Below are 57,671 nucleotides of genomic sequence, written 5' to 3' on the forward strand. Positions count from 1 at the left end.
TATGGGCACCGCGCGCAATGCTCAAACAGCCACGCTGCTGCCCGGAGGCACTGTGCTGGTGGCTGGCGGGTATGGCGGGTATGGCGTCGGTGTGTTGACCAGCGCGGAAATCTTCACTAATGATTCAGACACGCCCAGCAGCAGGAAGCCGGTTCTTAGCCTCGTCAACCCTGGAGTGCTGCTGCCAGGCTCTTCCGTGATCCTCACTGGTGCGCTGCTGCACGGCGATAGCGAAGCCAGCGGGGGCTCGACCAACAGCTCTGCAACAAACCTGCCGATAGTCCGGCTGCAGCGACTGGACAACGGAGCCAGCGCATGGCTTGAACCCGCTACGTCCAGCGGCACCAGCTACACCGCGCAGCGTTTGCCGTCTTCGTTAGCCAGCGGGTGGTACGCCTTGCAGGCGGTGGTCAACGGCATTTCCTCAGACGCTTTTCTGATACGCGCTGCAACCGTGCCGAACGCGCCCACGGCGCTGGCTGCTACTGCAGGCAATGGCGCAGTCACCCTTGCCTGGACGGTCCCTGCCGATGACGGTGGGAGCACAGTCACAGGCTATACCGTGACGGGCGTGCCCGGTAATGGTGGCACCAGCGTTGGCTGCACCACCGCCAGCGCACGGACCTGCACGGCTTCGAACCTCGTCAACGGCACGGCATACACCTTCATCGTCACCGCGACAAACGGTGCTGGCGTCTCTGCGGCGTCGCTTCCCGCTTACGCTACACCCAAGGGCACACAGACCATCACGTTCAACCCGCCGGGCAACCAGACTTTCGGGACATCGCCGATCCTATCGGCTACATCGACCTCCAATCTAACCCCGACCTTCTCCTCCGGCTCGCCTAGTGTCTGCATGATCACATCCGCTGGTTCCCTGTCGTTCGTTTCGACCGGCACCTGCACCATCCACGCCGATCAGGCAGGCAACGCTGCTTTCGACCCCGCCTCGCGGGTGAGCTACCAGTTTGAAGTCCTTGCGCAGCGGTCGGTATCAGGCATCGTGCCAGGAATGACGGGTAATGCCACGGCGACGCTGTCGGGCGGCGGCAGTGGCTGCACTTTCGCCAGCGGCACCCGCTTTAGCTCGCCGGTTAGTGCTCCAGACGGTTACACCCTTCCCCATGGCGGCTTCGCCTTCGTGGCCACCGGCTGCGCGGTCAGCGTCACCGTCACGCTCAACTATCCGCAGGCTCTTCCCGCAGGCGTGAAGTTCTGGAAGTTCGGGCCTGCCGCGGCCGGTGGTAGCACTTCCACTTGGTTTCAGTGGTCGGGAGCCACGCTGAGTACAGACCACCGCATGGTGACCTATACCGTGGCTGACAACGGCATTGGGGATGCCGATGCAGCGACTGGCACGATCCGTGACCCGTTCGCGCCGGTATTGGCTGAGGTGCCGGCGGACGGCATTTCTGCAATCCCTACGCTGAGTGAGTGGGGACTGATTCTTAGCTCGCTCCTGGCCGCGGGGCTGGGCATGCTGGCACTAAGACACAGGTCGGTGAACTGAATGAATAGCCTTGCGGGGCGCGCGATCTGCTACCCGCTGTCCACGGTTACGCCGATGATGCAGCTTATGCCGGCGTCCGACGCCCATCACCACGCGTATGTGGGCGGGCTGTTGGGGCCAGACCCTGGAAATGCTTTTAGCGACCATCACTTGGCGAAACGGCCAATTCCTGCCAGAGGGCTCGCCCATCGAACAGATCGACTCAAAGCGGGAAGAGTAGACCTCCGTGGGGTTCTTCGCCGCAGTTCTGCATGACATTGCCAAGCACATGATGGATCTGCGCGCCACATGGCGCACGCCTGGAGCGATGGAGCGCACCCGGTGGAATCCGATCGGGGGGCTGATGACTCGGATCGAGCGGGGCAGGGCGGCGGAGTACCTGGTGAAGTTCGTCCCCCAATCCGCAAGGGACTATGGCGCGCGCGCACGCTTGGCGGTCGCGCTGCTGGGACAGATCGCGCCCACCACGGCAGTGACGTTTCTAGCGCGTCGGCCGCACATCCTGTGGAGGGGCTCACCCGCTTCCGCTCCGGCCCCAAGGATGGCTTGGTGGCGAGTATCGTCGGTCGCGCCAACCACCATCGATATTGCAAGCCCTGCTGCACGGCAGCGGGGCGCGGTTTGCCACCAGCAATACGATCCCGCTCATCAACATGCTGATGGATCCGGTGAAGACCATACTGCGCGCAGGTACCGCGCTGCTCCTTAACCGATCAGGCGTGGCGGGCTGGGTGCATGACGGCTCGATGTGGTTTGTGGCCAAAAGTTTGGCTGATGGCGTGCGTGTATGGATCAAGGCCTGACCGTCGAGGAACGAGAAGTAGGAATCACCAAAGCCATGTTTTCGAAACGCTGGCGAGCCTAACAATATTTCAAGTCAACGCCTTTGCGCTTGGCCAGCGCTTGCAATCACCACGTAAACCGTTGAGCAAGGTCAGCGAGGTTGTCAGGGTCATAGCGACGATGCCTATCCCGGCGTTTAATTAGATACGATGTATACGTCATTATCTTTTGTGCCCGAGATAATAATCTTCATTGGCTTCCGAGGATAGCCAATTATCGACTTGTCCACATAATATTTTGAAGAAATCACTGTTTATCAGGCGCGAGTGAGCGCAGCGCTTGCTTGAGCGCATTGCATCGCGGAGAACGGGGAGGGCGAACGAGCGCAGCAAGGTCGCGCTTCGCTCACATGGGGGCCATGGCCCCCATACCCCCCTACAGGTCGGTAGAGCCTTCTATGTCACGCACGTAACGGTCACTGCGCGACGGGATGTTGGTATCCAAGATGAACCAACAACCGGCCTCATCCGGAAGCACACCTCGTTTCGTCAGCTTCCAAGTGAGCTGAGTGCAGGCGTAGTCGCCGAGCTCATCGAAGACCAAGCCGACCACATCCGCAAAGGAGTAGCCAACGAAGCGAAGCCGCACGGGCTTTGGCACCGTAATGTTCTTGCTGGACGAGAACCGGTTGCTCCAGGCGTCGCCCTCAGCGAAGGCCTTCACCATGTACTTTGAGAGGTAGCTGGCAATGCGAGAGGGCGCGCGCATGCGAATGCCCGCCTGAAGGTCAACGTTGCCGCCTAGGTCACCCACCACGGAGTGCCACACAGCCCGGATGACGCTGTAGCTTTTGACCTTCACTCCGCAGGCATGGTCGATGGTCCGCGGAATGCGATGCACAGCCATGTGAACATGCCACGCGCCACGTTTCTGACGCTCAAACGCAGCCACGTAGAACCAGCCAGGAATCACCCTGGCCATGCGCCTGTTGAACTCCTTCACATGCCGCTTGAGCGTTGCCCAGTCGGTCATGTTTTCACGGTAGGTGAGGGTGAGGAGGGTATCGACACCAGCGGCCTTGCACAGGTGCCGAACACGTTGTTTTGCACGCAGAGCGGCCCGTTCAAGATTGGCTTCACGCCGCTCCTCAGCCGTAGCTTCACGCTCAGCAAGGTAGTCGGCATAGGCCTGATCTGAGAGCTCACCCTCGACATGCCAAGTCACCAGCGGCCGAATGACGTACTCAGAATGGCCATTGCCAAGAGGGCGACACACAAGGTCGAATCCACCACCGGTGGTACTAACAAGGCGGTCACGCCCTACAATCCGTTCCATCGTTCTTGTCCTTTCCAAGAATGGTCATGGCCCCGGGAGTGTTGGTAGCACTCGCCGGGGTTCTCTTTTTCCGGCAGGACACCTGCCCAGGAATGTTCACCAGGTCAACGTAACAGGTCACAGGCCTCCCAGAGAACCAGTAGGCAGGGTCACTGGCCTGCCAGCCTTAACTGCCGCCTTCAGGGCCTTTCGCTGGGCCGCAGGCAGAGCTCGAATTTGAGCATCTGTGATCGTAGTGACAGCGCCGCCAAGCGAGGAGTAGACAGGTGCAGAGAAACCCTCCCGGGCAAACAAAGGAGACCCAAGACAAGACGCCACATCGCATTGCGTCAGATCAACACCCTTGCTCCTAGCCAGGGCCTCAACACGCCAGACGATTCCAGCGAGCATGTACTCCAAAAAACTCCAGCGATCAGCCCATGGCTCCCCGTCGGCGGAGATAACCGTACCCGGCAAGAGCGGCAAAGAAGAATCAGCCTCAACCGCTTCGGAGTCGAAGTCCCAAGTTCGAAAGTGGCGCTTTGCCCCCACAAAGGCGGCAAAGACTTCCTCTTGGACTTCCTCGAGCTTCAGCCACTCGAAGCAATCTTCACGGGTACGAACGGGTTTCAAAGCGGTGTTCATGGCAGTTCCTTTCTTGCGTTGAACGAGGGGTGGTAGGAGAACGAGAAACGCACTGGGAACCCGCAGCCGGCCGTGGTTTGCCGGTCTGATGTTCCAAAGTGTCTATGAGATAAATCTAGGGCCGGCGCTTCGCGCCGCCCCCCGGCCACGGCCGGGAGGCTTCGCGCTTCGCCCCCGGCCGCAGGGTCGCGCTTCGCTTGCACCCCCGCGGCCGTGCGCGCAGCGCTGTCCCCCTGTGCCGACCGAAATTGCTTTCCGAATGCTTCAGATCGTCGAACAAGGAGTGACCACCATGAGCCGTCAGTTCCGACAAACGAATGACCCTCAGGCGTCCACAGCTTGCCGCCATGAAAACACCAGCCTGCCCAGGACTCGCCGGGCAGCTCCATGCGGTTGAGCAGGCGCAGCAGCTTGTAGGCGGCGAAAGGGATGTCGTGCTTGCCGGACTGCCAGTTATGCAAAGTCCGTTCGGTGACGTGAAGAAGCTTCGCGCAGCCGGGCAGATCTAGGCCCAGGTTGCGGTACATGGCCCGGAACCGTTGAGCAAGCTCAGCGCGGGTGTCAGGGTCATGGCGACGATGCCTGCCCCGGTACTTAACTAGATACGATGTATATTATGTAAAATCACTAAAACACGATGATTGCGTGATCTGCTTTGAGTCTCACCATGCCACGCCCACCTTGCATTAAGCTGAGCAAGCCCCTGCATCTGCACCATCCGCAGTTTGCTTGACCACAACGATATGGAGACAAGCCATGCGCATTTCACATCCGGCGGTACTCAGCCGCCGTCGCCTCGTCCTCTCGAGCTCTGCCGCCGCCGCCGTTTCGCTTCTGCCATGGCGCATCGGGAGTGCCCAATCCACCTGGCCCACGAAACCACTGCGACTGGTGGTCCCATTTGCGCCCGGCGGCAGCTCCGAAATCGTAGCCCGCGCGGTCGCTGCAGAAATATCCAAGACCATCGGTCAGAACGTGTTCGTGGACAACAAGCCGGGCGCTGCAGGAAACATCGCCATGCAGGAAGTCGCCAACAGTACCGATGAGCACACTTTGATCCTGGGCCACATCGGCACGTTGGCGGTGAACCCCTACATCTTTCCGAAACTGGCATACGACGCCAACCGCGACTTTGCTCCCATCACGCTGGTATCCAAAGTGCCGAGCTTGTACGTGGTGCATCCGGACCTGCCGATCAAAAGTCTGTCGGAATTCATTGCCTATGCAAAAGCCCGCCCTGGCCAGCTCAATTACGGTTCGGCGGGAAATGGCAGCGCTGGCCATCTGGCATTCGAATATTTGAAGATGGTGACCGACACGTTCATGCTGCACGTGCCTTATCGGGGAACGGGTCCCATGCTCACCGACCTGATGGCCGGACGTCTGCAGGCCGCAGCCGTGGGCGCACCGGCCCTGCTGCCTTTCATCAAGGCCGGGAAATTGCGCTGCATTGCCACGGGGACTGCACAACGGCTTCCCCAATTGCCGGATGTGCCCACGGTGGCTGAACAGGGGTTCAAAGGCTTCGAAATGACTCAGTGGTACGGGCTGATGGCTCCCAGCAAATGGCCCAAGGCCAATCTGGCCAAACTGGAAACCGAGGCCGTCAAGGCAGCGCGAAGCTCTCTGGTCAAGGAAAAGCTGTCTCAGGAAACGGCTTTGGCGGTTGGAAACACCAGTGCGGAGTTCGACGCTTTCATCAAATCAGAACAGGCGCGCTGGAAACCCGTCATTGCGCGCGCCCAGATCAAACCCGAAGGAATGGGCTGAAGATCAGCTAAGCGCGGCGAAAAAAAGGCCACTGACTCGTGTCGATCGAGAAATCACTGGACTCTTCATCGCCACGAAACTCAAGGCGATTGAGGAAGGGGTCCAAAACGACTGCGGTGAAGCCTCCAGGATCGAGTTGCAGCAATTCGATGGACACGCCTTGGTGCACCCAGCGCTCGCACAGCGAGAGAAAGTCGCCCTTCAGGAAGACGCTGCAAAGCGATGACGGCTGGAGCGCGTTGATTTTTTCAACGTGCTCCACGAACTTGAGTTGCAAACGCACCAAGCCGTCTTCCGCCACCCAAAACTCGCTGTAGCTTCTTTTGAACCCGAGGTCTTTCTCGTAGAAATTTCGCGCTCGTTCTTCGCCATGCCGCGGTATGGGCACATGGATCCACGTGGCGATGTACTCGTTGGAAAAGGAAGAATCCATTCAGCATCCCAATTTGGATTTCGGCCGGCCGCTCACAGGCGCCGCGGCTCGCGCGGCAGCAATGGCCGCTGCGTTTCCTCGCGCCGGTTTGACGCCAAGGTCCGTCAAAGCCTGTTTCTCCGCGAGATAAAAAGAGCTTCGATTTTCTGCGCCATCGGCCCCGATATCGATGAATTTATAACCTTCTGCATGGCGATCATTGATCCAGTCAATATTGCCTTGCACGGCCTTGCGCTCCCATTCGTAGGAACTCATGGCTTCCGTGGAGGCGCCACTGGAACGGATGACTCCAGGCCAGTCCTTCTTGATCGTTCTGAACTCGTGTCCCGACAGCCGCGGGTTGTCTCTCATCGCCTTGGCATAGGCCTCCACCGCGCTCTGACCCTCGCCGATGATGACGTACTTTTCCAGGCCCCAAGGGTCGATCCACCGCAATGGATTGTCCGCATAGAGATGCAGATGGCTGCCGCCCGCCAGTCCGATGGGGTCGGCGCTGATGAAGCGCCCGATGTCCGGGTCGTAGAAGCGGAACGTGTTGTAGTGCAGCCCCGTGTCCCGGTCCAAATACTGGCCCTGCAGCCGCAGGTTCTGCTCGATCGCCTCGCCCCGGCCGTGCGCCTGCGCCTCGGGGATGGCGCTGCCGTCGATGCGCACCGCCTCCCACTGCTCCTTGAGCGCCCCGCCCCAGGTACGGTAGCTGGCGCGCCAGCGCACCTGGCCCTCGGGGTCGGTCAGTTCCTCCGGCAGGCCCGAGGGGTCGGCATGGAAGTAGTAGATCTGCGCGCTGTCCGGCGCCTCTTCGCGTGGCGCGGCCTGTTCCCAGGCCCGCCCCGTGGCTGGCACAGCCGTCTGCACAGCTTCGGCCACCCTGCCCCCTTGCGCATCGATGCGCGCCAGCGGCACATAGCCGCCCGGCTCGTACACATAGCTGGTCACCCGCGTCCCGCGGCGCTCCTCGATCAGCCGCATCCCCTCCCACACGAACTCCGTCACCCCGAATGCGTCATCGCTCGCCACTCGCCGCCCCAGCGCGTCGTAACGGTAGCGCGTGACCTGCCGCGTGGCCTCGGCCGTGCCCGGGCGGCGCACCGTGGTCACGGCCACCAGTTGGTCCTCCGCATCCCATTCGAAGTGCTGCAGCGTGTGCCGTCCACTCTTTTTCTGGACCAGGCGGCCCAGGCCGTCGTAGGCGTAGCGCTTGTCCTCGTACACGCGCACAAGGTTGTCGCGCAGGTAGCCGCGCGAACCGGCGCCCGCATGCCCTGCCCCTACTCCATGACTTGCTTGCGAGTCCATCAGGTTGCCGGCGGGGTCGTAGTCGAAACGCTCCTGCGTGCGCTCGGGGCCCGAGGCGCCCGATGCATTCGGCGCGCCCTGCCCGGCCCCCGGCCCCAGGCGCAAGGCCTGCAGCACCCGCCCGGTGCCGTCGTACTGGAAGCTGCTGCGCCCCTTTTGGCTGTGCACGCTGTCGCGCAGCTCGCCCGCCGCGTCGTAGCGGTATTGCTTGAGCAGGCCGGTGGCATGGCTGGGGCCGTGCTCGGCCAGCTCCACCTGCTGCTGATGCCACTCGCGCTCCCAGCCCGCCGCCTGCAGGCCCGCATCCGAGCGTGTCCAACTGCCCACGCGCCGCCCCAGCGCATCGAGCAGATAGCGCGTTCCCAGGCTGCCCTGGCTGCGGTGCACTTCGCGGTGCAGCGCATCGCGCTCGAAGTCGGCGATCAGCCGGTGCGCCTCACTCGCCGGCAAGGCAGTCAGGTCATCGCCTTCTTCTCTTGCAGCTTCGGCGGCCTCTTCAACTTCTTCTGCCGCCAGCGATTCCCGCAGACCGAGGCCGATACGGTGCAGGTGCCCCGAGCCGTAGCGCAGGTAGTTCAGGCTGCGCTGCAACACCCGGCCGCCGGGCTGCGCGACGGCAGGCAGTTCGGTGCGCGTGCGGTGCCCGAGCGCGTCGTGCGCGTGGCGCAGGTGGTGGGTGTGCCCGGTGACCGCATCCGTGGCGTGCTCGGCCACCAGATGGCCCACGGCGTCGTATTCGAAGCGCACGGTGTGCAGCAGTTCTTCCCGAGCGGGCTCTTGATGGCCAGGTTCGCCCTCTCCTTCTCCCACCACACGCAGGCGCGCGGCCTTCACCACACGTCCCGCGGCATCGTGCCGGTAGCGCAGGATGTGGCCCTGGCAGCGCTTTTCGATGAGGCGCCCGAGCGCGTCGCGCACGAGCTCGGTGCGCCGCACAGGCATGGCGCTCTGCGCTTTGGCGCCTTGTGCCAAGGTGCCTTCGGCGGCCTGGGCTTCGATGTCCCCGAACACGTCATCGCCCCCGCCCGCGTGGTGGGTTATGGCGCTGACTTGGCCATCGGGGTCGTATTCAAGCGCGATGCGCGTGCCGTCCAGGCGCACTTCTTCGATGAGCCGGTCGCCCACGTCGTAGCCGAACCGGTAGCTGGCGCCGTTTTCTGTCGTGAACTCGGCCATGCGGTGCGCCACGTCGTAGCGCACGCCGCTTTGCCGCCCCTCGGCGTCCACGCGCCAAAGGCGCTGGCCCCGCGTGTTGTAGCCGTAGCGTGTGGCGCGCGAGAGTGCATCGGTGTGCTGCACGAGGCGCCCGGCGCTGTCGTGCGCGAAGGTCTGGCTGCTGCCGTCGGGCAGGGCCACGGACACGAGGCGCCCGCGCGCATCGAAGGTGCTGCGGGTGACCTGCCCGAGCGCGTCGGTGACGCTTTGCAGTCGTCCCTGGCCGTCATAGGCGTAGTGGGTGCTTTGCCCGGAGCAGTCGGTGTGGCGCGTGAGCAGCGCGCGCTCGTTCCACACGAGGGTTTTGCGCCCGCCTCGCGCGTCGGTGATCTGCACGGGCAGGCCGCTGGCGTCCCAGGCGGTCTCGGTGGTGCGGCCGTCCGGCGTGGTCTCGGTGGTGGGCAGGCCACGGTCGTCGTATTCCCAGCGCCAGGTGGCGCCGTCGGGCCCGGTCACGCGCAGGGGCACGAACCAGCGGCTGTCCCACAGCGTGCGCGTGAGGTGGCCCAGCGGGTCGATGACACCGATCTGCAGGGCGTTCTCGTCGTACTGGAAGGTGGTGGTGGCGCCACTGGGCCGGGTGCAAGCGAGCAGTTCGCGCCGCTCGCTCCAGCGCAGCTGCCAGATATGGCCCAGGGGATTCTGGTATCGGGTGAGGTTGTGGTGGCGGTCCCAGCGCCAATGCTGGCAGCGGCCCAGTTGGTCGGTGGCGGTCGTTTCGCCGCCGCCGGCTTCCGCACCTCCGTTCGCAATGCTGTCCTCGCCGGCTAGGGTGTAGGCGATGTCGTAGGTTTCGCCGTCATCGGTCCAGTGGCGCACGACGCGTCGGTCGCGCAGGCGCTTACCCTGGGGGCCGCGCGCGCCGTCCTGGCGCTCGGGGCCGCTGGCCTGCGCGGCGCGCTCCCAGGCGTAGTGGCCTTCAAAACCGCCCGCATCGGCCTGCAGGACCATGAGTCGTTCGGCATAGGCAAAGCGCCGGGTGAGACTGCGCGTGCGGTCGAGCACTTCGGTGAGCTGGCCGGGCACGGGGTCTTCGGGCGAATGACCGGGGCCCTGGCGATCCTGATGCGAACTCTCGGCCGCATAGCGGTAGCTGGCGAGCAGGCCCAGCTGCTCGCCGGGGGCGGCCTGTACCAGGTGGATGGAATGCACCTGGCGGGCCTGCCCCGCATAGTCCAGCCGCAGTACCCGCCCCAGGTGGTCGGTCAGGCCCACCAGGCGCCGCGCGCTGTCGTAGCGCAGCGCGATCCAGTGCCCGAAACGGTCGCGCAGGCGCAGGAGCTTGAGGACATGGGTGCCGGGCTCTTCGGGCGCCGGGCCGAATTGCTCGTGGATGTGGTCGAGGCCGCTGACTTCGAAGTGCCCTCCGGCAGTGCACCCGACGATGAAGCCCTCGCCGGTATTGAAGAGGGCGTTGCCTGGCTCGACCCAGGGCAGCTCGATGTGCCGCCCCTGCGGATTGACGTAAACGAGGCGTCCGGCCTGGCCGCTGCCGGGCGCTGGGCGCACGACATGCAGTTCGATGTCGTAGGGCACGCTCCAGCCCTCGCCGTGCACGGTGTTCTGACGGTGATCGTGGTTGCTGTAAAAGCGCCGCCATTCGATGGGCAACGGCCCGGGGAGCACGAAGTCGGTATCACGGCTGCCGTCCAGGACCTTACCGCCCGTCGCGGGGTGCACGGGGTAGCCAATCAGGGACCGGAACCCGCGCCCGAGCCACTCGCCGGCCATGCCGACGACGGCGCCCATGGCCAGGCACCCCACTCGCCCCAGGAAGTTGCCGCGCCCCATGGCCAGGCCGACACCGATCTCCAGCGCGGTCTCCCACCACAGCTTGTCGTCGGCGACGTTGAGGTAGGCGGTCTTGTTGCCGCCGAAGAAGACGGTGTCCGCGCCGGTGGCGATCTGCGCGGCGCACATGAGCTTGTCGCCCTTGCGCGCAGCGGGAAAAGTCTCGATGAAGACGCTGTCGGTGCCCTCGGCGATGAAATTGGGGTTGGGTGAGGAGTGCTTGGTGCAGGCGGTGAAATCGGCGACGGCCCGCATGGCCAGGCGTTTTTCGATGAGAACGGTGCCCGCCCCCTGCGCGCCCAGCTTGCCCGTGATCTCCAGTTCACCGATGTCCTCGGTCATCTCCTGGATCTTCTTTTCCTTGTAGCTGCTCCAGCCAGTCGCCCCTCCGATGAAGCCGGCCAGCAGGCCGCACGCCAGGATCGCCCCGCAGCCCATGGTGGCCACCGATACCCCGGCCAACAGCGCAACCGCCCCTGCCACCAACAAGGTCTCCACCATCCCCGACGCCAGCCGCAATCCCACCCGCGCCAGCCTCGACCACACCGACACGTGCCCGATGTCGTCGCCCAGCCTCGCCGCCGCCAGTCCGCCCATGTTTTGTCTCCATCTTTTTTCAAGCCGTGCCTTCAGGCACGTGCGTTTGGGTCGTCGCCCCGTCGTCACTCACGCAAGACGAAACTCCCCAAGACATCGCCCACCATCTTGTGGTGCTCATCGGTGAAAGGGACCGGCAGCGAGAACGTCAGGCTCAGCACCTGGCGCGTGTCCGGCAGCAGGAACAGCGACTGCACGTGGTAAACCGTTTTGCCCTGCTGCTTGTAGCTCACCGAAAACTTCGAGCCGCCGATTTTTTGGCCGGCCCCCAAAAATGCGGGCTCGATCTCGCTGCGGGTGAATTTGCTCACTTGCCGGGAAAGATCGTTCAACTGGCGCTTCAAGAACTCCGGAGGCGTTTCGTCCGCCTCCAGCGGGTCCTTCGAGATCGCGATGGTCATGCCGCCGGAGCCGGGCTCGGGCGCCAACAGGTGCATGGTGCGGTCCGTCACATGGGGCGGTGCCGTGATGTGGCCTTCTTGGAAGTGATAAAGCATGTTTTTTCTTATGGAATGAGGCCGCAGGCGGAGGGCCTCAGCAATTGAGGTTGATCTTTTTCCCGAACTGGTCGAGGTCGTCCTGGAAGTTGAAGACGCCTTTCACGCCATTGAGCACGATCGTGCCATCGGCCTTCAAGGTGATGGAGGCCGCGCCGCAAACCAGGGTCACGCTCTCTCCCGCCACCTGCGTGATGTTTTTGCCCGCGTTCACGAACACCGTGTCGCTCTGCGCGTTCACCACCACGTTTTCCTTGGCCAGCACATTGGCGTTCAGGCTGGTGGAGGACAGCGATATGTTCTGCTCCGCCACCAGGTTCATGTTGCCGGTTTGGGCCACGGAGGCCACGTCACCGCCCGAGACCATGTTGCTTTGCCCGCCCGAAGTCACGTGCGTGAGCATGCCGGCCTTGGCCAACTGCGTGAGTTGCGCGCCACTGGAGATGGTCACGTGCTGCTGCGCATGCACCGACGTGCTCTGGCCCGAACTGACGACGATGGGCTTGGGACTGATCATGCTTTGCCCTTCCGGGCTCACGATGGACACGATCGGCTTGGTGATGTCCTTGGACAAATCCATCAGGCCACGCGCATCCGGCATGGCCGGGTCGGTGTTGGTGGGCATGGCCGTTTCCGCGCCCCCTCCTCCATCGCCACCCGAGCGGGAACTTGCCATCTTGGCCAGCGAGGCCAAGCCGCCCGCCGCGCCCCCGGTCATGGCCGCAATGCCTGCCCCCATGCTGGCGATCTGCGAGGCCTTGGCATCGGCCAATGCGCCGATGGTGGCGTTCACCGACGACACGGCCTGCCCGGCCTCCTGCATGAGTGAAGAGGTGTTGGCCAGCGTCGCACCCAACTGATCGAACCCATCCGGGTTGTTGCTCGCCACCTTGGAGGTGAAGTCCTGCGGGTACGTGGTGATCAGCAGCCCCTTGTCCGCCCGGATCGACCCCCACAGGTCCGTGCGCAGCTCGAACCCGTACCCGCGCTGCGAGCCGCTGCCCTGGTGCATCAGGTACCCCATGTTCAGGTACGTGTTGCCGTAGGTGTTGGACAGCTCCAGGTGCTCGATGCCCTTCTTGTCCTCAAAGCGCAGCATGCTCGCCCCGCCCCCGCCCTTGCTCCAGTTGGTGAGCGTGCCCGACTGCGTCTTGTTGTCCGGCAGCTTCCACGGCGGCATCTGGATGCCGTTGTAGACCCGCCCGGTGATGATGGGGTAGTCCGGATCGCCATTGAGGAAGTCCACGATGACTTCCTGTCCGATGCGCGGGATGTGGATGCTGCCGTAGTTCAGCCCCGCCCAGGGGTGCGATACCCGCACCCAGCAGCTGGAGTTCTCGTCCATGGCCCCGATGCGGTCCCAGTGGAACTGCACCTTCACCCGGCCGTACTGGTCAGTCCAGATCTCCTCGCCCGGCGGGCCCACCACCACCGCGGTCTGCGGGCCGGTGGTCTTGGGCTTCGGGGTGGTGCGCGCGGGCGTGTAGGGCAGGCTGGTGGGCTGGGCCTGCAGGGTGAACTTCTGGAACGAGCCCTCCTCCTGCGGCGTGCCCTTGGTGCCCGGCGCCACGGCGCTGACCTGGGGGTTTTCCTTGAAGTGGTATTCCAGCCCGGTGAGCAGGTATTGCTGATTCTGGTCCTCGCGCGGGTGGTTCTCCAGGGTGAAGGTGTAGCCGGGCGCCAGCGCCCGATGGCGCGACTCGCCCCGCACGGTGCTGTGCCCGGTCAGGCTCGATTGCAGCCGCGAGCGGGCGTAGTTCTCGCCATCACCGAACTCGGTGTACCCGCCCGGCCACTCGTAGATCTCGTGGCTGTCGTGCGCATGCCCCGGCGGGGTCTGGCGCATGTTGGACAGGTCGGCCTTGGGTTTCTTGAAGTCGTAGTCGTCGTTGTAGTGCCGCCCGGGCTTGATCTCCTGCGCCAATTGCCAGGCGTGGATGTTCTCCTTGTCGGCGACGGCGGCCTTCTCGGGCGGGTAGAACGGGATGACGGCCGCGCCCGCGAGCGGGCTGTGCGAGGCGACGATGTCGTCGGCCAGGGTGAGCACGTGCTGGCCGGCGCTGTGCTCGTGGAAGTAGTAGATGCCCTCGTGCTCCATCAGGCGCGAGACGAAGGCGCAGTCGGTCTCGTTGTACTGCACGCAGTAGTCCCAGGTGCGGTAGCTCTGGGTGAGCTTGCGCTGCAGCGGGTAGCCGTATTTGCCGAGCACCTCTTCGATGATGTCGGGCACGGTCTTGTTCTGGAAGATCTTGAAGTCGCTTTGCCGCGTGGCCAGCCACAGCCAGGGGCTCAGGCGGGCCTTGTAGGTGTAGAAGCGGTGGTCCTGGCCCTGCAGCCCAAAGCGGGTGACGATGCCGTCCAGGTAGCGCGTGCCGCCCCCTTCGGTCTCCACCACGATGGTGGCGCTCTTGCCCAGCAGGGCCTTGGGGTCGATGGATTTGCTCTCGCTCAGCAGGTTCACGTCCAAGGAGAACAGCTCGCTCAGCGCTTCTTTGCCCTGCAGCTGGCGAAACTGCAACTGCTCGCCCAGGGGCGTCTGGATGGTGACTCGGCGTGTCATGAGGAATGCCGGCCATGCCGGATTTGTAACGGGAATGGGGTCCGCAAATGATATTCCCTTGTTTCCAATACCTTATTGGATATTTGACTCAAAATGTAATCTGCAAAATTACTTGCATTATCCATCTGCTCAATTTCAATCAATAGGTATAAATACTTAATATTCATTGAATTCAAATAGTTTTTGATTTAATTTCGCAGAATTTAATAAAAATATCATTTTTCTTGGGCTGGCGTTGGCTTCCTACATTCTTTATCGGCACGCCGCTGCTACGTTACTGAACATGGCCCGTTCCCCCGCCACCCCCGACGCCCTCGCTCTGTATGAACAAAAGCGCGACTTCTCGCTCACCCCCGAGCCGCGCGGAGGGTCCGAGGCGCCCGCCGATGCGCTGCGCTACGTGATCCACAAGCACTGGGCCACCCGGCTGCACTACGACCTGCGCCTGGAGCTGGAGGGCACCATGAAAAGCTGGGCCGTGCCCAAGGGGCCCAGCTTCGATCCGGCCGACAAGCGCATGGCGGTGCAGGTGGAGGACCACCCGATCGCCTACAACCAGTTCGAAGGGCAGATCCCGGCGCGGCAGTACGGGGCGGGCAAGGTCATCATCTGGGACAAGGGCTACTGGTTGCCGCTGGAAGATCCGGTGAAGGGCTACAGGGCCGGCAAGCTCAAGTTCGAGATCCACGGCCACAAGCTGCAGGGGCGGTGGACGCTGGTGCGAATGCGCTCTCGGGGAACAAAGCAGGAGCGGCAGCCCGCATGGCTGCTGATCAAGGAGCACGACGGCCTGGAGCGCCCGGCGGCCGAGTTCGACGTGGTGCAAGACATGCCCGACAGCGTGAGCGCCCTGCCCGATCTCCCGGGCGTGCCAGGCCAGGCGCCTCGGCCCGGCAAGGCGCGGGCAACGAAGGCCGCCCGAGGCGCCAAAGCCGCCCAAGCGGTCAAGGCCCCGTTGCCGGCCGAGCTCAAACCCCAGCTCGCCACGCTGGTCCAGGGCCCGCCGCCCGATCTGGCCGACTGGCTGTTCGAACTCAAGTTCGACGGCTACCGGCTGCTCGCGCGCATCGACCGTGGCAAGGTGCGGCTGTTCACCCGCAATGGCAACGACTGGGCCCACAAGATGCCCGACCTCGTGACGGCCCTGAAGGCGCTTCCCATCGACAGCGGCTGGATCGATGGCGAGATCGTGGTGATGGACCGCCAGGGCATGCCGGACTTCCAGGCGCTGCAGAACGCGTTCGAGAACGGCACGGCGGCAGGGCTGGTGTTCTACGCGTTCGACCTGCCTTTCGTGAACGGGGCGGACCTGCGCGCACTGCCCGTCACGGACCGCCGCGAGGCCCTGCGCGCCATCCTTCCCGGGGGCGAGGGCCAGACCGTGCGCTTCAGCGAGGCCTTCGATGCGGCCCCGGGCCAGCTCATCGCCTCGGCCTGCCGGCTCGGCTTCGAAGGGGTGATCGGCAAGCGCAGGAGCGCGCCCTATGTCTCGCAACGCTCGGCGGACTGGATCAAGCTCAAATGCGGCCAGCGCCAGGAGTTCGTGATCGGCGGCTACACCGAGCCCAGGGGCACGCGCAACGGCATCGGCGCGCTGCTGCTGGGCGTGCAGGACGAAGACGGGAGCCTGCGCTACGTGGGCAATGTCGGCACAGGGTTCAACGAGCGCAGCCTGGCGCAGTTGCGCGAGCGCCTGGGGGCGCTGACGACTTCCAAGAGCCCGTTCGCCAACGCGGCCCGGGGCGCGGCCAAGGTGCATTGGGTGCGGCCGCTGTTGCTGGCGGAGGTGGCCTTCGCCAGCTGGACGCACAGCGAACGCATCCGCCACGCCGTGTTCCGCGGCCTGCGGGACGACAAGCCCGCCAAGGACATCGTGCACGAGCGCCCTCTTCCCGCCAAGGCGCTGGCCAAGGCCTCCACCAGCGCCAAGCCCTCGCCCGCGCGAGCGGACACCCTGCGCGTGACCCACGCCGACCGCGTCATCGACCCGGAATCGGGCACCACCAAGATCGACCTCGTGCGCTACTACGCGCTGGTGGCGCCGCTGATGATGGAGCACCTGCACCAGCGACCGGTCTCGCTGGTGCGGGCGCCGGCCGGTGTCGGTGGCGAGCTGTTCTTTCAGCGCCACCAGGAGCAAGGCAGCCTGCAGGGCGTGCAGCCGCTCAAGGCCTCGCTCTATCCCGGCCATCCGCCGCTGCTGGAGGTGGTGGACCCGGAGGGCCTATTGGCCGCTGCGCAGATGAACACGGTGGAGTTCCACACCTGGAATGCCCGCAAGGACCGCATCGACCGGCCCGACCGCATGACGTTCGACCTCGATCCCGGCGAGGGCCTGGCCTGGGACCGCATGCAGGAAGCGGCCACCCTGATGCGCGTGATGCTCACCGAACTCGGCCTGCCGTCGTTCCTCAAGACCAGCGGTGGCAAGGGCCTGCACGTGGTGGTGCCCATCCAGCGGCGGCACGACTGGGATACGGTCAAGGCGTTTTCGCAGGCCATCGTGCAGCACATGGCCCGCACCATTCCGGCCCTGTTCGTGGCTAAGAGCGGGCCCCGCAACCGCGTGGGCAAGGTGTTCGTGGACTACCTGCGCAACGGATTGAGCGCCACCACGGTCTGCGCCTGGTCGGCGCGCTCGCGGCCGGGCCTGGGCATCTCGGTGCCGCTGGCCTGGAAGGAGCTGGAAACCCTGACGGGCAGCGCAGAGTGGACCGTGCGCAATGTGGACGAGCGGCTGCGCACCGGCAACACCCCCTGGGAGGGCTATGCCGGCGCGGCGGTGTCGATCGCGGGCGCCATGCGCCTGCTGCAGTTCACGCCGAAGGCATGAGCGGCGGCCGCGCGGCGGCGGCAGGGCCGGTCAGGCCTGCAGTGGCAGTTCGTCCGTTTCGGTGCGGGTGGTGCGGTGGCCCTTCAGTCCAAGCTTTGCCAGCAGCTTCACATCGGCCTCGCCCTCCGGGTTGCCGGTGACCAGCAGCTTGTCGCCATAGAAGATCGAATTGGCGCCCGCCATGAAGCACAGCGCCTGCACGGCATCGCCCATCTGCTGGCGGCCGGCCGACAGGCGCACGCGGGCCTTGGGCATGGTGATGCGCGCCACGGCGATCACCCGCACGAAGTCCAGCGGGTCCACCGGTTCGCTATCGGCCAGCGGGGTGCCAGGCACGCGCACCAGGCTGTTGATCGGCACCGATTCGGGATAAGGGTTCAGATTGGCGAGTTGGGCGAGCAGGCCGGCGCGGTGCACCGGCGCCTCGCCCATGCCCACGATGCCGCCGCAGCACACGCTGATGCCGGCGCCGCGCACGTGCTGCAGGGTGTCGAGCCGGTCCTGGTAGGCGCGGGTGCTGACCACGTCGGTGTAGTACTCGGGCGCGGTGTCCAGGTTGTGGTTGTAGTAGTCGAGCCCGGCGTCTTTCAGCGCCTGCGCCTGGTGCGATTCGAGCATGCCCAGCGTGGCGCAGGTCTGCATGCCCAGCCCTTTGACGGCGCCGATCAGCTCGCTCACTTTTTCGATGTCGCGGTCCTTGGGTGCGCGCCAGGCGGCGCCCATGCAAAAGCGGGTGGCGCCGGCATCCTTGGCGGCCTGGGCCGCAGCCGTGACTTCCTGCACGCTCATCAGCTTCTCGGCTTTCACGCCGGTGTCGAACTCGGCCGACTGCGGGCAATAGCCGCAGTTCTCGGGGCAGCCACCGGTCTTGACCGACAGCAGTGTGGCCAGTTCGATGTCGCCGGCAGGCCAGTGCTCGCGGTGCACGCTCTGGGCCTGGAACAACAGGTCCATGAACGGCTTGTCCAGCAGCGCCTGGATGGCCTCGACGGACCAGGGCCCGGCGGGCATCTGCGCGACTGGCGGGCGGCGGTGCAGTTGCACGGCTTGCGCCGCGGCGGGGGGGGTGGGTTGGACAGCGGTGGTTGGCATGGTGGGCGGGCCCTTTCTCGTCTGGTTTTTCGGCAGTCCGGCATCTGGCCGGTCGTGGCAGGCGCAGATTCTGGCGGAGCCGGCGGTGCAAATCCAGATCCAGGCCTCACAAACCCGAGCGGGATGGAGTGCCGTTATCTGCAGTCAACGGCCGGCGAGCGATCGGGCTTTTTAACCGAGGTTGCGCGACATTGGCCGCACGATCGCACAGGCGCAAAACCTGTGTCGCCTTCTGTCGCGAAACCATGGCCATCTTTCCGAAAACACCTCGCCTGACTGTGCAGCCATGCTCGAAGTTGCGTGCAGTTGGCACACGTGCGACTGCGGTGCGGCGGAATGCGCCTGTCGATTCTTCAGCCCAGCGCCGCGATCACGTCTTTGGGGGCCTGCACCAGCTCGATGAGCACCCCCTCGCCCGCGATCGGAAACTCCGCGCTGGATTTGGGGTGCAGAAAGGTGATGTCGTGCCCCGCCGCACCCTTTCGGATACCACCGGGCGCGAAGCGCACGCCCTGGGCCGTGAGCCATTCCACCGCGCGCGGCAGGTCGTCGATCCACAGGCCGATGTGGTTGAGCGGCGTGGTGTGCACGGCAGGCTTCTTGTCCACGTCCAGCGGCTGCATCAGGTCCACCTCCACCGCATGCGCGCCCCGGCCCATGGCCAGGATGTCTTCGTCCACGTTCTCACGCTCGCTGCGGAAGGTGCCGGTCTGTTCGAGGCCCAGCATGTCCACCCACAGCGCCTTCATGCGCTCCTTGTCGGTGCCGCCGATGGCGACTTGCTGGATGCCGAGGACCTTGAACGGACGTGCGGTGATGGGATTTGCCATGCGGGCTCCAAAAACGGTTTACTATGATTTTTATAGCGATACGCCCTAGTGGAATATGCGCCGCAGGCCAAAATGGGCCTGATCCACAGCGTGCCACCCACAGGCATGCGCCACGCGGTGCCGGCCGGTTCGGGCCTTGCCCGCCCCGCCCGCGACACCGAGCACGGGGATCACTGGAATTCCAGGATCACCTGGTCCACCGCCAGCGACTCGCCCTTGCCGGCGACCACCTTGCCCACGACGCCGTCCTGGGTGGCGAACAGGATGTTCTCCATCTTCATGGCCTCAATCACCGCGAGCTTTTCGCCGGCCTGCACCGCCTGGCCGGGCTGCACCGCCACGTCGACCAGCAGCCCGGGCATGGGCGACAGCAGGAACTTGCTCAGGTCCGGGGGCGCCTTGTAGGGCATCAGGGTGTGCAGGCGCGCGCCCAGGGGGGACAGCACCATCGCATCGATCTGCGTGCCGTTGTGCGAGATGCGCAGCGCCAGCGGACTGCGCGGCGTGCCGCGCTCGACCTGCGCGGTGAAGCCCGCGCCGTTGCACTGGCCCTGTACGCGGATCTGGCCCAGCGTGGCCGCGCTGCCGATCTGGTAGCTCTTGCCGCCCACCGACACGGCGCTGGAGCCCGAGCTGCCCTGGAAGTCGGTCACCGACACCGCGTGGTGCTCGTTGCGGCCTTCGTGCCCCATCACCACCACCACGAACTGCTCGCCCACCTTCACGTTGTGGCCGGCCAGTTGCCCGCTGATGCCGGAGGCGCGCGCGCGGTAGCGGCGGTTCATGTAGGCCGCCAGTGCCACCAGGAACAGCGGATCGTCGTGCGGCACGTCCTGCGAGGCAAAGCCCTGGCTGTAGTTCTCGGCGATGAAGCCGGTGTTGAAGTCGCCCGCCACGAAACGAGGATGGGCCAGCAGCGCGGCCTGGAACGGGATGTTGCTGCCCACGCCGCGGATCACGAACCCGTTGAGCGCGGCGCGCATCTTGTGGATGGCGTCCTCCCGGTCCTGGCCGTGCACGATGAGCTTGGCGATCATCGAGTCGTAGTACATGGGAATCTCGCCGCCCTCGTACACGCCCGTGTCCACCCGCACGCCCAGCTTTCTGGTGGTGTCGGCCTGGAACATCGACTCCTCCGGCGGCTGAAAGCGCACCAAGCGGCCAGTGGAGGGCAGAAAGTTGCGGAACGGGTCTTCGGCGTTGATGCGGCACTCGATGGCCCAGCCATCGCGCCGGACGTCGGCCTGGGTGAGCGGCAGCGGTTCGCCGGCGGCCACGCGGATCATCAGCTCGACCAGGTCCAGGCCGGTGATGCATTCCGTCACCGGGTGCTCCACCTGCAGGCGCGTGTTCATCTCCAGGAAGTAGAAGTCCTGGTCCTTGCCGACCACGAACTCCACCGTGCCAGCGCTCTGGTAGTTCACCGCCTTGGCCAGGGCCACCGCCTGCTCGCCCATGGCCTTGCGCGTCGCGTCGGAGATGAAGGGGGACGGCGCCTCCTCGATCACCTTCTGGTGGCGGCGCTGGATGGAGCATTCGCGCTCGTTCAGGTAGATCACGTTGCCCTGGCTGTCGCCCAGCACCTGGATCTCGATGTGGCGCGGCTCCTGCACGAACTTCTCGATGAAGATTCGGTCGTCGCCGAAGCTGTTGCGCGCCTCGTTTCGGCACGAGGTGAAGCCCTCCAGCGCCTCCTTGTCGTTGTAGGCCACGCGCAGGCCCTTGCCGCCGCCGCCGGCGGATGCCTTGATCATCACGGGGTAGCCGATGTCGCGGGCGATCTCCACCGCGCGCTCGGCCGATTCGATGGCGTCGTTCCAGCCCGGAATGGTGCTGACCTGCGCCTCGTTCGCCAGTTTCTTGGAGGCGATCTTGTCGCCCATGGCGGCGATGGAATGGTGCTTGGGGCCGATGAAGACGATGCCCTCCTCCTCCACGCGCTTGGCGAAGGCTTCGTTTTCCGACAGGAAGCCGTAGCCCGGGTGCACGGCCTGCGCCCCGGTCTGCTTGCAGGCGGCGATGATTCGGTCGGCCTGCAGGTAGCTCTCGCGGCTGGGCGCCGCCCCGATGTGCACGGCCTCGTCGGCCAGCTTGACGTGGCGCGCCTCCTTGTCCGCATCGGAATACACCGCTACGGTGGCGATGCCCATCTTCTTGGCGGTGGCGATGACCCGGCACGCGATTTCGCCCCGGTTGGCGATCAGGATTTTGGTGAACATGGTGTTGGGGAGTGGAGGTGTTCTAACGGGCGGTGTCTTGCGTCTTTTTTGTCTGTCTGTCTCGCGGGCACGGGGCTCATGCGTGCCGGTCGATGGCCGGGCTCATGTCTTCCATCCAGAGCACGTTGTCCGAGTACGACTGCAGGTCGGGCGAGAGGTTGGAGGTGGAGCCCGAAACCCACACCTCCTTGTGCAGCTCGGACTTCACGTAGGAGATGGCGTCTTCGAAGTCCCCGTCGCCGGCGGAGAGGATCAGCCGGTCGTACACGTTCTGGGCCGCCAGCTTGATGATCAGCGTGGCGATGCCCACGTCCACGCCCTTTTGCACCGACCGGTCGAACTGGTGGCTGCAGTTGGGGCAGTTGGCGTGCATGCGCTTGAGCTTGTAGAGCTGCACCCGGAACTTCGGCCCGATGGGCGGCGCGGTCTTGATCCAGGAGTGGAACGCGTTCTGGGCATCGGTGGATGGATCGCTCGCCGAGTTCAGGTAGTAGCTCTCGTGGATCGGCCCGCCGTTCAGGCGCGTGATCTCGTTCTTGAGCTTCAGGTAGTCGAAGGGCCGGCCCTTGCCGTAGTTGAAGAGGTAGGCGCCGTCGACGATCCAGACGGTTTTCATGGGGCGGGCATCGCTCACAGCGGAATGTTCCCGTGCTTGCGCCAGGGGTTCTCCAGCTTCTTGCCCTGCAGCATGACCAGGCTGCGGCAGATGCGCTTTCGCGTCTCGTGCGGCAGGATCACGTCGTCGATGAAGCCGCGGGCGCTGGCCACGAAGGGGTTGGCAAAGCGCTGCTTGTACTCGGCCTCCCGGGCGGCGAGCTTGGCGGGGTCGTTCTTGTCCTCGCGGAAGATGATCTCCACCGCGCCCTTGGCGCCCATCACCGCGATCTCGGCGTTGGGCCACGCCAGGTTGACGTCGCCGCGCAGGTGCTTGGAACTCATCACGTCGTAGGCGCCGCCGTAGGCCTTGCGGGTGATGACGGTGATCTTGGGCACGGTGCATTCGGCATACGCGTACAGCAGCTTGGCGCCGTGCTTGATGATGCCGCCGTACTCCTGCGACGTGCCGGGCATGAAGCCGGGCACGTCCACGAAGGTGACCACGGGGATGTTGAACGCGTCGCAGAACCGCACGAAGCGCGCGGCCTTGATGCTGCTCTTGATGTCCAGGCAGCCGGCCAGCACCAGCGGCTGGTTGGCGACGATGCCCACGGTCTGCCCCTCCATGCGCGCCAGGCCGATGACGATGTTCCTGGCGTAGTCGGGCTGCAGCTCGAAGAAGTCGCCGTCGTCCACCACCTTGGCGATCAGCTCCTTCATGTCGTAGGGCTTGTTGGGGTTCTCGGGCACCAGGGTGTCCAGGCTGCGGTCCATGCGGTCGGCCGGGTCGTTGCTCGGGCGCACGGGCGGCTTTTCGCGGTTGTTGAGCGGCAGGTAGTTGTACAGGCGGCGCAGCATCATGAGCGCCTCGACGTCGTTCTCGAACGCCATGTCGGCCACGCCGCTGCGGGTGGTGTGGGTGCCGGCGCCGCCCAGCTCCTCGGCGGTGACCTCCTCGTGCGTGACCGTCTTGACCACCTCGGGGCCGGTCACGAACATGTAGCTGCTGTCCTTGACCATGAAGATGAAGTCGGTCATGGCGGGCGAGTACACGGCGCCGCCGGCGCACGGGCCCATGATCATGCTGATCTGCGGGATGACGCCGCTGGCCAGCACGTTCTTCTGGAACACGTCGGCATAGCCGCCGAGCGAGGCCACGCCTTCCTGGATGCGCGCGCCGCCCGAATCGTTGAGCCCGATCACCGGCGCGCCCACCTTCATGGCCTGGTCCATGACCTTGCAGATCTTCTCGGCATGCGTTTCCGACAGCGCGCCGCCGAACACGGTGAAGTCCTGGCTGAAGACGAAGACGAGGCGGCCGTTGATCATGCCGTAGCCGGTCACCACGCCGTCGCCGGGAATCTTCTGGCCTTCCATGCCGAAGTCGGTGCAGCGGTGCTCCACGAACATGTCCCATTCCTCGAACGTGCCGTCGTCCAGCAGCAGCTCGATGCGCTCGCGCGCGGTGAGCTTGCCCTTCTTGTGCTGCGCGTCGATGCGCTTTTGACCGCCGCCCTGGCGGGCGAGTTGGCGCTTTTGCTCCAGTTGTTCGAGGATGTCTTGCATGGGTCGCTCTTTCGGTGGTGATTCTTTTGCTATTTATTTAATAGCGGTATGCCGGGAGTTTTCTTGTGCTGCGAGCAGATTCCGTGCGGCAGTGGACGCGGCGATGCGCCCGGCCGCCACGTCCGCCTGCAGCGTGGGCAGCAGCGCCCGCACCTCGGGGTGCTGGCGGAACGCGTGCCGCAGGCCCGCCTCGATGCGCTCCCACATCCAGGCCAGGGCCTGCCTTTCACGGCGGCGGGCGAGCCGGCCGCTGGCGGTCTGCAGTTGGCGGAACTGGCTGACGGCGGCCCAGAAGGCCTGCAGGCCCTGGCCCTGCAGCGCGCTGATCTGCAACACCTTGGGTTGCCAGGGGGCGGCATCGGCCTGGGCGGGGGCCGGTTCGCTTTCGGCCGGCACCGCGCCGTGGCCCGCTGCCGCCGCGTGTCGGGGGTGGCCCAGCGAGCGCTCGGGGTTGCCGTGCTGGCTCAGCAGCCGCAGGCTGGAGGTGATCTGCGCCTCGGCGCGGGTGGCGGCGTGCGGGTCGATGTCGGCCTTGTTGATGACGACCAGGTCGGCGATCTCCATCACGCCCTTCTTGATGGCCTGCAGGTCGTCGCCCGCGTTGGGCAGTTGCAGCAGCACGAACATGTCGGTCATGCCGGCCACGGCGATCTCGCTCTGGCCCACGCCGACGGTTTCCACCATGACGATGTCGTAGCCGGCGGCCTCGCACACCAGCATGGCCTCGCGCGTCTTCTCGGCCACGCCGCCCAGGGTGCCGCTGGACGGGCTGGGGCGGATGTAGGCCTTCTCGTGCATGGACAGGTGTTCCATGCGGGTCTTGTCGCCCAGGATGGAGCCGCCCGACACGGTGGACGACGGGTCGATGGTGAGCACCGCCACGCGGTGGCCCAGGCCGATCAGGTGCAGGCCCAGCACTTCGATGAAGGTGGATTTGCCCACGCCGGGCACGCCGCTGATCCCCAGGCGAAACGACTGGCCGGTGTGCGGCAGCAAGGCAGTGAGCAACTCGTCGCCCTGCGCGCGGTGGTCGGCGCGGGTCGATTCCAGCAGCGTGATCGCCTTGGACATGGCCCGGCGCTGCACGGCCTGGCCGCCGTGGAGGATGCCGTCCAGCCAGCCGCCGGCCGAAGGTGGCCGATGGGGCGAAGCCCCCGTAGAAAAAGAAGCGGGCGAAGGCAGAGGCGCGCTCATTCGGCACCCTCCTCGGGCCGCCACTCGTAGTGCACGTCCACGTCTTCCTCGCCCGTCTGCACGAAGCCGTGGCGCTGGTAGAAGCGGTTGGCATCGCTGCGCTGCAGCGCGGTCACGCGCAGCACGGCGCCTTCGCGGCGCGCCCGGTCCTGCACCTGGGCCAGCACGGCGGCGCCCACGCCGGCGCCCTGCCAGTCCGGGTGCAGGTACAGGTGCTGCAGCCGCAGCGCCCGGCCGCCCTCGGGCAGCACGGTGACGAAGCCTATGCGCCGGCCGCCGGGTGCGACCAGGTGCTGCATGTGCTCGGGGGTGAAAGCCGCGCGCAGCCGCTCGCGCGAGCGCTCGGGCGTGTAGCGGCCCACGCGCTCCAGGCTCTCGCGCATGGCCGCGATGCGCAGCGCCAGCATGGGCTCGAAGTCCGCTTCGGCCACCGGATGCCAGGTGAATGCGGGGGCGGTCAATGCGGCACCTCCACGCGGCGCCATGCCATGCGCGCAGGCGCCCGGCCGACGGTCGCCGTCGTCATGCCGCGAAGGCCTTGCGAATCTGCTCCAGCACGTCCTTGGCGCTGGCCGGGATGGGCGTGCCGGGGCCATAGACCCCCTTCACGCCCGCTTCGTATAGGAAGTCGTAGTCCTGCACCGGGATCACGCCGCCCACGAAGACGATGATGTCGTCCGCGCCCTGGTCCTTGAGCGACTGGATGATGGCCGGCACCAGCGTCTTGTGCCCCGCCGCCAGGGTGGAGACCCCCACGGCGTGCACGTCGTTCTCGATGGCCTGGCGGGCGCATTCCTCGGGGGTCTGGAAGAGCGGGCCCATGTCCACGTCGAACCCCAGGTCGGCGAAGGCCGTGGCCACCACCTTGGCGCCGCGGTCGTGCCCGTCCTGGCCGAGCTTGGCGATCATCACGCGCGGGCGGCGGCCTTCGGCCTCGGCGAACTCGTTGATCTCGGCCTTGAGCTGCTCCCAGCCTTCGGCCGAGTCGTAGGCGGCGGCATACACGCCCGTCACCTTCTGCGTGTCGGCGCGGTGGCGGCCATAGACCTTCTCCAGCGCGTCGGACACCTCGCCCACCGTGGCGCGCAGGCGCATCGCCTGGATGGCCAGATCGAGCAGGTTGCCTTCGCCGCTCTCCGCCGCGGCCGTTAGCGCGTCCAGCGCCTGCTGCACCAGCGCGGCGTCGCGCTTTTCGCGGATGGCTTTCAGGCGCGCGATCTGCCCGTCGCGCACCTTCACGTTGTCGATCTGCAGGATGTCGACCGGGTCTTCCTTGTGCAGCTTGTACTTGTTGACGCCCACGATCACGTCCTTGCCCGAGTCGATGCGCGCCTGCTTCTCGGCGGCCGCGGCCTCGATCTTGAGCTTGGCCCAGCCGCTGTCCACCGCCTGGGTCATGCCGCCCATGGCTTCGACCTCTTCGATGATGGTCCACGCGGCATCGGCCATGTCCTGCGTGAGCTTTTCCATCATGTAGCTGCCGGCCCAGGGATCGATCACGTTGGTGATGTGGGTCTCTTCCTGGATGATGAGCTGCGTGTTGCGGGCGATGCGGGCCGAGAACTCGGTGGGCAGCGCGATGGCCTCGTCCAGCGCGTTGGTATGCAGGCTCTGCGTGCCGCCGAACACCGCGGCCATGGCCTCGATGGTGGTGCGCACCACGTTGTTGTAGGGGTCCTGCTCGGTCAGGCTCCAGCCGCTGGTCTGGCAGTGGGTGCGCAGCATCAGGCTCTTGGGGTTCTTGGCGCCGGTGGCCTTCATGATGCGGCACCACAGCAGGCGCGCGGCGCGCATCTTGGCCACCTCCAGGTAGAAGTTCATGCCGATCGCCCAGAAGAACGACAGGCGCCCGGCGAACTCGTCCACGTCCAGCCCCGAGGCGATGGCCGTCTTCACGTACTCCTTGCCATCGGCCAGGGTGAAGGCCAGCTCCAGCGCCTGGTTGGCGCCCGCCTCCTGCATGTGGTAGCCGCTGATGGAGATGGAATTGAACTTCGGCATGTTCCGCGCCGTGTAGCCGATGATGTCGCCGATGATGCGCATCGAGGGCTTGGGCGGGTAGATGTAGGTGTTGCGCACCATGAACTCTTTCAGAATGTCGTTCTGAATGGTTCCCGACAGTTGGTCCTGCCGCACGCCCTGCTCTTCCGCGGCCACCACGTAGCCGGCCAGCACGGGCAGCACGGCGCCATTCATCGTCATGGAGACGCTCACCTTGTCCAGCGGAATCTGGTCGAAGAGGATCTTCATGTCCTCCACCGAATCGATCGCCACGCCGGCCTTGCCCACGTCGCCCGTGACGCGCGGGTGGTCGCTGTCGTAGCCGCGGTGCGTGGCCAGGTCGAACGCCACGCTCACCCCCTGCCCGCCGGCGGCCAGCGCCTTGCGGTAGAAGGCGTTGGATTCCTCGGCCGTGGAAAAGCCCGCGTACTGGCGGATCGTCCAGGGCCGCACCGCGTACATCGTGGCCTGCGGGCCGCGCAGGTAAGGCTCGAATCCCGGCAGCGTGTTGGCGTAAGGCAGGTTCGCCGTGTCCTCGGCCGTGTAGAGCGGCTTGACCGTGATGCCGTCGGGCGTCACCCAGTTCAGCGCCGCGACATCGCCACCGGGGGCCGACTTGGCGGCGGCCCGGGTCCACGCGGCGAGGTCTGCGGGGGCGAAAGAGGGGAATGGGGTGTTGCTGCTCATATCTGGGAAGGCTTCACGGGTGGCGAGAAAAGCGCGGTGGCGCTGCAACGATTTGGCACAGTGAAGCGAGTCTAACCCAATCTGTAATTATTAATTTATAGTTTTTCTGCGGTACATTCCCGCCATGTCAGCCGCCACCCTTACCCCCCGCGCCCTCTACGAAGAGGTGGCGGAGCAACTGCGCCAGCGCATCTTCCGGCGCGAACTGCAGCCCGGCAGCTGGATCGACGAGCTGCGCATCGCCGAGGAGTTCGGCATCAGCCGCACGCCCCTGCGCGAGGCTCTCAAGGTGCTCGCGGCCGAAGGGCTGGTCACGATGAAGGTGCGCCGCGGCGCCTACGTGACCGAGGTGTCCGACAAGGACCTGCGCGACGTGTACCACTTGCTCGCGCTGCTGGAAAGCGATGCGGCCGGCGTGGTCGCCGCCAGCGCCACGGCCGAGCAACTTCGCGAGCTGGAAGGACTGCACCGCGAGCTGGCCGCCAGCGTGGACGACCGCGAGCGCTTCTTCGCGGTGAACGAGCGCTTTCACATGCGGGTGCTGGAGATGGCCGACAACCGCTGGCGCAACCAGATGGTGGCCGACCTGCGCAAGGTGATGAAGCTCAACCGTCACAACTCGCTGCTCAAGCAGGGCCGCATCGATGAATCGCTGCGCGAGCACGGCCGGGTGCTGGCCGCGCTGCAGGCGCACGACGCACAGGCCGCCGCCTGCGCCATGCGCGAGCACTTCGCCAACGGGCTGCAGGCCGCCGCCTGAGCCGCGCCGCGGCCCGTGGGCCGCACCCCCAGAGACATCCGGCGCTTGCCCCGCAGGGATATCGCCTTCATGATGCACCTGTCCATAAACGGTGGCACCGCGCGCGTGCGGTAGCCATCCCTCACGGCCACGGCCGATGACACACGGGAGGAGCTTGCATGCTGGAGCGGTTTTTCTTGCTGGGAGAGTCCCCTGCCGACCTGCTGGTGGCGCAGCACGATCCCTGGCTGGTGCTGCTGTCGGTGGCGGTGGCCGTGGCCACGTCGACCCTTGCCCTGCACCTGGCGGGGCAAGCCCGGCTGACCCACGAACCGGTGCACCGCACAATGGCCCTGGCCACCTCCGCCGTCGCGCTGGGGGCGGGCATCTGGGCCATGCACTTCATCGGCATGCTGGCCTTCACCCTGTGCGTGGCGGTGCGCTACGACGTGGGCATCACCCTCCTGTCGATGCTGCCGGGCCTGGCCGCCTCCTGGGTGGCGCTGAACGTGCTGGTCCGTCAGCAAGTCACCGGGCGGCAGTTGGCCATGGGCGGACTGCTCGTGGGCGCGGGCATCGGCGCCATGCACTACGCCGGCATGGAAGCCCTGCGCATGGCACCGGACCTGCGCTATGACCCGGCCTGGTTCGCCGCATCGATCGTGGTGGCGGTCGTCCTGGCCGTGCTGGCGCTGTGGGTGCGTTTCACGGTGCACCAGCGCAGCGGCATGTCCAACTGGCAGGCCACCCTGCTGTCGGGCAGCATCATGGGCATGGCGATCTCGGGCATGCACTACACCGCCATGGCGGCCGCCCGCTTCGTCGGGCAGGCCGACCCGGAAATGCCGGACAGCCACGCCTGGACGCAGGCGCTCGCGGTGATGGTGGCGCTGGTGACGGCCGGGGTGGGAATCTTCGCGGGCGTGGCCAACGGCCTGATCCGCTACCGCGACATGTACCGCAAGGTGCGCCGCAGCGAATCGCGCCTGCGCGCCCTGGTGGACACGGCGGTGGACGGCATCATCACCATCGACCATGAAGGCACGATGCAGAGCTACAACCGCTCGGCCGAGCGCATCTTCGGCTGGCCGCCCGCCGACGTGCTGGGCCGCAACATCCGCATGCTCATGCCGCAGCCGGACAGCGCCGCCCACGACGGCTACCTGCGCCGCTACCTGGAGACCGGCGAGGCGCGCATCATCGGCACGGGCCGCGAGGTGCTGGGGTTGCACCGCGACGGCAGCACCTTCCCGCTGCGGCTGGCCATCGGCCGCGCCGATGCGCCCGGGGGGCCGATGTTCGTGGGGTTCGTCACCGACCTGCGCGGCGTGAAGGAGGCCGAGATGCGGCTGGGCATCGCCGCCAGCGTGTTCGCGCACAGCTACGAGGCGGTGCTCATCCTCGACGCCGAACGCCTCATCGTGGATGCCAATCCCGCATTCGAGCGAATGATGGGCGAGTCCCGCACCGAAGTCCTCGGGCGCCACGTGCAGACGCTCTACGCCGCCGCCCCGCATCTCGACTTTCCCGGCGTGTGGCATGCGGTGCAGGCCCAGGGCTACTGGCAGGGGGAACTGCTCGGGCGCAGTCCGCAGGGTGCCGTGCCGCAGCGCGTGTCCATCGCGGCGGTGCTGGGCGACGAAGGCTACCCGCACCACTACATCGTGGTCATCAGCGACATCACCCAGATCAAGGCGCACGAGCAGGAGCTGGAACACATCGCGCTGTACGACAGCCTCACCGGCCTGCCCAACCGCCGCCTGCTGGCCGACCGGCTGGTGCTGGCGATCGCCCATGCGCAAAGGCACCGCGAACTGCTGGCCGTGTGCTATCTCGATCTCGACGGCTTCAAGCGCGTGAACGACCAGCACGGCCATGCCGCCGGCGACCAGTTGCTCATCGAGGTCGGCCGGCGCATCCAGTCGCATCTGCGCGCCGAGGACACGCTGGCGCGGCTGGGCGGCGACGAAATGGTGCTGCTGATCGGCGGGCTGCAGTCCCCCGACGACTGCGCCCCCCTGCTGGAACGGGTGCTGCAGGCCGTGCACCAGCCCGTGCCGCTGCCGCACGGCCAGGGCTTCGTCTCGGCCAGCATCGGCCTGAGCATCTACCCGCTGGACGGCGACAACCCAGACCTGCTGCTGCGCCAGGCCGACCACGCCATGTACGAGGCCAAGCAGAACGGCAAGAACCACTGCCGACGGTTCCAGGGCGCCGAGCCCATGGTGCAGGCGCCGCTGTACGCATCCGGCCGCTAGGTGCCAAGCGCCGGCGGCAGTGGCGACTCCCGCTCCTGCCCCTACGGCGCGCTGAAGAGGTGCTCCAGGTCCACCGGATGCATGGCCGATGCGATCACGGGCTGCCACTGGGGCAGCTCGTGGTTGGCGGACAGGTTGATCCGATCCGCCCATCGGTCCTGGTAAGTGACGATCCGGGGATTGCCTGCCGCGGAGTAGGTCCCTGGCTGTGCCGACGCCACCCAGCCCGGATGGTGCATGAGCATCGGCATGGACTGGATCGGGTCCAGCGACCGGGTGAACTGGCGCAGCGCGAAGGCCATGCCCCCTGCGGTCTTCGGGGCGACGTAGCGCTGCGCGACGGCCTCCATCCCCAGGCGCGGCGGGTTGAAGGCGTAGGTGCTGACCTTGCCACGCGCACCGTTGGCGTCCAGAAAATGCGCGATGTCGAAGCTGGCCAGCGTGGCCACCGCCGCCCCGAGGCTGTGTCCCACCACCGAAACCGACAGTGCCTTGCCGCTGTCCCGCGCCATGCCGGCATAGCGCATCAGCAGGCCGCCCAGATCCAGCCCATTGGCACGCGGCGCCAGCGCTTCGGCATGCCACCGCTCCTGCCAACCGCTGCCCACCTGTCCCAGGTCAGGCAGGCCCGGGTCCAGGGGATTGGCATGGGGCCGGGGAATCTGCGACTTGAGGTCGCACATCAGATCGTCGCGGTCTTCCATGCGTGTGCCGGCAAACCCCAGCACGACCGCGAGCACCTGCGGGTGCTCCAGGTGGTCCCAGCACTTGGTGGCCGCGCTGGACTGATCGGCGGCGAAGCGCATGCCGCCCCGGCCGGTGATCTCGTCGAAATCCACGGTGTACGCCTGCCCCGCGAAATCCCGCATGCCCTCCAGCACGGCCCGCTGCAGGGCCTGCGTGGTCCTGGACGGCAGGCCACGGGCACTGCCGGCCTGCGGCAGATCGACCGCCCAAAGGGCCTCTGCGATGTCGACCGAAGCCATGTCGACGGCCACCGGGGCCGCCGGACGGGCCCGAATCGCCTCGGAGCCCGGTGAGAGGCGCGGCGGCCGTTGAACGGCCAACCCGTGCAACGGCCCTGCCGTGCTGTGCCGCATCGGGACGCGCACCGGGACACCGGCCGGATGGCCTGGCCGGCTGGGCGCGCCCGCCGAATGCGGCAGTGCCGTCGCTGGAAGGGGCTGTCGGAAAAATGCCGTGGTCATAGATCAGAGGTGCGCGGGTGATGCACGCGGGCGGGGGATGGGCGCAGACCCTGGCACCGGCGCATGGAATGGAGGAGGAAACCGAGGCCGGTATTCCACTACGCCCGCCGCGGTCCGGAGCGACCGTGGGCGAACCGAGATGCCGCCCCGCGAACTGCGCAGCCCTCTCCGTCCCCGGTCCATCTTCGCTCCGGTTCAGGCGGCAGGTGCCCCTTCAGCCTGCGCCAGCGCGTGATCGCGATAGGCCCGGCCGAAGCGATTGCCCAGGAAATCCCCCAGCGCGATCTGCTCCTGCCGGATGAACCCGGACTGCGGCACCCGCCCCTGCACCACCAGGTCCAGTGCCGCGCAGATGCTGGCGGCCGTGGTCAGCTGGATGGCATTCAGCGCGTGCCCGCCCACCGTGGCGCCGACGATGCGTGCCGAGTACGCGTCCTGCACCAGCCGCCCGCCGCGCAGGCCCGATGCACTGGCGAAGACCACGATCACGTCCTGCTCGGTGGCCGGAATGGCGGCCTCGAAAATGTCCTTGAGCAGGTCACGCCGGTCGCGCAGGCGCAGGTCGTTCAGCAGCAGCTTCAGGATGGCGCAGTGCCCCGGATAGCGGATCGACTGGTAGTCCATGCGGCGGGCCCGGCCGGCCCACGTTTCGGGCAGGGTGCCCAGCCCGCCCGAGGTGTTGAAGGCCTCGTACTCCACCCCGTCGAGCGCGAAGGTCTCCAGCCCGTCCAGCGCCGCCACGGTGGTGGGCTGGCCGTCCACGATGGCTTCGCAGGGGTTGCAGTATTCGTTGATGAGGCCTTCGGTGCTCCACGTCAGGTTGTAGCGCAGCGCGCCCAGCGGGTAGCGCGGCAACGCGCCCACGCGCATGCGCAGGTCGTGCAGCGTGTCGAAGCGCTGCGCCAGATCGTTGCCCACCACGCCGATGAAGCCCGGTGCCAGTCCGCACTGCGGCATCAGCACGCTGCGGGCGTCCTGCGCCAGGGCGCGGATCGCCTGCGTGCTGCGCACGTCTTCGGTCAGGTCGAAATAATGCACCCCGTGGCGGGCGCACAGCGTGGCCACCGGCACGGCGCGGTGGAACGGCAACGCATTCAATACGGCGAACTGCCCGGCGATAGCCGCCTCCAGGGCGCCGTCGTCCTGCAGCAGCACGGTGCCGACGCCCAGCGCCGCCGCCCGGGCCAGCGCCTCGGGATCCCGGTCGGCCACGGTGATCCGGTATTCGCCCACCTCCTGCAGCAGCACGGCCATGGCAAAACCGATGTGGCCCGCGCCCAGGATGGCGATGCGATGGGTCGATGGGGTGGAAGGCATGGCGGTCTCCTCAAGGGGGTTGTGACGAAGGGATGGATGCACCCATGCTAGGCGCCGATGCTGTCGATGTGTAGCGTGCAAAACGTCGCATTTGCTCAAAATATTCGCCGAACCGGCGAAAATGCCTGACGCATTCGCACTCCCTGCTCCAAAGGACCCGCCATGGCCACCGAAATGGACGACACCGATCGTCGCCTGCTCAGCCTGCTGCAAGCCAACGCGCGCGAAAGCACCGCGCTGCTCGCCCGCCGCCTGGGCCTGGCGCGCACCACCGTCGTCGCGCGCATCGCACGGCTGGAGCGCGAAGGCATCGTGGCTGGCTACGGCGTGCGGCTGGGGGCGCCGCTGCAGGCGCAGGCCGTGCGCGCCTGGTGCAGCCTGAGCGTGCTGCCCAAGGCCTCGCCGGCGGTGCTGCGCATGCTCGGTGCGCTGCCCGAGGTGGAAGAGGTCTCGGCCGTGAGCGGTGCGTTCGACTACCTCGTGTTTCTGCGCTGCACCAGCCATGAACAGCTCGATGCGTTGCTCGACCGCATCGGCCAGCTGGAGGGCGTGCACCAGACGCAGACCAGCATCGTGCTCAGCCGCAAGATCGACCGGCGGGGTGTTGGCGACTGAAGGCGCTGCGATTGCTCCTGATTACATAGCAACACAGGCAATCAATCCGCCGGCATGGGCACATTTCCCTTCGAATCCGTCTTCCCGGGCCCGATGGGATAATGCGCCCTGCCCTTCCCCCTGCCCTGTCTCCCCTCCGCCTGCCGCTTTTTTCTGCCCGTGCCCATGTCCAACGCACCCCACAGTCCCTGGCGCCTGTCCGTCGCGCCCATGATGGACTGGACTGACCGCCACTGCCGCTACCTGCACCGCCTGCTGAGCCGCCATGCACTGCTCTACACCGAGATGGTGACGACCGGCGCGCTGATCCATGGCGACGTGGAGCGGCACCTGCGCTTCAATGCCGAAGAGCATCCGGTGGCCCTGCAACTGGGCGGCAGCGAGCCGGCCGATCTGGCCCAGGCCGCGCGGCTGGGTGCGCAGTGGGGTTACGGCGAGATCAACCTCAACTGCGGCTGCCCCAGCGAGCGTGTGCAGCGCGGCGCTTTCGGCGCCTGCCTGATGAACGAGCCGCAACTGGTGGCCGACGGCGTGAAGGCCATGGTCGATGTGGTGGATGTGCCGGTCACGGTCAAGCACCGCATCGGCATCGACCAGAGCGAGGACTACGGCTTCGTGCGCGACTTCATCGGCACCGTGGCGGATGCGGGCTGCAACGTGTTCATCGTCCATGCGCGCAATGCCTGGCTCAAGGGCCTGTCGCCCAAGGAAAACCGCGAGATCCCGCCGCTGCGCTACGACGTGGTGCAGCGCCTGAAAGCGGATTTTCCGCACCTCACCATCGCCTTGAACGGCGGCCTGGCCACCGACGAGGCCGTGGCCGATGCGCTGGGCCGGGTCGATGGCGCCATGGTGGGGCGCGAGGCGTACCACAACCCCTGGTGGCTCGCGCGCTGGGACGCGCTCTATTTCGGCGCCGCTGACAACATCCTCACACGCGAGGGGGTCGAGGCCGCCATGGTGGACTACATGGCGCGCGAGGCGGCGCTGCACGGCACCCACTGGTATTCGGTCGCCCGCCACATGCTGGGGCTGCGCCACGGCCTGCCCGGCGCGCGACGCTGGCGGCAGGTGTGGAGCGACCACCGGCTGAAGGGCCTGCCCGCGCACGAGGTGATGGCCCTGGCGCAGGCGCCGCTGCGCGGCGCGCCTTCGGACACCCCGGCCGCCCTGGACGCCTCGGCCGAACTGGCAGCCACGCGGTAAATCCGGCCGGCACGGCCGGCGGCGTTCCGGGCAGCGTGCCCGGGCAATGCAGTTGGACTACGATGGCGGCTCGGACGGTGGCCCGCCCTGGAGGCCATCGCCCTCAAGCACCGTTTCTTTTTGCCCATGCCCTCGCTCGATTTCTCCCGGGAAGAAAAAGGCTTCGAAGCCGCCTATGCCCAGGAACTGCCTGCGCTGCAGTACGCCTGCGCCTCCTACATGGCGCTGCTGCAGGCCATCCTCTCGCGCACGCCCCACCTGGACATCACCAAGGTCGAGGGGCGCGTGAAGGACCGCCGCGAATGCGTGAACAAGTTCTCGCGCAAATACCGCGCGGCGCTGGAGGAAAGCAACACCCCCTACGAGATCCGCCCCTACATCACCGATCTGATCGGCGTGCGGGTGGTGTGCCTGTACGAGGACGAACTGGAAAAGGTGGCTCAGGCCGTCCGATCGCACTTCGACGTGATCGACGTGACCGACAAGGTGACGGCGGTGGAGAGCACCGAGGACTCCTTCGGCTACAAGGGCCTGCACTTGGACCTGCGCCTGACGCCGACCCAGGCAGCCCTGGCCGAACACGCGGCCTATGCCCACCAGCCGTTCGAGTTGCAGGTGCGCACGATCATCCAGGACTCCTGGAGCGTGCTGGACCACAAGATCAAGTACAAGAAATCGATCCCCGGGCAGCTCAAGCGGCGCATCAACGTGCTGTCGGCCCTGTTCGAGCTGGCCGACCGCGAGTTCCTGCAGATCCGCGACGCAACCGAGGCCGAACTGCGGCAGGCACCCGACGAAACCGCCGAGCCCGACGAGGGCACCGACCTGGAGTCGGCCCCCGCCGAGAAAGCGCAGGCGCCGGGCAGCGAGCTCAATGCGTTCACGTTCCTCAAGATCGCGAACCACTTCTTCAAGGACCAGGACTTCGAGCCGCACAAGGTGGACTTGTTCGTGGACGACATCCGCGCATGGTCGCCCACCATCACCCGGGCGCGGTTCAACACCCTGATGCGCGCCACCATCGGCACCGTCAAACGCTACAAGCAGCACTTCGAAGACCACAACCCTCAGGGCAGCTTCAATGCCTACACGGTCATCCGCCACTGCCTCTACCTGGGCGACCGCACCACGTTCCGCCGGGCCTTGCGCAACAGTTCGCGCGAGGCCTTCGAGGCGTGGCTGAAAGAACACGCCTGACGACGCGTTCCGGCACCGACCACTAAAGCAGCCCTCAGCGCAATCATCACTAAGGCATATTGCTATATTTTTAATAGCAAACAAACAGCCTTTCGTCACTCGACAATTGTTTCCATTTGTCGCATAGGTGACTCGTTGTCAGTACTTTCACGCCATACAGGGGTTGCGTTGTACTGCTATATTGCACTGCAACATATCCGGAGTTTCGCGCCAAATGCTTTACAACATCTACGAAACCCAGCGTTCGCTCATGGAGCCGTTCGCGGACTTTGCCCAGACCGCATCCAAGCTCTACAGCAACCCCGTGTCGCCCTTCAGCCAGACGGTCTTCGCCCAGCGCATGTCCGCGGGCTACGACCTGCTGTACCGCCTGGGCAAGGATTACGAGAAGCCGGTGTTCGGCATTCACACCGTCAGCGTGGAGGGCACCGATGTCGCCATCCACGAACGGGTGGAGATCGACAAGCCCTTTTGCGAGCTGCGCCGCTTCAAGCGCTTCTCGGACGACCCCGCCACCCTCACCCACATCAAGCAGCAGCCCGCCGTGCTGATCGTGGCGCCGTTGTCGGGCCACTACGCCACGCTGCTGCGCGACACCGTGCGCACCATGCTGCAGGGCCACAAGGTCTACATCACCGACTGGAAGAATGCCCGCCTCGTGCCGCTGGCCGACGGCGCCTTCCATCTGGACGACTATGTGAACTACGTGCAGGAGTTCATCCGCCACCTGCGGTCGCGCTACGGCAACTGCCACGTGGTCAGCGTGTGCCAGCCCACGGTGCCGGTGCTGGCCGCCGTGTCGCTCATGGCCAGCCGCGGCGAGACCACGCCGTTGTCCATGACCATGATGGGCGGCCCCATCGACGCGCGCAAATCCCCCACCGCGGTGAACAACCTGGCCACGAACCGCAGTTACGAGTGGTTCGAGAACAACGTGATCTACCGCGTGCCTGACAGCTTCCCCGGCGCGGGCCGGCGCGTGTACCCCGGTTTCCTGCAGCACACGGGCTTCGTGGCAATGAACCCCGACCGCCACGCCACCAGCCACTACGACTACTTCAAGGACCTCATCAAGGGCGACGACGCCAGCGCCGAGGCCCACCGCAAGTTCTACGACGAATACAACGCCGTGCTGGACATGGATGCGGACTACTACCTGGAGACCATCAAGACCGTCTTCCAGGACTACAGCCTCGTGCACGGCACCTGGGATGTGCGCGCCCCTGAAGGCCAGCCCGAGCGCGTGCGCCCGCAGGACATCCACACCACCGCCCTGCTCACCGTCGAAGGCGAGCTGGACGACATCTCCGGCTCCGGCCAGACCGAGGCCGCGCACAGCCTGTGCACCGGCATCGCCCAGAAGAACCGCAGCCACTATGAAGTGAAGGGTGCGGGCCACTACGGCATCTTCAGCGGCCGCCGCTGGCGTGAGCTGGTGTACACCCAGGTGCGCGACTTCATCCTGGCCCATGAGCCCGCCCACGTGGCCGACACCGGCATCACGCCCCTGCCCAGCGACGACGCACCGCGCCGCCGCACCGGCGCTGCGGCGGCCGTGCACGCGGACACGGCCGGGCTGAAGGCAGCGGCCACGGCCGCCGCCAGCGCGCCGCGCGCCAAGCGCGCGCCCCGCAAGGCTTGACCCCCGCCGCGGACGCCGTCCGCGCGCTTGCGGCGCGCATCGATGCGGTGCTGCCGCAGACGCAGTGCACCCGCTGCGGCTACCCCGATTGCGCGGCCTATGCCCTGGCGGTCGCCACGGCAGAGGCCGGCATCAACCAATGCCCGCCCGGTGGCGCCGAGGGCGTGGAACGCCTGGCCGCCCTCACGCAACGGCCGGCGCAGCCGCTCTCGCCCGATCACGGAATCGAAGGGCCGCGCGCCGTGGCATTCATCGACGAGGCCTGGTGCATAGGCTGCACGCTGTGCCTCAAGGCCTGCCCCACGGACGCGATCCTGGGGGCCAACAAGCAGATGCACACGGTGATCGAGGACCATTGCACGGGCTGCGAACTGTGCATTCCCGTGTGTCCGGTCGATTGCATCGTGCTGGAGAACGCCAGCGGCAGCGCGACCGGGTGGACCGCCTGGTCCGCGGCACAGGCCGGGCACGCCCGGGACCGCTACGCGGCCCGCACCCAGCGGCTGGCCCGTGACGCACAGGCGGCCCCCGCCTCGCTGCCGACCCCGGAACCCGCTACGGCCTCAGCCGACGCAGGGGCGGCCTCATCCTCGGCGCCGCCCGGAGATGCCAAGCAGGCCGCCATCGCCGCCGCCATGGCGCGGGCCCGCGCCAAGCGTTCCGCCGGCTGACGCGAGCGCCGGCAACGCTGGCACGCCGCCCTTTTCTCCTGCGGGTGGAAGCGCCCGACCAGGATCAGGCCGCAGCGATGAGCGACTTGTAGACGCCGCAGCCCAGGTAGATCTCCCCGGCCTTGCACACGAACGACATCTTGGTCTGCACCCGGCCGGTGGCCGGGTTGGTGATGTTGTACTCCACCCACCCCGGCCCCTGCTCGGCCTGGCCCGCGATGGACGCCATCAGCGCCGCGCCTTCGATGCCGGGAATGTCCTGCACGCGGGACCCGACCTTGGCCGGATTGCCACCGAAGGCCAGGTAGGTGCCGTCCGGACGCAGCGCGAACACATACATGTCCCGGTCGTGGAAAGGCTGGGCCGGGTCCGTCAGCGTGCGCAGCAGGCTGGCCTGCGGCGCCGTGCGCGCCAGGGCCGCAGCCCGCTCCACCAGCGCCTTGGCCTCGTCGGCCGTGCCCTGCTGCAGGCGGAACGACATCACCGCCCGCGAGAGCGTGGAGGCCCGGTGTTCCAGCGCCTCGGCCTGGTGCACGGCCTGGCCCACCATCTGGGCGTTGCGCTGGGTGATCTGGTCGAGCTGCTGCACGGCGGCGCTGATTTCGCTGAGGCCGGTGCTCTGCTCGGCGCTGGAGGCCGAGATCTCGCTCACGTTGGCGGCCACGCTGCGCACGCCGCCCGCCATCTCGGCGATGCCCGAGCCCGCCGCCCGGATCAGCTGCGCGCTGGTCTCCACCTGGCGCACCGAGTCGCCGATGAGGTCGCGGATCTCGCGTGCCGCCGCGCCCGATCGCCCGGCCAGCGAGCGCACTTCCGACGCCACCACGGCGAATCCCCGGCCCTGCTCACCCGCGCGGGCCGCCTCCACCGCCGCGTTCAGCGCCAGGATGTTGGTCTGGAAGGCGATGCCGTCGATCACCGCCGTGATCTCGGCCATGCGGCTCGCCCCCTGCTGGATGGCCTCGACCGACTGCACCGCCCGGCCCATGGCCTGCGCGCCCGCATCGGCCGAGGTGCGTACCTGGGCCGCCTGCTGGTCCGCCGAGCGGGCGGTTTCGGCGTTCTGCTGCACTGTGGAGGACAGTTGTTCGACGCTCGCGGCGGTCTGCTCCAGATTGGCGGCCTGCTGCTCGGTGCGCTCGGCCAGCGCCCGGTTGTCCGCGGCCAGGCTTTCGCCGGCATGGGCGACCAGCGCGGCATTGCTGCGGATGTCGGCCACCATCGACGACAGCATGAGCACCATGCGCTCCAGCAGGCCACCCAGTCGCGCCATTTCGTCCTGCCCCGCGATGCGCGGCCGCGCTCCCAGGTCGCCGCGCGCTGCGCTGTCCATGGCATGGGCCAGCACCGCGAGGTCGTCCGCCATGCCGCGGTGCATCGCCGCCGCAAGATAGGCGACCAGACCGCTTCCGGCAGCGAACCACCACCAGCGGCCCTGCGTGGCCAGCGCCAAGGCCAGCATTGATGCCAACGCGGTGCCCGACAGCAGCGCCATCTTGGCGGGCAGCGCCAAGCGGCGCATCAGCCGCACGCCCGGCCCCATTGGCGAAAATGAACCCATTCCGATGTCTCCCCAAGCGCTTTTAGTGCGCGAATGCTAAAGGCTGCGACTTACGCGCGATTGACGCGCGCCGAACCCGAAACCGTGCCCCCAGCGGCGAACACGGCGCGCGCCGGCCCGTCTCCACCGCTTCGCCACCCCCTTCCCGGGGCCATTGCGGGTGGGCGCGTGCCCGGCGGAAGACCGCGCTCCATCCACCATAATGGCGGCCCATGAATCCCCTGCTCTCCCACCTGCAGCCCTACCCATTCGAGCGGCTGCGACAGCTCTTCGCGGGGGTCACGCCCCCGGCGTCGCACCGCGCCATCAGCCTCGGCATGGGGGAACCCCGCCACCCCACGCCCGCCTTCATCAAGGAAGCGCTCACCCAAAGCCTGTCGGGCCTGGCCAGCTACCCCGCCACGGCCGGCGAGCCGCGCCTTCGCCAGGCCTGCGCCGACTGGATGCAGCGGCGCTACGGCCTGGCGGTGGACGCCGCCACCCAGGTGCTGCCCATCAACGGATCGCGCGAAGCGCTGTTCGCCTTCGCGCAGACCATCATCGACCCAACGCGCGCGGGCGCAACGGTGGTTTGCCCCAATCCCTTCTATCAAATCTACGAAGGCGCGGCGCTGCTGTCGGGCGCCACGCCCTACTACGCGCCCAGCGACCCGGCCCGCAACTTCGCCGTGGACTGGGACAGCGTGCCCGAGAGCGTCTGGCAGAACACGCAGCTGCTCTTCGTGTGTTCCCCCGGCAACCCCACGGGCGCGGTCATGCCGCTGGCCGAATGGCAAAAGCTCTTCGAGCTGAGCGACCGCCACGGCTTCGTCATCGCTTCGGACGAGTGCTACAGCGAGATCTACTTCCAGGGCGAGCCGCCGCTGGGCGGGCTGGAGGCCGCGGCCCAGCTCGGCCGCGCCGACTTCCGCAACCTGGTCGCCTTCACCAGCCTGTCCAAGCGCAGCAACGTGCCCGGCCTGCGCAGCGGCTTTGTGGCGGGCGATGCCCGGCTGATCCAGGCCTTCCTGCTCTACCGCACCTACCATGGCAGCGCCATGGGCCCGGCCGTGCAGGGCGCGAGCATCGCGGCCTGGAACGACGAGCAGCACGTGGACGAGAACCGCGCTCTGTACCGCCGCAAGTTCGAAGAAGTCACGCCGCTGCTGGCCCGCGTGATGGACGTGGCGCTGCCCGACGCGGGCTTCTACCTCTGGGCCCGCGTGCCCGACGCCCTGGGCCTGACCGATGCGCAGTTCGCCCGCGAACTGCTCGCTCAATACAATGTGACGGTGCTGCCCGGCAGCTACCTCGCCCGCGAGGCCGGCGGCGTCAACCCCGGCGCGCAACGCATCCGCATGGCCCTGGTGGCCGAAGCCGAAGAATGCGTGGAGGCAGCCCAGCGCATCGTGCAATTCATCCAATCCCATCCCTGAACCGACCCATGACCCAACAACTTCAGACCCTCATCGACAACGCCTGGGACAACCGCGCCAGCCTTTCGCCCGCCGCGGCCCCCAAGGAGGTGCAGGATGCCGTGGAACACGTGATCGCCGAGCTGAACAACGGCAAGCTGCGCGTGGCCACGCGCGAAGGCGTGGGCCAGTGGACGGTGCACCAGTGGATCAAGAAGGCCGTGCTGCTGTCGTTCCGCCTCAAGGACAACGAAATCATGAAGGCCGGCGAGCTGGGCTTCTACGACAAGGTGCCCACGAAGTTCGGCCACCTGTCGGCCCAGGAAATGGCCGCCACCGGCGTGCGCGTGGTGCCCCCCGCCGTGGCGCGCCGCGGCAGCTACATCGCCAAGGGCGCCATCCTGATGCCCAGCTACGTGAACATCGGCGCCTATGTGGACGAAGGCACCATGGTCGATACCTGGGCCACCGTGGGCAGCTGTGCCCAGGTGGGCAAGAACGTCCACCTGTCCGGTGGCGTGGGGCTGGGCGGCGTGCTGGAGCCGCTGCAGGCCAACCCGACCATCATCGAGGACAACTGCTTCATCGGCGCGCGCTCGGAAATCGTCGAAGGCGTGATCGTGGAAGAGAACTCCGTCATCTCGATGGGCGTGTACATCGGCCAGAGCACCCCCATCTACGACCGCGCCACCGGCGAGACCAGCTTCGGCCGCGTGCCGGCCGGCTCGGTCGTGGTGAGCGGCAACCTGCCCAAGGACAATGGCCGCTACAGCATGTACGCCGCCATCATCGTCAAGAAGGTGGATGCCAAGACCCGCTCCACCACCAGCCTGAACGACCTGCTGCGCGACTGATCGCACCGCACGCCGCACCGCCCCGGATCCGATCCGCCCGTCCACCCGCGACCCGCACCCCGACGAACGAAAGAGCAATCCCCATGAGCACGATGGAACGGATTCTTCGACTGATGGCCGAAAAGCGGGCGTCGGACGTGTACCTGTCGGCCAACGCGCCGGCGCTGATCAAGATCAACGGCGAGTGCGTGCCGATCAACAGCCAGGTGCTTCCGGCCGACGCGCCGAAGAACCTGCTGGCCGAGATCGTCCCGCCCGACCGCATCGAGGAGCTGGAGGAAACCGGCGAACTCAACATGGGCGTGCCGCTCACCGGCGTCGGGCGCTTTCGCGTGAGCGCCATGCGCCAGCGCGGCAGCTACGCGGTGGTGATCCGCTTCATCGCGCAGCACATTCCGCCGCTCGCCTCGCTGAACCTGCCGCCGGTGCTGAGCGACCTCATCCTGGAAAAGCGCGGGCTGCTGCTGGTCGTCGGCGCCACGGGCTCGGGCAAGAGCACCACGCTCGCCTCGATGATCGACAGCCGCAACGAGCAACTCACCGGCCACATCCTGACCGTGGAAGACCCGGTGGAATACCAGTTCCGCAACAAGAAGTCGATCGTGAACCAGCGCGAGATCGGCGCCGACACGCAGTCGCTGCAGACCGCCCTGAAAAACGCCCTGCGCCAGGCGCCCGACGTGATCCTGATCGGCGAAATCCGCGACCGCGAGACCATGTCCGCCGCCATCGCCTATGCGCAGTCGGGGCACCTGTGCCTGGCCACCCTGCACGGCAACAACAGCTACCACGCGCTCAACCGGATTTTGAGCTTCTACCCCGTCGAGGTGCGTCCCACCATGCTGGGCGACCTGGGCTCGGCGCTCAAGGCCATCGTGTCGCAGCGCCTGGTTCGCACCCCGGCCGGCGAGCGCGTGCCCGCCGTCGAGGTCATGCTCAACACCAAGCTGGTGGGCGACCTGATCGAGAAGGGCGACTTCTCGGGCGTGCGCGAAGCCATGGAAAAGTCCATGGCCGAAGGATCTCAGACGTTCGAGGAGGCGCTGGCCCAGCTCATCCTCGAAGGCCGCATCGATCGCAAGGAAGGCATGGCCTATGCCGACTCGCCCACCAACCTGATGTGGCGGCTGCAAAACGATTTCTCCCTGGCCTCCAAGAACGCCAAAGCCCAGAGCGAGGCCGCGCGGGAAGAGGAAGACCAGCCGTCCTTCACCGAGATCGTGCTGGACGTCAAGCCGTCCTGACCTGCCCCGCCCTCCTTCGCCCGAACCGCCTGCCCACACGATGTCCCGAACCCTGCACCTGGCCGAACAGCTCATTGCCCGCCCCTCCATCACCCCGAACGACGCGGGCTGCCTGGAGCTGCTGGCCGACCGCCTTCGGCCGCTCGGCTTCGATTGCGAACGCATGGACAGCGGGCCGGACGATTTCCGCGTCAGCAACCTGTGGGCAAAACGGCCCGCAGCGCAATCAGCACTAGGGCATGGCGCTATCAAAACCGTAGTATTCGCTGGCCACACCGATGTGGTGCCGACCGGCCCCGTCGAGCAATGGGGCAGCGATCCCTTCACGCCCATGCACCGCGGCGGCAAGCTCTATGGGCGCGGCGCGAGCGACATGAAGACCTCGATCGCCGCCTTCGTCGTCGCCGTGGAAGAGTTCCTGGGAGCCACGCCCGAGCCGGGCCTGCAGATCGCGTTCCTGCTCACCAGCGACGAAGAAGGCCCCTCGGTGGACGGCACCAAGGTGGTGGTCGATCGGCTCCGCGAGCGGGGCGAGGCGCTGCATTACTGCATCGTGGGTGAACCCACTTCGGTCGAGAAGACCGGCGACATGATCAAGAACGGCCGCCGCGGCACCCTCAGTGGGCGGCTCACCGTGCGGGGCGTGCAGGGCCACATCGCCTACCCGCAACTGGCGCGCAACCCCATCCACCAGGCCCTGCCGGCGCTCGCCGAACTGGCCGCCATCCGCTGGGATGAGGGCAACGCCTTCTTTCCGCCCACCAGCTGGCAGATCAGCAACATGCACGGCGGCACGGGCGCGACCAATGTCATTCCGGGTGCGGTGGTGATCGACTTCAACTTCCGCTTTTCCACCGAATCGACGGCCGAGGGCCTGAAGCAGCGCGTGCATGCGCTGCTGGACCGCCACGGCCTCGAATACGGCCTGTCCTGGACCTTGGGCGGGCAGCCCTTTCTCACGGAGCCCGGCGAACTGGTGCGGGCCGTGCAGCAGGCGGTCCTGGATGAAACGGGCCTGGACACCGAGCTGTCCACCACCGGCGGCACCAGCGACGGGCGCTTCATCGCGCAGATCTGCCCGCAGGTGATCGAACTGGGCCCACCCAACGCCACCATCCACAAGATCGACGAGCACGTGGTCGTGGCCGACATCGAGCCGCTGAAGAACATCTACCGCCGCACGCTCGAGCATCTGAACGCACAGGCGGGCGCATGAGCGAAGCGGCGCAAACCACCGGGGCCCAGGTGCATGGCGACACGGTCGGCGCCCTGATCGCGTCGGGCACCGCGCGGCTGGAGGCCTCGGGCGTGGCCTTCGGTCACGGTACCGCCAATGCACGCGACGAGGCTGTGTGGCTGGTGCTGTGGCGCCTGGGCATTGCCCTGGACGAGCCGCTGGACGATGGCCTGGAGCCCGTTTCCGCCCGCCCCGTGGCTGCGGCCGATCAAGCCCGCGTGGCCGCGCTGTTCGAAGAGCGCATCGCCACCCGCAAACCCGCGGCCTACCTGACGAGCGAAGCGTGGCTGCAGGGCGTTCCGTTCTACGTGGACGAGCGGGCCATCGTGCCGCGCAGCTTCATCGCCGAACTGCTGGTGAATCCGCCACCGGACGGCGGCATCGACGGATTTTTGGGCGAGCAGACGCGGGCCGTGCTGGACCTGTGCACCGGCAACGGCAGCCTGGCCATCCTGGCGGCCATGGTCTATCCGGACGTGCAGGTCACCGGGGCCGACATCTCGCCTGACGCGCTGGCCGTGGCCCGCATCAATGTGGACAAGCACGGCCTGCAAGAGCGCGTGGCCTTGCAACAGTCCGACGGGCTGGACGCTGTGCCGGGCCCGTGGGACCTGATCCTCTGCAATCCCCCCTACGTGAATGCAAAGAGCATGGCGGCGCTGCCCCAGGAGTACCTTGCCGAGCCCGCGCTGGCCCTGGCCGGTGGCCCGGATGGCATGGACTTCGTGCGCCGCCTGCTGGCGCAGGCGCCCGGCTGCATGAGCGAAGACGGCGTGCTGGTGCTGGAGATCGGCAACGAGCGCAGCCATTTCGAAGCCGCCTTTCCGGACCTGCCCGTGTTCTGGCTCGACACGAGCGCTGGCGAGGACCAGGTGCTGCTGATCACCCGCGAGGCACTGGTGGCACACCCGACCTGATTTCGCACTGCCGACCGGGGCGCACAGGCGCCCTGCTCCCTTCGCGCGGGCTGCCGTTTGCAGCGCGCGCCGGGCTGGTGCTTGCCATCCAGCCCCCCGTTTTTTCTTCGGGCGTTTTTTGAACGCCCTTGCTGGTTCTTATCGATGATCACACTCAAAAACGTCACCTTGCGCCGCAGCGCCAAGGTCCTGCTCGACCGCGTCTCCGTCACCATCAACCCCGGGGAGAACGTGGGCCTGGTCGGGCGCAACGGCGCGGGCAAATCCAGCCTGTTCGCACTGCTCAACCGCACGCTGCACGAGGATGGCGGCGACTTCTTCATTCCACCGCAGTGGCGCATGGCCCAGGTCGCGCAGAACATGCCGGAGACCTCGGAATCGGCCACCGAATTCGTGCTCAACGGCGACACGCGACTGGCCGAACTGCGCCAGGCCTTGGTCCAGGCCGAGCAGGACGAGGACGGCATGGCCATCGCGCATGCCTATTCCGACCTGGCCGATGCGGGCGACCATGACGCCGTGCCGCGCGCCCAGGCGCTGATCCTGGGCCTGGGGTTCCGCGTGTCCGAACTGGAACACCCCGTGAACAGCTTCTCCGGCGGCTGGCGCATGCGCCTGCAGTTGGCGCGGGCGCTGATGAGCCCCAGCGACCTGCTGCTGCTCGATGAACCCACCAACCACTTGGACCTGGACGCTCTGGTGTGGCTGGAAGCGTGGCTCAAGCGCTATGCCGGCACGCTGATCGTCATCAGCCATGACCGCGAATTCCTCGATGCCATCACCAACGTCACGTTGCAGATCGAGAACGCCCAACTGAACCGCTACGGCGGCAACTACAGCCGCTTCGAGGAACTGCGTGCCCAGCAGATCGAGCTGCAGCAGGCCTCGTTCGCCAAGCAGCAGGACAAGATCGCCCACCTGCAGAAGTTCATCGACCGCTTCAAGGCCAAGGCCAGCAAGGCCAAGCAGGCACAAAGCCGCGTCAAGGCGCTGGAGCGCATGGAAAAGATCGCGCCCCTGCTGGCCGAGGCGGAGTTCACTTTTGAATTCAAGGAGCCGGTCAACCTGCCCAACCCCATGCTGGCGATCAGCGACGCGTCGTTCGGGTACACGCCCGAGGAAGGCGAGCCGACGACCATCCTGCGGCACGTGAGCCGCTCCGTGCTGGCAGGCCAGCGCATCGGCATCCTGGGCGCCAACGGCCAGGGCAAGTCCACGCTGGTCAAGACCATCGCGCGCGAGATGAAGCCGCTGGCCGGCTCGGTCACCGAGGGCAAGGGCTTGTCGATCGGCTACTTCGCGCAGCAGGAACTGGACGTGCTGCGGCCTTCCGACAATCCGCTCGAGCACATGATCCGCCTGGCCAAGGAACTGGGCCCCAACGCCCGCGAGCCCAGCCGCGAGCAGGACCTGCGCAGCTACCTGGGCAGCTTCAATTTCTCCGGCGACATGGTCAAGCAATCGGTCGGCACGATGAGCGGTGGCGAAAAGGCCCGCCTGGTGCTGGCGATGATCGTCTGGCAGCGCCCCAACCTGCTGCTGCTGGACGAGCCTACCAACCACCTGGACCTGGCCACCCGCGAGGCGCTGTCCATGGCGCTCAACGAGTTCGAAGGCACCGTGATGCTGGTCAGCCATGACCGGGCATTGCTGCGGGCGGTGTGCGATGAATTCTGGCTGGTGGGACGCGGCGTGGTCGGCCAGTTCGACGGCGATCTGGACGATTACCAGCGCTACCTGCTGGAGGAATCCAAACGCCTGCGCGAGCAGGCCAAGGCGGCCGAGTCCGCGGCTTCGTCGGCACCCTTGGCGCCAGCGGTGGTGACTGCCGCGCCGGTGTCGGCCCCCGTTGCCCCTGCGCCTTCGGTGACGCCCGCGCCAGTGGCCGCTGCGCCCGTGGCGCGCGATGCGCGGGAGCAACGCAAGCTGGGGGCCCAGGCCCGGCAGCAGCTGGCCGAGAAAACCCGGCCCTTGAAGCGCGAGCTGGAGAAGGTCAACCAACGCTTGGCCGCGCTTACCGCCGAGAAAGCCGAGATCGAGGAACGCCTGACCCAGCCCCTGCCGCCGGCCGAACTCGCGGAAAACGGGCGTAGGCTGAAAGCCTGTGCCGACGAAACCGACCAGCTCGAAGAGCGCTGGCTGGAAATTTCATCCGAGGTGGAAACCCTCGAATCTCAAGCCGGCGAAGCGTAAAACCATGTAACCATTGCCACTGAATTCAGGTTTGGTGGCAAAGGGGGCCTCATTGATTAGCTACGTTTTTAGGAGCAAAAAAATCGCCGCCAACTGGTTGCGTTTTTTTGCATTCTTCTGTCAACGGGCCTTCCGGGCGGGGCGTTGTTCATCCATCACAGGAGATAACCGTATGACTACCACCGCTATCATGTCCGCCTGGCCCGAAGACGAACGCGACCGCAAGCGCGCACCGGCCCGCCTCTGAGGGCTGGCGCTTCGGCCCAGAAGGCTCAGGTCACTTCGACACCCCACAGCCTCCGCCAGCGCCTCCTACCCTTCTCCCCATTTCCTCCCCCCCAAATTGAAAAAACCCCGCCTCGGCGGGGTTTTTGTTGCCTTGACGGGTGCCGCGAAAAGCGGCATCCGCCGTTCAGCCCATGTGCAGGCCGCCGTTGACCGAGAAATCGGCCCCCGTGGCGTAGCCGCCCTCTTCCGAGGCCAGCCAGGCGATGATCGATGCGATCTCGCTCGGTTCGCCCAGGCGTTTGACCGGAACCGTGGCCACGATCTTTTCCAGCACGTCGGGACGGATGGCTTTCACCATGTCGGTGCCGATGTAGCCCGGGCTCACGGTGTTCACCGTCACGCCCTTGGTCGCCAGTTCCTGCGCCAGCGCCATCGAAAAGCCGTGCATGCCGGCCTTGGCGGCGGAATAGTTGGTCTGGCCGGCCTGGCCCTTCTCGCCGTTCACGCTGCTGATGTTGATGATGCGGCCCCAGCCCTTTTCCACCATGTCGCCCACGACCTGTTTGGTCACGTTGAACATGCTGTTGAGGTTGGTTTCGATGACCGCATCCCAGTCTTCGCGCGACATCTTGAGGAACATGCGGTCGCGCGTGATGCCCGCGTTGTTCACCAGCACGTCGATGGTGCCGTGATCGGCTTTGGTGGCCGTGAAGGCCTCCACGGTGGAATCCCAGTCGCCGACATTGCCCACCGAGGCATAGAAGGTGTAGCCCAGCGCCTTTTGCTCGGCCAGCCATTTGGCGTGGTCGCGCGTGGGCCCGCAGCCCGCGATGACCTTGAAACCATCCTTGTGCAAACGCTGGCAGATGGCCGTTCCGATGCCACCCATGCCCCCTGTGACATACGCTACTTTCTGGTTCATGTGAGTTCTCCTTATCAACGATTCACGCGAGCACTCTAACCAAGATTCCACGCCCGGCCGCTGAGGAAAACACCGAGCCACACAAATTTTGACAAAGCCATGCGGGCCCCGCGTGCTATCAGAACCGCAGCAGCCACGCCGCAGGCAAAAAAAAGCCGCACCGAAGTGCGGCTTTTGGCTTGATGCAGCAGCGCGGTGGTCGAAGCACCGCGCGCCGCTCAGGCCCGCTCGACCGCCAGCGACACGCCCATGCCGCCGCCGATGCACAGGGCGGCCACGCCCTTCTTGGCGCCGCGGCGCTTCATCTCGTGCAGCAGTGTGACGAGCACGCGGCAGCCGGACGCTCCGATGGGGTGGCCGATGGCGATGGCGCCGCCGTTCACGTTCACCTTGGCGGCATCCAGGCCCAAAGCCTGGTTCACCGCGCAGGCCTGGGCGGCGAAGGCCTCGTTCAGCTCGAACAGGTCCACGTCGTCCGCGGTCCAGCCGGCGCGCTTCAGCGCCTTGCGGGTCGCCGACACCGGGCCCATGCCCATCGTGGCGGGATCCAGGCCGCTGGTGCCGTAGGACACGATGCGTGCCAGGGGCTCCAGGCCCAGTTCAGCGGCCTTCTTGGCGCTCATCACGACCACGGCGGCGGCGCCGTCGTTCAGGCCCGACGCATTGCCCGCGGTGACGGAGCCGGCCTTGTCGAAGGCCGGTCGCAGGCCCGACAGGGCTTCCGCATTGGTCTTGCGGTTGAGATATTCATCGGCGTTGAAGAGCACGGGGTCGCCCTTCTTCTGCGCCAGGCTGACGGCCACGATCTCATCGGCGAACTTGCCGGCGTCCTGTGCCGCGGCGGCCTTCTGCTGGCTGCCCAGGGCCAGCGCGTCCTGCTGCTCGCGGGTGATGCCATGTTCCTTGGCCACGTTCTCGGCGGTGATGCCCATGTGGTACTGGTTGTACACGTCCCACAGGCCGTCGACGATCATGGTGTCGGTCATCTTCCAGTCGCCCATGCGCTGGCCTTCGCGCGAGCCATTGAGCACGTGGGGCGACAGGCTCATGTTCTCCTGGCCGCCGGCCACCACGATCTCGCTGTCGCCCGTGGCGATGGCCTGGGCGGCCAGCATGACGGCCTTCAGGCCCGAGCCGCAGACGGCGTTGATGGTGAGGGCGGGGGTTTCCTTGGCCACGCCGGCCTTCATCATGGCCTGGCGCGCGGGGTTCTGGCCGACGCCGGCCGTCAGCACCTGGCCCATGATGACTTCACCGACCTGGTCCAGCGGCACCTTGGCGCGGGCCAGGGCCTCCTTGATGACGATGGCGCCCAGTTCGGTGGCGGGGGTCTTGGCGAGGGCGCCGCCGAACTTGCCCACGGCCGTGCGAACGGCGGAAACGATGACGATGTCTTCCATATCAGTCCTTTTTGTGCAGAAACGGGAATCTTGAAATCGGCGAGCCCTGCGGGCCGCGGCACGCCCGTGCGGCCGATTGTGTCAGCCGCCCGGCACACGCACCGCAGCGTCAGGCTTTTTGCTTGACGTAGCGCCCCGGCGCCGGTTCGGTGGCCTTGAAACGCGTGCCACGGCCATAGGCCTTGGGCGCCGCGACCAGCTTGCCCGCATGGCCCTTGAGCCAGCGCGACCAGTCGGTCCACCAGCTGCCGGGATGCTCGGTGGCGCCCTTGAGCCATTCGTCGAGCGTGCCGGGCAGCTGGCCGTCCTCGCGCAGCCAGTGGCTTCGTTTTTTCTTGGAGGGCGGGTTGATCACGCCGGCGATGTGGCCGGACGCCCCCATGGCGAAGCGCTTCTTGCCCGGCAGCACCTGGGTGGAGGCATAGGCCGCATCAATGGGCACGATGTGGTCCTCGCGCGAGCCGTAGATGTACACCGGCAGATCCACGAGGTTCAGGTCGATGGCCTCGCCGCACACCGTGAGCCGGCCGGGCCGCACCAGGTTGTTCTCGAGGTAGAAGTTGCGCAGGTACCAGGCATAGAAGGGCCCGGGCAGATTGGTGCTGTCGCTGTTCCAGTAGAGCAGGTCGAAAGGCGGCGGCGTCTCGCCCTTGAGGTAGTTGCCCACCACGTAGTTCCACACCAGGTCGTTGGGCCGCAGGAAGCTGAACGTGGAGGCCAGGTCCTGCCCCTTCATCATGCCGCCCTTCCCCATCTGCAGCTCGCGGAACTGCACGAACGCCTCGTCGATGAACACGTCCAGGATGCCGGTGTTGGAAAAGTCGATGAGCGTGGTGAGGAAGGTGGCGCTCGCCACCGGCTCTTCGCCGCGCGCGGCCAGCACGGCCAGCGCATTGCTCAGGATGGTGCCGCCCACGCAGAAACCCAGGGCGTTGATCTGCGCCGCGCCGGTGATGTCCTGCACCGTGCCGATGGCGGCCAGCGCGCCCTCTTGCACATAGTCGTCCCACGTTTGATCGGCCAGCGAATCGTCCGGATTGCGCCAGCTCACGACGAAGGTGCGGTGCCCCTCGCTCACCGCATGGCGGATCAGCGAGTTCTCGGGCTGCAGGTCGAGGATATAGAACTTGTTGATGCACGGCGGCACCATGAGGAAGGGCCGCTCGTGCACCTTGTCCGTGAGCGGCTTGTATTCGATGAGCTGGAACAGCGCGTTTTCGAACACGACCGCCCCCTCGGTGGTGGCCACGTTGCGGCCGACTTCGAACAGGCTTTCGTCGGTCATCGAGACGTGGCCCTGGCGCAGGTCGTGCAGCAGGTTGGCCACGCCCTTGGCGATGCTCTCGCCTTGCGTTTCGATGGCTTTCTTCTGGGCCTCGGCATTGAAGGCGAGGAAGTTGCTGGGCGCCATGGCGGCCATCCATTGCTCCACGCCGAACCGGATGCGTGCGCGGGTCTTGGCATCGGCTTCGACCGCATCGACCAGGCCCATGAGGGTGCGCGCGTTGAGCAGGTAGGCCGCCGCAGAGAAGGCCGCCACGGGGTTCTGGGCCCAGGCCTCGCCGCTGAAACGGCGGTCCGCGCTGGCGTTGGCCTGTGCGCCCTGCGTCCACAGCGTGGTGGCCTCCTTCACATACTGCTGCTGCAGGGCCGCGAGCTTTTCGGGGGCGAACTGCACCGAAGCAGCAGGCGCCTTGGCGAAGGCGCCGGCAGCGCCCGCAGGGGCGGCCTGCTGGAAAGCCTGCATCGCCTGGGTCCAGCCCTTGCCCAGCATTTGCTGGAACTGCTGGAATGCCTGGGTGTCCGCTCCCCAGGGTGCTTCAGAATCCGCCATGTTCGTCTCCTCCACAAGAATATGCATGGCCGCGTCAGGGGCGGACCATTGCGGCCATTGTTGCCGAGCGGCGAGCACCGTGGCAACGCCGCTTGCCTTTTTTCACCAACTGCCTTCCAACCCAGGCCCTCACATGTATCTCGTTGTCATTGGATGGCTGTATGTCACGCTGCTGATGGCGGTGGCCGAAGCCATGGCCCCGAACGGCACAGTGCTTGGCGCCCTCATTACCTTCGCCCTCTACGGGCTGCTGCCCATGTCGATCGTGGTGTACATCCTGGGCACGCCGGGCCGCAAACGCGCGATCCACGCGCGGCAGCTGGCCGAGCGCGAGGCCGCGCAGGCAGCTGCTGCAGGGCAGACGCCCGCCCCCACGCCAGCGCCGGCATCAGCCGCCGGCAGCGCGGTCGAGCCAGATGCAGACGGCGAAGCGCCCGCTGCCGCCGAAGGCGCTGCCGTACCGGTGCGAAAAGAACCGTGACGGCTGGCCCACGGTGCACCACGCGGCGCTGCCGTCATTGCCGTGGACGCGGTCCACGCCCAGGGATTGCAGCCGCTGCCGCGCCAGGCCGGCCAGATCGGCGAGGTATTTGCCTCCGCCCTGCGGGCTGAAATGCCGGTCGGCCGCAGGCAGGGCGTCGCAGAACGCGGCGCGCACTTCCGGGCCCACCTCGAACGCCGTCGGGCCGATGCAGGGGCCCAGCCAGGCGATGCAATCAGCCCGGGAGTCGGCCGCCGGCTCCGCCGCGGATTTCTGCGCCGGCGAGGCAGATGCTACATTTTTTATAGCAATATGCCCTAGTTCTGATTGTGCTGGAGGCCTAAAACACTCCAAGGCTGCTTCCAGCACGCCGCGGCCGTCCTGCCCTGCCAGCCCCCGCCAGCCCGCATGCGCGGCCGCCACGCGGGTGCCGCGCGCATCGGTCAGCAGGACCGGCAGGCAGTCGGCCACCATGATCGTGCAGGCCACACCCGGCCCGGTGGCCGTGCAGGCATCGGCCTCGGTGCCGTCCGGGGTGTCGGGGCCGAGCGCGGCCACCTGCCAGCCATGCACCTGGCGCAGGAAGACGGGCCGGGCCGTCTGGCCGCCGCCCCAGCGCAGCGCGTCGCCCAGGATGCGTCGGTTGGCCTGAACGGCCTGCGGATCGTCCCCCACGTGGTCGCCTAGGTTGAGGGCGCCGTAGGGCGCGGCGCTCACGCCGCCCGCGCGCGTGGTGCACAGCGCGCGCACATGGGCGGGCGCCGGCCAGTCGGGCACCAGCCAATCGTGGCCCGGTGGTGGCATGGACATCGGCGCGGTCAGGCTTCGTGGTCCGGGCAGGCGGACGGGTGCGCGCCCTGGAAGGCGGGCAGCGCCATGGCGGCTTCCCACGCGGCCATGGTGAGCGGCAGGCCGTCCAGGTTCACGCGAAAGCGCTGGGCATTGAAGATCTGCGGCACCAGGCAGCAGTCGGCCAGCGTGGGCACGTCGCCCCAGCAGAACTGCGAGGGGGCCAGTCCGGCGGCCTGCCGCTCCTGCGCCAGCAGGCCCAGCTGGCGTTCGAAGGCCGCCAGGCCGTTGCGCGTCCAGTGGTGGTACCAGGCGGTCTTGGTGTCTTCGCTCTGCTGCAGCTCCTGCGTGAGGTACTTGAGCACGCGCAGGTTGTTGATGGGGTGGATCTCGCAGGCGATCATCTGCGCCAGCGCCCGCACCTGGGCGCGGCCGAGCGGGTCGGCGGGCAGCAGGGGCGGCTCGGGATGCATCTCGTCGAGGTACTCGATGATGGCCAGCGACTGCGCCAGGGTGTGGCCGTCGTCGGTGACCAGCGCCGGCACGAGCGGATCGCCCAGCCGGTCGGCATAGGCGGGAAGGCGGTGTTCGGCACGCACCAGATGCACCGGCACATAGTCGTAAGGCAGGCCCTTGATCCCCAGGGCGATGCGCACGCGGTACGAGGACGATGAACGGAAGTAGTTGAACAGCTTCATGGTGCGGCGAGCATAACGCCGCCCTGCCAGGGACAGCGACCACGCCGGCCCCGTGGCACACTGCCGGTTTGCGCCCGCGCCGGCACGATGCCGCCGCGCGGCCCTCCCCGCATCCGGCGCGGCCAGCCCCGCGCCGTCCCTTTTCGAAGAAAGGCAGACATGAGCTATGTGATTCCTCCCGCGGCCGTGACCAGCGTGCCCGTCATCGGCACCGGCGACCGGTTCCCCGTGCACCGCATCTACTGCGTGGGCCGCAATTACGAAGAACACGCCAAGGAAATGGGCTTCACCGGCCGCGAGCCGCCCTTCTTCTTCATGAAGCCCACCGACGCCCTGGTCGTGGTCGATGCCGGCCAGACGGGCACGCTGCCCTACCCCACGCTCACCGCCAACCTGCACCACGAGATCGAACTGGTGGTGGCCATCGGCAAGGGCGGCAAGGGCATCACCGCGGCCGACGCGCTGCAGCACGTGTATGGCTATGCCGTGGGCCTGGACATGACGCGCCGTGACCTGCAGAACGACATGAAGAAGCAGGGCCGCCCCTGGGAGATCGGCAAGGCCTTCGAGCTCAGCGCGCCCATCGGCCCCATCACGCCGGCCGCGCAGGCAGGCAACGTGGCGCAGGCCGCGATCTGGCTGCAGGTGAACGGCGCCGACCGCCAGCGCAGCACCGTCTCGCAGCTGATCTGGAACATCGCCGAAACGATCGAGCACCTGTCGGCCGCGTGGGAGCTGCAGCCCGGCGACCTGATCTTCACGGGCACGCCGGAGGGCGTGGCCGCCGTGGTGCGCGGCGACACGCTCGAAGGCGGCGTGGACGGCCTGGGCACGCTGCGCCTGGCCGTGGCCTGACAGCCCCCTCGGGCCCCGCCCTGGCCTCGCGGCCATCGGCCGGGGCCGGTGTTCCCGCTCCGCCGCCCCACGACGCTTCATTTTCAGAAAAACGAATGACCTCCCGCAGCCCCATCAAGCACTGCCGCGAATGTGGAACGGCCGTGGTGTACCGCGTTCCCGACGATGGCGACACCAAGCACCGCGCCGTCTGCCCGGCCTGCCACACCATCCACTACGAGAACCCGCTGAACGTGGTGGGCACCGTGCCCGTATGGCACGACCAGGTGCTGCTGTGCCGGCGCGCCATCGAACCGCGCCGGGGCAAGTGGACGCTGCCCGCGGGGTTCATGGAACTGAACGAAACCACCGCGCAGGGCGCGGAGCGCGAGACCGACGAGGAAGCCGGCGCGCAGATCCAGATGGGGCCGCTGTTCAGCCTGCTGAACGTGCAGCACGTGGGGCAGGTGCATTTCTTCTACCTGGCCCAGCTGCTCAGCGACGCCTTCGATCCGGGCTACGAAACCCTGGAGGCGCGCCTGTTCACCGAGGACGAGGTGCCCTGGGACGAGATCGCCTTTCGCACCGTGAAGACCACGCTGGAGCGCTATTTCGCCGACCGCAAGGCGGGCAGGTTCGGGCTGCACTGCGTGGACATCGACTGACCCGCCTGCCTTCGCGGGCCATGCGCTGCCGCCGGCTCCATGGAAAAAGGGCGCAGCCACGTCACCGTGGCCTGCGCCCTTTGGCTTTTCGGGGAGCCGCTACCGGCGCGGTCGCCCGAAGATGGCGTCAGCCGATCACTTGAGCCACTTGTCGGCCGACTGCTTGAGTGTGCCACGGGCGTCCAGCAGGCCCCAGACGAACTCCATCACGCGCGAATAGTCGGCATCGTCCTTGGGCAGCATGAAGCCCAGGGTGTTGGTGGGCGTGAGCGGCGCGTCGATGAACGCGGCGGTCAGGCGCGGGTCGGCCTTGGCGTAGTGCAGGGCTTCGTAGGTTTCGGTGATCATCACGTCGCCCTTGCCTTCCGCGATCAGCGCGGGGATTTCGGCGTTCTTGTCATGCGTGCTGACCTGCGCGGCGGTCAGGTTCTGCAGCACGAAGGTTTCGTTGGTGCCGCCGGGGTTCTTGATGACGCGCACGGACGATTTGTTCAGGTCCTGCAGCGTCTGGTACTGGGCCTTGTCGGCCGTGCGCACCAGCGCCACCTTGCCGAACGGCGCGTAGCCGGGGAGCATCTCGATCTGGCGAATGCGCGTGACGTTGCGGGTGATGCCGCCCACGGCCACGTCGAACTTGTCGCCCTGCAGATCCTTCATGAGGTTGGGCCAGCTCGTGGCCACGTATTCGACCTTCACGCCCAGTTCCTTGGCCATGAGTTCGATCACGTCGATGTCGTGGCCGCTGTAGCCGGCATCGGTCTTGATGGCGAAGGGGCGGTAGTCGCCGGGCGTGCCCACGCGCAGGACCTTGCTTTCCATGATCTTGTCCAGCCGGGGGCCGGCGTGGGCAGCGGTCACGAGCGACAGGCAGATCACGGCGCCAGCGGCGACCAGGGAACGCATTTTTCGAGCAATCATGGCAAGGGTATCCAGAGGTTGAGGGGGAGGATCGCAACGGCACGGCGGCCATGGCACCGGCCGCGAACGTACCGCTGGCAAGCATAGCGGAGAGCGGTCGCGCTGCGGCGCACGGCATGCGGAAAGCGGGCAAAGCGCAACACCGCGCGCGCTCGCGGCGGGCCGCGCCAGGCACCGCGCATCGCGCGCTCACCTCGCCCCATCCGCGCCCCATCCGCGCCCCTGCCACCGCCTGGGTCCAGGCCCGGCGCCTCAAGGCTTGGATTCGATGAAGAACGGCAGCCCGCCGCCCGCCGAGGCCGGCGCCATGGGCGCGGCGGCATCGCCGGTGCCGCCATTTTGGGGAGAGACCGGTGACGGCGCCGCAGGCTGCCCCGGTGACTGCGGCACCGCCGGCACGGTCGGCTGCCCGCCGAAGCTCGCGCCCGGCAGGCTGCCGCCCCCCTCGATCGGCGTGGCCACGGGCGGCGCGTCGGGCGTGGCATCCTGCAGCGGCTTGAGCGGCGCCTCGGAAATGTCCGGGGCCTCGGGCAGGTTCTGAGGCGCCGATGCCTCGGAGGCCGGGCGCATCGCGGGCTCGACCGGGGCCGTGCCCTGCGCGGGCGGTGGCGTGTCGGCGGCCGGACCGGTGCGGCGGCCGAAAAGGTCGTAGACCCAGGTGCGCACGCCGCCCACGGCGTTGTCCACCCAGCCGCTCTTTTCCTCCTCGTCGATGAACCGCTCGCGCGCATCGATCACCTTGGTGCGCAGCGCCTGCTGGAACACCTCGCCCACCATGGGCAGCGCGCTGTGGGCGCCCTGCCCCCAGTAATCGCTGCGCAGGGTGATGCGGCCGTCGTTGAAGCCGGCCCAGGCCCCCGCCACCAGTTGCGGGTGCATCAGGATGAACCAGCCGTCGGTGTTGTCCTGCGTGGTGCCGGTCTTGCCCGCCACGTCGGCGGTGATGCCGTAGCGGGTGCGGATCGCGGCGCCCGTGCCCTTGTCGATCACGCCGCGCATGGCGTCGCGCAGGGTCTGCACGGCCGAAAGGCCCGCGGCCCGCTCGGGGTCGGCAGGGGCGAAGTCTTCCAGCACCTTGCCGTTCTTGTCTTCGATCCGCGTGATGACGATGGGCGCGCGGTACTGGCCGCCGTTGGCGATGGTGCCGTAGGCGGCCACCATTTCCTTGAGCGTGACGGGGCTGGTGCCCAGCGCCAGCGAGGGCACCACATCCAGGCGC

General features: G+C 66.8%; 45 protein-coding genes (2 of these 45 cut by a window edge). 20 read left to right on the forward strand and 25 right to left on the reverse strand.

Annotation, left to right across the window (positions count from 1 at the left end):
• Both AVKW3434_RS03030 and AVKW3434_RS03035 read left to right on the forward strand, forming a co-directional pair.
• Positions 1–1,510, forward strand: the end of a protein-coding gene (locus AVKW3434_RS03030; RefSeq protein ID WP_284404263.1) for an IPTL-CTERM sorting domain-containing protein. Its footprint begins 1,925 nt before the window's first position; only the last 1,510 of its 3,435 coding nucleotides appear in the window; the start codon falls outside the window, past its left edge; the stop codon is at positions 1,508–1,510.
• A 587-nt stretch (positions 1,511–2,097) separates the two neighbouring features.
• Positions 2,098–2,313 carry a TraI domain-containing protein gene (locus tag AVKW3434_RS03035; RefSeq protein WP_284404266.1) on the forward strand — a complete coding sequence of 72 codons (216 nt, stop codon included), beginning with the start codon at positions 2,098–2,100 and terminating at the stop codon, positions 2,311–2,313.
• 415 nt (positions 2,314–2,728) lie between these two features.
• Here AVKW3434_RS03035 and AVKW3434_RS03040 read toward each other — a convergent pair whose 3' ends face one another.
• The 3 genes from AVKW3434_RS03040 to AVKW3434_RS03050 all read right to left on the reverse strand — a co-directional run bounded on the left by AVKW3434_RS03040 (position 2,729) and on the right by AVKW3434_RS03050 (position 4,779).
• The gene (locus AVKW3434_RS03040) at positions 2,729–3,628 is read right to left on the reverse strand and encodes a rolling circle replication-associated protein (RefSeq protein ID WP_284404269.1); all 900 of its coding nucleotides are present in this window, start codon (positions 3,626–3,628) and stop codon (positions 2,729–2,731) included.
• A gap of 117 nt (positions 3,629–3,745) precedes the next feature.
• Positions 3,746–4,252, reverse strand: coding sequence for a hypothetical protein (locus tag AVKW3434_RS03045; protein ID WP_284404273.1), 507 nt, complete (start codon positions 4,250–4,252; stop codon positions 3,746–3,748).
• Positions 4,249–4,779 carry a VC1465 family Xer recombination activation factor gene (locus AVKW3434_RS03050; RefSeq protein ID WP_284404277.1) on the reverse strand — a complete coding sequence of 177 codons (531 nt, stop codon included), beginning with the start codon at positions 4,777–4,779 and terminating at the stop codon, positions 4,249–4,251. The genes AVKW3434_RS03045 and AVKW3434_RS03050 overlap by 4 nt, the downstream gene beginning before the upstream one ends.
• Positions 4,780–5,008: 229 nt before the next feature.
• On the opposite strand from AVKW3434_RS03050, the gene AVKW3434_RS03055 reads away from it, so the two are divergent.
• Positions 5,009–6,022: a Bug family tripartite tricarboxylate transporter substrate binding protein gene (locus AVKW3434_RS03055; RefSeq protein WP_284404279.1), complete on the forward strand. Its 1,014-nt coding sequence runs from the start codon at positions 5,009–5,011 to the stop codon at positions 6,020–6,022.
• A gap of 7 nt (positions 6,023–6,029) precedes the next feature.
• Here AVKW3434_RS03055 and AVKW3434_RS03060 read toward each other — a convergent pair whose 3' ends face one another.
• From AVKW3434_RS03060 to AVKW3434_RS03075, 4 genes are all read right to left on the reverse strand, one after another.
• Positions 6,030–6,455 (reverse strand): hypothetical protein, encoded by a 426-nt coding sequence (locus AVKW3434_RS03060; protein WP_284404281.1) that lies wholly within the window; start codon positions 6,453–6,455, stop codon positions 6,030–6,032.
• Positions 6,456–11,354, reverse strand: a complete 4,899-nt coding sequence (locus tag AVKW3434_RS03065) for an RHS repeat-associated core domain-containing protein (RefSeq protein WP_284404283.1) — start codon at positions 11,352–11,354, stop codon at positions 6,456–6,458.
• 65 nt (positions 11,355–11,419) lie between these two features.
• Positions 11,420–11,851 carry a DcrB-related protein gene (locus AVKW3434_RS03070; protein ID WP_284404286.1) on the reverse strand — a complete coding sequence of 144 codons (432 nt, stop codon included), beginning with the start codon at positions 11,849–11,851 and terminating at the stop codon, positions 11,420–11,422.
• Between the two features lie 37 nt (positions 11,852–11,888).
• The gene (locus AVKW3434_RS03075; protein WP_284404288.1) at positions 11,889–14,411 is read right to left on the reverse strand and encodes a type VI secretion system Vgr family protein; all 2,523 of its coding nucleotides are present in this window, start codon (positions 14,409–14,411) and stop codon (positions 11,889–11,891) included.
• Between the two features lie 283 nt (positions 14,412–14,694).
• Between AVKW3434_RS03075 and ligD the strand changes: the two genes are divergently transcribed.
• Entirely contained in the window at positions 14,695–17,244 is a 2,550-nt protein-coding gene (gene ligD / locus AVKW3434_RS03080) for a DNA ligase D (protein WP_284404290.1), read from the forward strand.
• A 30-nt stretch (positions 17,245–17,274) separates the two neighbouring features.
• Here ligD and bioB read toward each other — a convergent pair whose 3' ends face one another.
• From bioB to scpA, 8 genes are all read right to left on the reverse strand, one after another.
• Complete coding sequence (gene bioB, locus AVKW3434_RS03085; protein WP_284404292.1) at positions 17,275–18,336, reverse strand: biotin synthase BioB; 1,062 nt, start codon at positions 18,334–18,336, stop codon at positions 17,275–17,277.
• A gap of 353 nt (positions 18,337–18,689) precedes the next feature.
• A complete protein-coding gene (locus AVKW3434_RS03090; RefSeq protein WP_284404294.1) occupies positions 18,690–19,166 on the reverse strand; it encodes a VOC family protein in 477 nt (158 codons plus the stop codon).
• A gap of 170 nt (positions 19,167–19,336) precedes the next feature.
• A complete protein-coding gene (locus AVKW3434_RS03095) occupies positions 19,337–21,385 on the reverse strand; it encodes an acetyl-CoA carboxylase biotin carboxylase subunit (RefSeq protein ID WP_284404296.1) in 2,049 nt (682 codons plus the stop codon).
• Positions 21,386–21,461: 76 nt separating this feature from the next.
• Entirely contained in the window at positions 21,462–22,001 is a 540-nt protein-coding gene (locus AVKW3434_RS03100; protein WP_272569491.1) for an NYN domain-containing protein, read from the reverse strand.
• Between the two features lie 14 nt (positions 22,002–22,015).
• Positions 22,016–23,548, reverse strand: a complete 1,533-nt coding sequence (locus AVKW3434_RS03105; protein ID WP_284404298.1) for an acyl-CoA carboxylase subunit beta — start codon at positions 23,546–23,548, stop codon at positions 22,016–22,018.
• A gap of 33 nt (positions 23,549–23,581) precedes the next feature.
• Entirely contained in the window at positions 23,582–24,742 is a 1,161-nt protein-coding gene (meaB, locus tag AVKW3434_RS03110) for a methylmalonyl Co-A mutase-associated GTPase MeaB (RefSeq protein ID WP_502869021.1), read from the reverse strand.
• Positions 24,739–25,203 (reverse strand): GNAT family N-acetyltransferase, encoded by a 465-nt coding sequence (locus AVKW3434_RS03115; RefSeq protein WP_349816818.1) that lies wholly within the window; start codon positions 25,201–25,203, stop codon positions 24,739–24,741. The genes meaB and AVKW3434_RS03115 overlap by 4 nt, the downstream gene beginning before the upstream one ends.
• A 61-nt stretch (positions 25,204–25,264) precedes the next feature.
• Positions 25,265–27,430, reverse strand: a complete 2,166-nt coding sequence (gene scpA, locus AVKW3434_RS03120) for a methylmalonyl-CoA mutase (protein ID WP_284404302.1) — start codon at positions 27,428–27,430, stop codon at positions 25,265–25,267.
• Between the two features lie 124 nt (positions 27,431–27,554).
• Between scpA and AVKW3434_RS03125 the strand changes: the two genes are divergently transcribed.
• Positions 27,555–28,190: a GntR family transcriptional regulator gene (locus tag AVKW3434_RS03125; RefSeq protein ID WP_284404304.1), complete on the forward strand. Its 636-nt coding sequence runs from the start codon at positions 27,555–27,557 to the stop codon at positions 28,188–28,190.
• 158 nt (positions 28,191–28,348) lie between these two features.
• Positions 28,349–30,427 carry a sensor domain-containing diguanylate cyclase gene (locus AVKW3434_RS03130; protein WP_284404306.1) on the forward strand — a complete coding sequence of 693 codons (2,079 nt, stop codon included), beginning with the start codon at positions 28,349–28,351 and terminating at the stop codon, positions 30,425–30,427.
• Positions 30,428–30,468: 41 nt separating this feature from the next.
• Here AVKW3434_RS03130 and xopAP read toward each other — a convergent pair whose 3' ends face one another.
• The gene (gene xopAP / locus AVKW3434_RS03135; RefSeq protein WP_284404309.1) at positions 30,469–31,413 is read right to left on the reverse strand and encodes a XopAP family type III secretion system effector; all 945 of its coding nucleotides are present in this window, start codon (positions 31,411–31,413) and stop codon (positions 30,469–30,471) included.
• Between the two features lie 417 nt (positions 31,414–31,830).
• Positions 31,831–32,952, reverse strand: a complete 1,122-nt coding sequence (locus tag AVKW3434_RS03140) for a saccharopine dehydrogenase family protein (protein WP_284404311.1) — start codon at positions 32,950–32,952, stop codon at positions 31,831–31,833.
• Positions 32,953–33,114: 162 nt separating this feature from the next.
• On the opposite strand from AVKW3434_RS03140, the gene AVKW3434_RS03145 reads away from it, so the two are divergent.
• The 5 genes from AVKW3434_RS03145 (at position 33,115) to rsxB (ending at position 38,283) form a co-directional block, all read left to right on the forward strand.
• Positions 33,115–33,567, forward strand: a complete 453-nt coding sequence (locus AVKW3434_RS03145; protein WP_284404313.1) for an Lrp/AsnC family transcriptional regulator — start codon at positions 33,115–33,117, stop codon at positions 33,565–33,567.
• 210 nt (positions 33,568–33,777) lie between these two features.
• A complete protein-coding gene (dusA, locus tag AVKW3434_RS03150; protein WP_284404608.1) occupies positions 33,778–34,773 on the forward strand; it encodes a tRNA dihydrouridine(20/20a) synthase DusA in 996 nt (331 codons plus the stop codon).
• A 126-nt stretch (positions 34,774–34,899) separates the two neighbouring features.
• The gene (locus AVKW3434_RS03155; protein WP_284404315.1) at positions 34,900–35,970 is read left to right on the forward strand and encodes a GTP pyrophosphokinase; all 1,071 of its coding nucleotides are present in this window, start codon (positions 34,900–34,902) and stop codon (positions 35,968–35,970) included.
• Positions 35,971–36,184: 214 nt separating this feature from the next.
• Positions 36,185–37,612 (forward strand): polyhydroxyalkanoate depolymerase, encoded by a 1,428-nt coding sequence (locus AVKW3434_RS03160; RefSeq protein WP_284404317.1) that lies wholly within the window; start codon positions 36,185–36,187, stop codon positions 37,610–37,612.
• Positions 37,609–38,283 carry an electron transport complex subunit RsxB gene (gene rsxB, locus AVKW3434_RS03165; protein WP_284404319.1) on the forward strand — a complete coding sequence of 225 codons (675 nt, stop codon included), beginning with the start codon at positions 37,609–37,611 and terminating at the stop codon, positions 38,281–38,283. The genes AVKW3434_RS03160 and rsxB overlap by 4 nt, the downstream gene beginning before the upstream one ends.
• Positions 38,284–38,347: 64 nt before the next feature.
• On the opposite strand, the gene AVKW3434_RS03170 is transcribed toward rsxB, so the two are convergent.
• On the reverse strand, positions 38,348–39,844 hold the full coding sequence (locus tag AVKW3434_RS03170; RefSeq protein ID WP_284404321.1) for a methyl-accepting chemotaxis protein: 1,497 nt from the start codon (positions 39,842–39,844) through the stop codon (positions 38,348–38,350).
• A 212-nt stretch (positions 39,845–40,056) separates the two neighbouring features.
• Here AVKW3434_RS03170 and dapC point away from each other — a divergent pair, with 212 nt between their 5' ends.
• From dapC to AVKW3434_RS03200, 6 genes are all read left to right on the forward strand, one after another.
• Complete coding sequence (dapC, locus tag AVKW3434_RS03175) at positions 40,057–41,259, forward strand: succinyldiaminopimelate transaminase (protein ID WP_284404323.1); 1,203 nt, start codon at positions 40,057–40,059, stop codon at positions 41,257–41,259.
• An 8-nt stretch (positions 41,260–41,267) separates the two neighbouring features.
• Positions 41,268–42,092, forward strand: a complete 825-nt coding sequence (gene dapD, locus AVKW3434_RS03180) for a 2,3,4,5-tetrahydropyridine-2,6-dicarboxylate N-succinyltransferase (RefSeq protein ID WP_272569511.1) — start codon at positions 41,268–41,270, stop codon at positions 42,090–42,092.
• 83 nt (positions 42,093–42,175) lie between these two features.
• The gene (locus AVKW3434_RS03185; protein WP_092745801.1) at positions 42,176–43,336 is read left to right on the forward strand and encodes a PilT/PilU family type 4a pilus ATPase; all 1,161 of its coding nucleotides are present in this window, start codon (positions 42,176–42,178) and stop codon (positions 43,334–43,336) included.
• A 40-nt stretch (positions 43,337–43,376) separates the two neighbouring features.
• The gene (gene dapE, locus AVKW3434_RS03190; RefSeq protein WP_284404325.1) at positions 43,377–44,552 is read left to right on the forward strand and encodes a succinyl-diaminopimelate desuccinylase; all 1,176 of its coding nucleotides are present in this window, start codon (positions 43,377–43,379) and stop codon (positions 44,550–44,552) included.
• Positions 44,549–45,490 carry a 50S ribosomal protein L3 N(5)-glutamine methyltransferase gene (gene prmB / locus AVKW3434_RS03195; RefSeq protein ID WP_284404327.1) on the forward strand — a complete coding sequence of 314 codons (942 nt, stop codon included), beginning with the start codon at positions 44,549–44,551 and terminating at the stop codon, positions 45,488–45,490. Before dapE ends, prmB begins: the two co-directional genes overlap by 4 nt.
• 144 nt (positions 45,491–45,634) lie before the next feature.
• Positions 45,635–47,683 carry an ABC-F family ATP-binding cassette domain-containing protein gene (locus AVKW3434_RS03200; protein ID WP_284404330.1) on the forward strand — a complete coding sequence of 683 codons (2,049 nt, stop codon included), beginning with the start codon at positions 45,635–45,637 and terminating at the stop codon, positions 47,681–47,683.
• Positions 47,684–48,095: 412 nt separating this feature from the next.
• Here the strand turns inward: AVKW3434_RS03200 and phbB are convergent, their stop codons facing one another.
• The 3 genes from phbB to AVKW3434_RS03215 all read right to left on the reverse strand — a co-directional run bounded on the left by phbB (position 48,096) and on the right by AVKW3434_RS03215 (position 52,067).
• Complete coding sequence (gene phbB, locus AVKW3434_RS03205; protein WP_284404332.1) at positions 48,096–48,833, reverse strand: acetoacetyl-CoA reductase; 738 nt, start codon at positions 48,831–48,833, stop codon at positions 48,096–48,098.
• A 218-nt stretch (positions 48,834–49,051) separates the two neighbouring features.
• Entirely contained in the window at positions 49,052–50,233 is a 1,182-nt protein-coding gene (locus tag AVKW3434_RS03210) for an acetyl-CoA C-acetyltransferase (RefSeq protein ID WP_284404333.1), read from the reverse strand.
• Positions 50,234–50,342: 109 nt separating this feature from the next.
• Positions 50,343–52,067 carry a PHA/PHB synthase family protein gene (locus AVKW3434_RS03215; RefSeq protein WP_284404334.1) on the reverse strand — a complete coding sequence of 575 codons (1,725 nt, stop codon included), beginning with the start codon at positions 52,065–52,067 and terminating at the stop codon, positions 50,343–50,345.
• Between the two features lie 133 nt (positions 52,068–52,200).
• Here AVKW3434_RS03215 and AVKW3434_RS03220 point away from each other — a divergent pair, with 133 nt between their 5' ends.
• Complete coding sequence (locus tag AVKW3434_RS03220; RefSeq protein WP_284404610.1) at positions 52,201–52,548, forward strand: hypothetical protein; 348 nt, start codon at positions 52,201–52,203, stop codon at positions 52,546–52,548.
• On the opposite strand, the gene AVKW3434_RS03225 is transcribed toward AVKW3434_RS03220, so the two are convergent.
• Together AVKW3434_RS03225 and maiA are read right to left on the reverse strand one after the other, a co-directional pair.
• A complete protein-coding gene (locus AVKW3434_RS03225; RefSeq protein ID WP_284404613.1) occupies positions 52,456–53,352 on the reverse strand; it encodes a purine nucleoside phosphorylase YfiH/LACC1 family protein in 897 nt (298 codons plus the stop codon). The genes AVKW3434_RS03220 and AVKW3434_RS03225 overlap by 93 nt on opposite strands.
• A gap of 14 nt (positions 53,353–53,366) precedes the next feature.
• Positions 53,367–54,035 carry a maleylacetoacetate isomerase gene (gene maiA, locus AVKW3434_RS03230; RefSeq protein ID WP_284404335.1) on the reverse strand — a complete coding sequence of 223 codons (669 nt, stop codon included), beginning with the start codon at positions 54,033–54,035 and terminating at the stop codon, positions 53,367–53,369.
• A 159-nt stretch (positions 54,036–54,194) separates the two neighbouring features.
• Here maiA and AVKW3434_RS03235 point away from each other — a divergent pair, with 159 nt between their 5' ends.
• Together AVKW3434_RS03235 and AVKW3434_RS03240 are read left to right on the forward strand one after the other, a co-directional pair.
• Positions 54,195–54,890, forward strand: a complete 696-nt coding sequence (locus AVKW3434_RS03235; protein ID WP_284404336.1) for a fumarylacetoacetate hydrolase family protein — start codon at positions 54,195–54,197, stop codon at positions 54,888–54,890.
• 95 nt (positions 54,891–54,985) lie between these two features.
• On the forward strand, positions 54,986–55,534 hold the full coding sequence (locus tag AVKW3434_RS03240) for an NUDIX hydrolase (RefSeq protein WP_284399787.1): 549 nt from the start codon (positions 54,986–54,988) through the stop codon (positions 55,532–55,534).
• A 135-nt stretch (positions 55,535–55,669) separates the two neighbouring features.
• On the opposite strand, the gene AVKW3434_RS03245 is transcribed toward AVKW3434_RS03240, so the two are convergent.
• Both AVKW3434_RS03245 and AVKW3434_RS03250 read right to left on the reverse strand, forming a co-directional pair.
• A complete protein-coding gene (locus tag AVKW3434_RS03245) occupies positions 55,670–56,452 on the reverse strand; it encodes a transporter substrate-binding domain-containing protein (protein ID WP_442867380.1) in 783 nt (260 codons plus the stop codon).
• 252 nt (positions 56,453–56,704) lie between these two features.
• Positions 56,705–57,671 carry the 3' end of a penicillin-binding protein 1A gene (locus AVKW3434_RS03250; RefSeq protein WP_284404338.1) on the reverse strand. Its footprint extends 1,610 nt past the window's final position, so only the last 967 of its 2,577 coding nucleotides appear in the window; the start codon falls outside the window, past its right edge; the stop codon is at positions 56,705–56,707.

The sequence above is a fragment of the Acidovorax sp. SUPP3434 genome (genome assembly GCF_030159015.1).
Taxonomy (GTDB): Bacteria; Pseudomonadota; Gammaproteobacteria; order Burkholderiales; family Burkholderiaceae_C; genus Paracidovorax.

Excerpts from the sequence above, each read along its gene's own strand:
- AVKW3434_RS03160 (WP_284404317.1), top strand. The coding sequence starts at position 36,185 with ATGCTTTACAACATCTACGAAACCCAGCGTTCGCTCATGGAGCCGTTC.
- AVKW3434_RS03065 (WP_284404283.1), bottom strand. The coding sequence starts at position 11,354 with ATGGGCGGACTGGCGGCGGCGAGGCTGGGCGACGACATCGGGCACGTG.
- AVKW3434_RS03070 (WP_284404286.1), bottom strand. The coding sequence starts at position 11,851 with ATGCTTTATCACTTCCAAGAAGGCCACATCACGGCACCGCCCCATGTG.
- AVKW3434_RS03170 (WP_284404321.1), bottom strand. The coding sequence starts at position 39,844 with ATGGGTTCATTTTCGCCAATGGGGCCGGGCGTGCGGCTGATGCGCCGC.
- bioB (WP_284404292.1), bottom strand. The coding sequence starts at position 18,336 with ATGCCAACCACCGCTGTCCAACCCACCCCCCCCGCCGCGGCGCAAGCC.
- AVKW3434_RS03130 (WP_284404306.1), top strand. The coding sequence starts at position 28,349 with ATGCTGGAGCGGTTTTTCTTGCTGGGAGAGTCCCCTGCCGACCTGCTG.
- AVKW3434_RS03060 (WP_284404281.1), bottom strand. The coding sequence starts at position 6,455 with ATGGATTCTTCCTTTTCCAACGAGTACATCGCCACGTGGATCCATGTG.
- phbB (WP_284404332.1), bottom strand. The coding sequence starts at position 48,833 with ATGAACCAGAAAGTAGCGTATGTCACAGGGGGCATGGGTGGCATCGGA.
- AVKW3434_RS03215 (WP_284404334.1), bottom strand. The coding sequence starts at position 52,067 with ATGGCGGATTCTGAAGCACCCTGGGGAGCGGACACCCAGGCATTCCAG.
- AVKW3434_RS03185 (WP_092745801.1), top strand. The coding sequence starts at position 42,176 with ATGAGCACGATGGAACGGATTCTTCGACTGATGGCCGAAAAGCGGGCG.
- AVKW3434_RS03100 (WP_272569491.1), bottom strand. The coding sequence starts at position 22,001 with ATGAAAACCGTCTGGATCGTCGACGGCGCCTACCTCTTCAACTACGGC.
- AVKW3434_RS03050 (WP_284404277.1), bottom strand. The coding sequence starts at position 4,779 with ATGTACCGCAACCTGGGCCTAGATCTGCCCGGCTGCGCGAAGCTTCTT.
- AVKW3434_RS03210 (WP_284404333.1), bottom strand. The coding sequence starts at position 50,233 with ATGGAAGACATCGTCATCGTTTCCGCCGTTCGCACGGCCGTGGGCAAG.
- scpA (WP_284404302.1), bottom strand. The coding sequence starts at position 27,430 with ATGAGCAGCAACACCCCATTCCCCTCTTTCGCCCCCGCAGACCTCGCC.
- dapC (WP_284404323.1), top strand. The coding sequence starts at position 40,057 with ATGAATCCCCTGCTCTCCCACCTGCAGCCCTACCCATTCGAGCGGCTG.
- dapE (WP_284404325.1), top strand. The coding sequence starts at position 43,377 with ATGTCCCGAACCCTGCACCTGGCCGAACAGCTCATTGCCCGCCCCTCC.
- maiA (WP_284404335.1), bottom strand. The coding sequence starts at position 54,035 with ATGAAGCTGTTCAACTACTTCCGTTCATCGTCCTCGTACCGCGTGCGC.
- AVKW3434_RS03095 (WP_284404296.1), bottom strand. The coding sequence starts at position 21,385 with ATGTTCACCAAAATCCTGATCGCCAACCGGGGCGAAATCGCGTGCCGG.
- prmB (WP_284404327.1), top strand. The coding sequence starts at position 44,549 with ATGAGCGAAGCGGCGCAAACCACCGGGGCCCAGGTGCATGGCGACACG.
- AVKW3434_RS03140 (WP_284404311.1), bottom strand. The coding sequence starts at position 32,952 with ATGCCTTCCACCCCATCGACCCATCGCATCGCCATCCTGGGCGCGGGC.
- dapD (WP_272569511.1), top strand. The coding sequence starts at position 41,268 with ATGACCCAACAACTTCAGACCCTCATCGACAACGCCTGGGACAACCGC.
- AVKW3434_RS03045 (WP_284404273.1), bottom strand. The coding sequence starts at position 4,252 with ATGAACACCGCTTTGAAACCCGTTCGTACCCGTGAAGATTGCTTCGAG.
- AVKW3434_RS03235 (WP_284404336.1), top strand. The coding sequence starts at position 54,195 with ATGAGCTATGTGATTCCTCCCGCGGCCGTGACCAGCGTGCCCGTCATC.
- dusA (WP_284404608.1), top strand. The coding sequence starts at position 33,778 with ATGATGGACTGGACTGACCGCCACTGCCGCTACCTGCACCGCCTGCTG.
- xopAP (WP_284404309.1), bottom strand. The coding sequence starts at position 31,413 with ATGGCTTCGGTCGACATCGCAGAGGCCCTTTGGGCGGTCGATCTGCCG.
- AVKW3434_RS03125 (WP_284404304.1), top strand. The coding sequence starts at position 27,555 with ATGTCAGCCGCCACCCTTACCCCCCGCGCCCTCTACGAAGAGGTGGCG.
- AVKW3434_RS03220 (WP_284404610.1), top strand. The coding sequence starts at position 52,201 with ATGTATCTCGTTGTCATTGGATGGCTGTATGTCACGCTGCTGATGGCG.
- AVKW3434_RS03090 (WP_284404294.1), bottom strand. The coding sequence starts at position 19,166 with ATGGCAAATCCCATCACCGCACGTCCGTTCAAGGTCCTCGGCATCCAG.
- AVKW3434_RS03040 (WP_284404269.1), bottom strand. The coding sequence starts at position 3,628 with ATGGAACGGATTGTAGGGCGTGACCGCCTTGTTAGTACCACCGGTGGT.
- AVKW3434_RS03200 (WP_284404330.1), top strand. The coding sequence starts at position 45,635 with ATGATCACACTCAAAAACGTCACCTTGCGCCGCAGCGCCAAGGTCCTG.
- AVKW3434_RS03145 (WP_284404313.1), top strand. The coding sequence starts at position 33,115 with ATGGCCACCGAAATGGACGACACCGATCGTCGCCTGCTCAGCCTGCTG.
- AVKW3434_RS03155 (WP_284404315.1), top strand. The coding sequence starts at position 34,900 with ATGCCCTCGCTCGATTTCTCCCGGGAAGAAAAAGGCTTCGAAGCCGCC.
- AVKW3434_RS03055 (WP_284404279.1), top strand. The coding sequence starts at position 5,009 with ATGCGCATTTCACATCCGGCGGTACTCAGCCGCCGTCGCCTCGTCCTC.
- meaB (WP_502869021.1), bottom strand. The coding sequence starts at position 24,742 with ATGAGCGCGCCTCTGCCTTCGCCCGCTTCTTTTTCTACGGGGGCTTCG.
- ligD (WP_284404290.1), top strand. The coding sequence starts at position 14,695 with ATGGCCCGTTCCCCCGCCACCCCCGACGCCCTCGCTCTGTATGAACAA.
- AVKW3434_RS03105 (WP_284404298.1), bottom strand. The coding sequence starts at position 23,548 with ATGCAAGACATCCTCGAACAACTGGAGCAAAAGCGCCAACTCGCCCGC.
- AVKW3434_RS03245 (WP_442867380.1), bottom strand. The coding sequence starts at position 56,452 with ATGATTGCTCGAAAAATGCGTTCCCTGGTCGCCGCTGGCGCCGTGATC.
- AVKW3434_RS03225 (WP_284404613.1), bottom strand. The coding sequence starts at position 53,352 with ATGCCACCACCGGGCCACGATTGGCTGGTGCCCGACTGGCCGGCGCCC.
- AVKW3434_RS03075 (WP_284404288.1), bottom strand. The coding sequence starts at position 14,411 with ATGACACGCCGAGTCACCATCCAGACGCCCCTGGGCGAGCAGTTGCAG.
- AVKW3434_RS03240 (WP_284399787.1), top strand. The coding sequence starts at position 54,986 with ATGACCTCCCGCAGCCCCATCAAGCACTGCCGCGAATGTGGAACGGCC.